General features: G+C 61.2%; 51 protein-coding genes (2 of these 51 cut by a window edge). 37 read left to right on the forward strand and 14 right to left on the reverse strand.

Annotation, left to right across the window (positions count from 1 at the left end; all coding sequences use genetic code 11):
- Positions 1-181, forward strand: the 3' portion of a protein-coding gene (locus DNK59_RS19590) for a cold-shock protein (RefSeq protein WP_011059510.1). 29 nt of this gene lie to the left of the window's left edge; the window shows 181 of its 210 coding nt (coding positions 30-210); its start codon lies off the left edge, out of view; its stop codon occupies positions 179-181.
- Between the two features lie 103 nt (positions 182-284).
- On the opposite strand, the gene DNK59_RS19595 is transcribed toward DNK59_RS19590, so the two are convergent.
- From DNK59_RS19595 to DNK59_RS19610, 4 genes are all read right to left on the reverse strand, one after another.
- Positions 285-662 carry a hypothetical protein gene (locus DNK59_RS19595; protein ID WP_092320004.1) on the reverse strand — a complete coding sequence of 126 codons (378 nt, stop codon included), beginning with the start codon at positions 660-662 and terminating at the stop codon, positions 285-287.
- An 86-nt stretch (positions 663-748) separates the two neighbouring features.
- Positions 749-1,558, reverse strand: coding sequence for a putative RNA methyltransferase (locus DNK59_RS19600; protein ID WP_110724259.1), 810 nt, complete (start codon positions 1,556-1,558; stop codon positions 749-751).
- Entirely contained in the window at positions 1,558-2,709 is a 1,152-nt protein-coding gene (dapE, locus tag DNK59_RS19605; RefSeq protein WP_092320008.1) for a succinyl-diaminopimelate desuccinylase, read from the reverse strand. Before dapE ends, DNK59_RS19600 begins: the two co-directional genes overlap by 1 nt.
- Positions 2,710-2,942: 233 nt before the next feature.
- On the reverse strand, positions 2,943-5,534 hold the full coding sequence (locus tag DNK59_RS19610; protein WP_110724260.1) for a glycosyltransferase: 2,592 nt from the start codon (positions 5,532-5,534) through the stop codon (positions 2,943-2,945).
- Positions 5,535-5,745: 211 nt separating this feature from the next.
- On the opposite strand from DNK59_RS19610, the gene tcdA reads away from it, so the two are divergent.
- Complete coding sequence (gene tcdA / locus DNK59_RS19615) at positions 5,746-6,564, forward strand: tRNA cyclic N6-threonylcarbamoyladenosine(37) synthase TcdA (RefSeq protein ID WP_110724261.1); 819 nt, start codon at positions 5,746-5,748, stop codon at positions 6,562-6,564.
- A 135-nt stretch (positions 6,565-6,699) separates the two neighbouring features.
- Here the strand turns inward: tcdA and DNK59_RS19620 are convergent, their stop codons facing one another.
- The 4 genes from DNK59_RS19620 to DNK59_RS19635 all read right to left on the reverse strand — a co-directional run bounded on the left by DNK59_RS19620 (position 6,700) and on the right by DNK59_RS19635 (position 9,813).
- Positions 6,700-7,104 (reverse strand): SufE family protein, encoded by a 405-nt coding sequence (locus DNK59_RS19620; protein WP_110724262.1) that lies wholly within the window; start codon positions 7,102-7,104, stop codon positions 6,700-6,702.
- The gene (locus tag DNK59_RS19625) at positions 7,101-8,306 is read right to left on the reverse strand and encodes an aminotransferase class V-fold PLP-dependent enzyme (RefSeq protein WP_092320017.1); all 1,206 of its coding nucleotides are present in this window, start codon (positions 8,304-8,306) and stop codon (positions 7,101-7,103) included. Before DNK59_RS19625 ends, DNK59_RS19620 begins: the two co-directional genes overlap by 4 nt.
- Positions 8,307-8,382: 76 nt before the next feature.
- Entirely contained in the window at positions 8,383-9,417 is a 1,035-nt protein-coding gene (dapD, locus tag DNK59_RS19630) for a 2,3,4,5-tetrahydropyridine-2,6-dicarboxylate N-succinyltransferase (RefSeq protein WP_092320019.1), read from the reverse strand.
- Positions 9,418-9,450: 33 nt separating this feature from the next.
- On the reverse strand, positions 9,451-9,813 hold the full coding sequence (locus tag DNK59_RS19635; RefSeq protein WP_011059519.1) for an ArsC family reductase: 363 nt from the start codon (positions 9,811-9,813) through the stop codon (positions 9,451-9,453).
- A 237-nt stretch (positions 9,814-10,050) separates the two neighbouring features.
- On the opposite strand from DNK59_RS19635, the gene DNK59_RS19640 reads away from it, so the two are divergent.
- Positions 10,051-11,697 carry a Na+/H+ antiporter gene (locus tag DNK59_RS19640; RefSeq protein ID WP_092320021.1) on the forward strand — a complete coding sequence of 549 codons (1,647 nt, stop codon included), beginning with the start codon at positions 10,051-10,053 and terminating at the stop codon, positions 11,695-11,697.
- Positions 11,698-11,769: 72 nt separating this feature from the next.
- Here the strand turns inward: DNK59_RS19640 and dapC are convergent, their stop codons facing one another.
- Genes dapC through map form a run of 3 tightly spaced genes read right to left on the reverse strand, consistent with a single transcriptional unit; the run spans position 11,770 to position 16,541 of the window.
- Positions 11,770-12,969, reverse strand: a complete 1,200-nt coding sequence (dapC, locus tag DNK59_RS19645) for a succinyldiaminopimelate transaminase (protein WP_110724263.1) — start codon at positions 12,967-12,969, stop codon at positions 11,770-11,772.
- Positions 12,970-13,007: 38 nt separating this feature from the next.
- Positions 13,008-15,710, reverse strand: coding sequence for a [protein-PII] uridylyltransferase (locus tag DNK59_RS19650; protein WP_110724264.1), 2,703 nt, complete (start codon positions 15,708-15,710; stop codon positions 13,008-13,010).
- 48 nt (positions 15,711-15,758) lie between these two features.
- Positions 15,759-16,541, reverse strand: a complete 783-nt coding sequence (gene map / locus DNK59_RS19655; RefSeq protein WP_047302039.1) for a type I methionyl aminopeptidase — start codon at positions 16,539-16,541, stop codon at positions 15,759-15,761.
- 407 nt (positions 16,542-16,948) lie between these two features.
- On the opposite strand from map, the gene rpsB reads away from it, so the two are divergent.
- The 23 genes from rpsB (at position 16,949) to ispD (ending at position 43,084) form a co-directional block, all read left to right on the forward strand.
- Positions 16,949-17,686 (forward strand): 30S ribosomal protein S2, encoded by a 738-nt coding sequence (gene rpsB, locus DNK59_RS19660; RefSeq protein ID WP_011059524.1) that lies wholly within the window; start codon positions 16,949-16,951, stop codon positions 17,684-17,686.
- 203 nt (positions 17,687-17,889) lie between these two features.
- Positions 17,890-18,756 (forward strand): translation elongation factor Ts, encoded by an 867-nt coding sequence (gene tsf, locus DNK59_RS19665; RefSeq protein WP_110724265.1) that lies wholly within the window; start codon positions 17,890-17,892, stop codon positions 18,754-18,756.
- A 208-nt stretch (positions 18,757-18,964) separates the two neighbouring features.
- Positions 18,965-19,708, forward strand: coding sequence for a UMP kinase (gene pyrH, locus DNK59_RS19670; protein WP_011059526.1), 744 nt, complete (start codon positions 18,965-18,967; stop codon positions 19,706-19,708).
- Positions 19,705-20,262 carry a ribosome recycling factor gene (frr, locus tag DNK59_RS19675; protein ID WP_011059527.1) on the forward strand — a complete coding sequence of 186 codons (558 nt, stop codon included), beginning with the start codon at positions 19,705-19,707 and terminating at the stop codon, positions 20,260-20,262. The genes pyrH and frr overlap by 4 nt, the downstream gene beginning before the upstream one ends.
- A gap of 15 nt (positions 20,263-20,277) precedes the next feature.
- On the forward strand, positions 20,278-21,033 hold the full coding sequence (gene uppS / locus DNK59_RS19680) for a polyprenyl diphosphate synthase (protein ID WP_110724266.1): 756 nt from the start codon (positions 20,278-20,280) through the stop codon (positions 21,031-21,033).
- Entirely contained in the window at positions 21,033-21,839 is an 807-nt protein-coding gene (locus DNK59_RS19685) for a phosphatidate cytidylyltransferase (protein WP_110724267.1), read from the forward strand. Before uppS ends, DNK59_RS19685 begins: the two co-directional genes overlap by 1 nt.
- Positions 21,836-23,026, forward strand: coding sequence for a 1-deoxy-D-xylulose-5-phosphate reductoisomerase (ispC, locus tag DNK59_RS19690; protein ID WP_110724268.1), 1,191 nt, complete (start codon positions 21,836-21,838; stop codon positions 23,024-23,026). Before DNK59_RS19685 ends, ispC begins: the two co-directional genes overlap by 4 nt.
- A gap of 48 nt (positions 23,027-23,074) precedes the next feature.
- Positions 23,075-24,427 carry a sigma E protease regulator RseP gene (gene rseP / locus DNK59_RS19695; protein WP_110724269.1) on the forward strand — a complete coding sequence of 451 codons (1,353 nt, stop codon included), beginning with the start codon at positions 23,075-23,077 and terminating at the stop codon, positions 24,425-24,427.
- 74 nt (positions 24,428-24,501) lie between these two features.
- Entirely contained in the window at positions 24,502-26,889 is a 2,388-nt protein-coding gene (bamA, locus tag DNK59_RS19700) for an outer membrane protein assembly factor BamA (protein WP_110724270.1), read from the forward strand.
- Positions 26,890-26,934: 45 nt separating this feature from the next.
- Entirely contained in the window at positions 26,935-27,438 is a 504-nt protein-coding gene (locus DNK59_RS19705) for an OmpH family outer membrane protein (protein ID WP_016964695.1), read from the forward strand.
- A 3-nt stretch (positions 27,439-27,441) separates the two neighbouring features.
- On the forward strand, positions 27,442-28,497 hold the full coding sequence (gene lpxD, locus DNK59_RS19710) for a UDP-3-O-(3-hydroxymyristoyl)glucosamine N-acyltransferase (protein WP_110724271.1): 1,056 nt from the start codon (positions 27,442-27,444) through the stop codon (positions 28,495-28,497).
- 109 nt (positions 28,498-28,606) lie between these two features.
- Positions 28,607-29,047: a 3-hydroxyacyl-ACP dehydratase FabZ gene (fabZ, locus tag DNK59_RS19715; RefSeq protein ID WP_007924058.1), complete on the forward strand. Its 441-nt coding sequence runs from the start codon at positions 28,607-28,609 to the stop codon at positions 29,045-29,047.
- Positions 29,044-29,820, forward strand: a complete 777-nt coding sequence (gene lpxA, locus DNK59_RS19720; protein ID WP_092320039.1) for an acyl-ACP--UDP-N-acetylglucosamine O-acyltransferase — start codon at positions 29,044-29,046, stop codon at positions 29,818-29,820. The genes fabZ and lpxA overlap by 4 nt, the downstream gene beginning before the upstream one ends.
- A gap of 2 nt (positions 29,821-29,822) precedes the next feature.
- On the forward strand, positions 29,823-30,953 hold the full coding sequence (gene lpxB, locus DNK59_RS19725; protein WP_110724272.1) for a lipid-A-disaccharide synthase: 1,131 nt from the start codon (positions 29,823-29,825) through the stop codon (positions 30,951-30,953).
- An 11-nt stretch (positions 30,954-30,964) separates the two neighbouring features.
- Positions 30,965-31,597, forward strand: a complete 633-nt coding sequence (gene rnhB, locus DNK59_RS19730) for a ribonuclease HII (protein ID WP_016964691.1) — start codon at positions 30,965-30,967, stop codon at positions 31,595-31,597.
- 69 nt (positions 31,598-31,666) lie between these two features.
- On the forward strand, positions 31,667-35,188 hold the full coding sequence (gene dnaE / locus DNK59_RS19735) for a DNA polymerase III subunit alpha (RefSeq protein ID WP_110724273.1): 3,522 nt from the start codon (positions 31,667-31,669) through the stop codon (positions 35,186-35,188).
- A gap of 139 nt (positions 35,189-35,327) precedes the next feature.
- Positions 35,328-36,275 carry an acetyl-CoA carboxylase carboxyltransferase subunit alpha gene (locus DNK59_RS19740; protein WP_016964689.1) on the forward strand — a complete coding sequence of 316 codons (948 nt, stop codon included), beginning with the start codon at positions 35,328-35,330 and terminating at the stop codon, positions 36,273-36,275.
- Positions 36,276-36,409: 134 nt separating this feature from the next.
- Positions 36,410-37,726, forward strand: coding sequence for a tRNA lysidine(34) synthetase TilS (tilS, locus tag DNK59_RS19745; protein WP_110724274.1), 1,317 nt, complete (start codon positions 36,410-36,412; stop codon positions 37,724-37,726).
- A 274-nt stretch (positions 37,727-38,000) separates the two neighbouring features.
- Entirely contained in the window at positions 38,001-39,632 is a 1,632-nt protein-coding gene (locus tag DNK59_RS19750) for a CTP synthase (RefSeq protein ID WP_092320049.1), read from the forward strand.
- 5 nt (positions 39,633-39,637) lie between these two features.
- Positions 39,638-40,483 (forward strand): 3-deoxy-8-phosphooctulonate synthase, encoded by an 846-nt coding sequence (gene kdsA, locus DNK59_RS19755; protein ID WP_092320588.1) that lies wholly within the window; start codon positions 39,638-39,640, stop codon positions 40,481-40,483.
- Between the two features lie 156 nt (positions 40,484-40,639).
- Positions 40,640-41,929 (forward strand): phosphopyruvate hydratase, encoded by a 1,290-nt coding sequence (eno, locus tag DNK59_RS19760; RefSeq protein ID WP_047302057.1) that lies wholly within the window; start codon positions 40,640-40,642, stop codon positions 41,927-41,929.
- A gap of 172 nt (positions 41,930-42,101) precedes the next feature.
- Positions 42,102-42,380: a cell division protein FtsB gene (ftsB, locus tag DNK59_RS19765; protein WP_011059544.1), complete on the forward strand. Its 279-nt coding sequence runs from the start codon at positions 42,102-42,104 to the stop codon at positions 42,378-42,380.
- Complete coding sequence (gene ispD, locus DNK59_RS19770) at positions 42,377-43,084, forward strand: 2-C-methyl-D-erythritol 4-phosphate cytidylyltransferase (protein ID WP_110724275.1); 708 nt, start codon at positions 42,377-42,379, stop codon at positions 43,082-43,084. Before ftsB ends, ispD begins: the two co-directional genes overlap by 4 nt.
- An 80-nt stretch (positions 43,085-43,164) precedes the next feature.
- On the opposite strand, the gene DNK59_RS19775 is transcribed toward ispD, so the two are convergent.
- Positions 43,165-44,064, reverse strand: a complete 900-nt coding sequence (locus DNK59_RS19775) for a LysR substrate-binding domain-containing protein (protein WP_092320053.1) — start codon at positions 44,062-44,064, stop codon at positions 43,165-43,167.
- Positions 44,065-44,168: 104 nt separating this feature from the next.
- On the opposite strand from DNK59_RS19775, the gene DNK59_RS19780 reads away from it, so the two are divergent.
- From DNK59_RS19780 to rpoS, 8 genes are all read left to right on the forward strand, one after another.
- Complete coding sequence (locus DNK59_RS19780; protein WP_060837775.1) at positions 44,169-45,281, forward strand: S-(hydroxymethyl)glutathione dehydrogenase/class III alcohol dehydrogenase; 1,113 nt, start codon at positions 44,169-44,171, stop codon at positions 45,279-45,281.
- Positions 45,282-45,369: 88 nt separating this feature from the next.
- Positions 45,370-46,215 carry an S-formylglutathione hydrolase gene (gene fghA, locus DNK59_RS19785; RefSeq protein WP_092320055.1) on the forward strand — a complete coding sequence of 282 codons (846 nt, stop codon included), beginning with the start codon at positions 45,370-45,372 and terminating at the stop codon, positions 46,213-46,215.
- A 52-nt stretch (positions 46,216-46,267) separates the two neighbouring features.
- Complete coding sequence (gene ispF / locus DNK59_RS19790) at positions 46,268-46,741, forward strand: 2-C-methyl-D-erythritol 2,4-cyclodiphosphate synthase (RefSeq protein ID WP_060837777.1); 474 nt, start codon at positions 46,268-46,270, stop codon at positions 46,739-46,741.
- Positions 46,738-47,796 carry a tRNA pseudouridine(13) synthase TruD gene (gene truD, locus DNK59_RS19795; RefSeq protein WP_110724276.1) on the forward strand — a complete coding sequence of 353 codons (1,059 nt, stop codon included), beginning with the start codon at positions 46,738-46,740 and terminating at the stop codon, positions 47,794-47,796. Before ispF ends, truD begins: the two co-directional genes overlap by 4 nt.
- The gene (gene surE / locus DNK59_RS19800) at positions 47,784-48,533 is read left to right on the forward strand and encodes a 5'/3'-nucleotidase SurE (protein WP_092320059.1); all 750 of its coding nucleotides are present in this window, start codon (positions 47,784-47,786) and stop codon (positions 48,531-48,533) included. Before truD ends, surE begins: the two co-directional genes overlap by 13 nt.
- Before the next feature lie 41 nt (positions 48,534-48,574).
- The gene (locus DNK59_RS19805) at positions 48,575-49,210 is read left to right on the forward strand and encodes a protein-L-isoaspartate(D-aspartate) O-methyltransferase (protein ID WP_173655928.1); all 636 of its coding nucleotides are present in this window, start codon (positions 48,575-48,577) and stop codon (positions 49,208-49,210) included.
- A gap of 211 nt (positions 49,211-49,421) precedes the next feature.
- Positions 49,422-50,294 (forward strand): peptidoglycan DD-metalloendopeptidase family protein, encoded by an 873-nt coding sequence (locus tag DNK59_RS19810; protein ID WP_092320061.1) that lies wholly within the window; start codon positions 49,422-49,424, stop codon positions 50,292-50,294.
- Positions 50,295-50,400: 106 nt separating this feature from the next.
- A complete protein-coding gene (rpoS, locus tag DNK59_RS19815) occupies positions 50,401-51,408 on the forward strand; it encodes an RNA polymerase sigma factor RpoS (RefSeq protein WP_016964675.1) in 1,008 nt (335 codons plus the stop codon).
- 513 nt (positions 51,409-51,921) lie between these two features.
- On the opposite strand, the gene fdxA is transcribed toward rpoS, so the two are convergent.
- Positions 51,922-52,245, reverse strand: a complete 324-nt coding sequence (fdxA, locus tag DNK59_RS19820; RefSeq protein WP_092320063.1) for a ferredoxin FdxA — start codon at positions 52,243-52,245, stop codon at positions 51,922-51,924.
- A 142-nt stretch (positions 52,246-52,387) separates the two neighbouring features.
- On the reverse strand, positions 52,388-54,967 hold the full coding sequence (gene mutS, locus DNK59_RS19825) for a DNA mismatch repair protein MutS (protein WP_110724277.1): 2,580 nt from the start codon (positions 54,965-54,967) through the stop codon (positions 52,388-52,390).
- Between the two features lie 187 nt (positions 54,968-55,154).
- Between mutS and DNK59_RS19830 the strand changes: the two genes are divergently transcribed.
- The 3 genes from DNK59_RS19830 to DNK59_RS19840 all read left to right on the forward strand — a co-directional run.
- Positions 55,155-55,901, forward strand: a complete 747-nt coding sequence (locus DNK59_RS19830; protein ID WP_092320075.1) for an XRE family transcriptional regulator — start codon at positions 55,155-55,157, stop codon at positions 55,899-55,901.
- 518 nt (positions 55,902-56,419) lie between these two features.
- Positions 56,420-56,770, forward strand: coding sequence for a phage holin family protein (locus DNK59_RS19835; RefSeq protein ID WP_092320077.1), 351 nt, complete (start codon positions 56,420-56,422; stop codon positions 56,768-56,770).
- Between the two features lie 80 nt (positions 56,771-56,850).
- Positions 56,851-57,000: the 5' portion of a hypothetical protein gene (locus DNK59_RS19840; protein WP_110724278.1), read on the forward strand. It continues 372 nt past the right edge of the window; 150 of the gene's 522 nt are visible here — the first part of the coding sequence; it begins with the start codon at positions 56,851-56,853; its stop codon lies beyond the right edge, outside the window.

Consider the following 57,000-nt stretch of genomic DNA (forward strand, 5'->3'; position numbering starts at 1 on the left):
GTGGTTCAACGACGCCAAGGGCTACGGCTTTATCCAGCGTGAAGGCGGGGCGGACGTGTTTGTCCACTATCGAGCGATCCGTGGCGAAGGCCACCGTTCCCTGACCGAAGGCCAGCAGGTGGAGTACGCCGTGGTCGAAGGCCAGAAAGGTCTGCAGGCCGAAGACGTCGTCGGCCTGTAACCCACCCGGTAGGAGCTGGCTTGCCAGCGAAGGCGCCGGTCTATCGAGCGCAAGTCTTGAAGGCCTCTTCGCCGGCAAGCCGGCTCCTACGGGTATGCGGTGGTCAGGCGGTGCGCCAGGTAATCTCTTCTTCACCGTCGGCGCTGATGCGAATCCAGCGATCGGCGGACTCTTCACCCTCTTCCTCGACCCAGCTGCCCGGTGCGCAGCGCACTTCCACGTTCAAGGCGGCAAAGGCCGCGCGGGCGCAGGCGATGTCGTCATCCCACGGGGTCTGGTCGCTTTCCAGGTACAGGCTGTTCCACTTGCCCACCGCTTTGGGCAGCCAGGTCACGGGCACGTCGCCTGCGCTGCATTTGTAGGTCTGGCCCTTCTGGACCCAGTCGCTGCAAGGGCCGAGCACGGCGCCGAGCCAGGCGGCGATGGCCTTGTAGTCGACGTCGGCGTCTTTCAGGTAAATCTCGATATCGGGCTGGCGCATGGATGTCCTCATTGCCGGTCTGAAAAATCCATTCGCGGATTTCTTCGACCCCGGGTCGATGCCCGAAGTCGTGGGTTGTAGTGGGGTTATTGCAGCACGAAGTAATCGTAGCGCATCGATACGCTGACCTCGAAAGGCTCGCTTTGCTCGATCACCGCGGCCCGGCGTTCGGCGCTGGCGCGCCAGCCGTGAGGAGTCATGGCCAGTAGGTTGGCGCGATCTTCCGGGCGTTCCAGGCACAGCTTGAACTCCAGGGTTTCGCTGTGGGCCAGGGCCATGCCTTCAGGCACCAGGGCCAGGTGCTTGTCGTCGGTGTACTCGCGCACCTCGTCGTACAGGCGCTCGCGCAGTTCCATCAGGTGGCCGCTGGTGGGGCCGACCTTCATCAGGCCGCCGCCGGGGCTCAACAGACGCTTGGCCTCCTGCCAGTCGAGGGGGCTGAAGACGCTGGCGAGAAACTGGCAACTGGCATCGGCCAGGGGGATGCGCGCCATGCTGGCGACCATCCAGGTCAGTTGCGGCGCGCGGCGGCAGGCGCGTTTCACCGCTTCCCGGGAAATATCCAGGGCGTAGCCGTCGGCGCCAGGCAGGGCCTCGGCCAGTTGCGCGGTGTAGTAACCCTCGCCACAACCGATGTCGACCCAGCGCTGGGGCGCGCGTTCCGCCGCCAGCTCGGCCAGGCGCCGGGCCACCGGGGCGTAGTGCCCGGCGTTGAGGAAGTCGCGGCGGGCCTCGACCATGGCCTGGTTGTCGCCTGGGTCACGGCTGTTCTTGTGCTGCACCGGCAGCAGGTTCAGGTAGCCCTGGCGCGCGCGGTCGAAGCGATGCCCGGCCGGGCAGACCACGCCGTTGTCCACGGCGTTCAGCGGGGCGCTGCAAAGAGGACAGGCCAGCATCAGGCAAGCAACTTGACGAGCGTCTGGTAGTAGATCTCGGTCAGCACATCCAGGTCGCTGGCCAGGATCCGCTCGTTGACCTGGTGGATGGTTGCGTTGACCGGGCCCAACTCCACTACCTGGGTGCCCAGGGTGGCGATGAACCGACCGTCGGAAGTACCACCACTGGTGGACGCCTTGGTGTCGCGGCCGGTGACCTGCTTGATGCTGGCCGAAACCGCGTCCAGCAGGGCGCCGGGTTCGGTGAGGAATGGCAGGCCGGACAGGGCCCAGTCCACGTGCCAGTCCAGGCCGTGCTTGTCGAGGATCGCCGCGACCCGCTGTTGCAGGCCTTCCACGGTGGATTCGGTGGAGAAGCGGAAGTTGAACACCGCCACCAGGTCACCGGGGATTACATTGGTAGCGCCGGTGCCTGAATTGAGGTTGGAGATCTGGAAGCTGGTGGGCGGGAAGAAGGCATTGCCGTCATCCCAGTGCTCGGCCGCCAGTTCCGCCAGGGCCGGGGCCGCCAGGTGGATCGGGTTCTTCGCCAGGTGCGGGTAGGCCACGTGGCCCTGTACCCCACGCACCGTAAGCTTGGCGCCGAGGGAGCCGCGGCGGCCGTTCTTGACCACGTCGCCCACCAGGCTGGTACTCGAAGGCTCACCCACGATGCACCAGTCCAGGCGTTCCTTGCGTGCCGCCAGGCGCTCCACCACCGCCTTGGTGCCGTGGTGCGCGGGGCCTTCTTCGTCGCTGGTGATGAGGAAGGCGACCGAGCCCTTGTGGTCCGGGTAGTCGGCGACAAAGCGCTCGGCAGCCACCACCATCGCGGCCAGGCTGCCTTTCATGTCCGCCGCGCCACGGCCGCAGAGCATGCCGTGTTCATCGATCAGGGCTTCGAACGGATCGTTCTGCCAGGCCTGGACCGGCCCGGTGGGCACCACGTCGGTGTGGCCGGCGAAGCACAGCACCGGACCTTCGTGCCGGCCATGGGTGGCCCAGAAGTTGTCCACGTCCTCGATGCGCATCGGCTCCAGCTTGAAGCCGGCATCGCCCAGGCGCTGCATCATCATTTTCTGGCAGTCGGCGTCGACCGGTGTCACCGAGGGGCGACGGATCAGGTCACAGGCAAGTTGCAGGGTCGGCGAAAGCTCGGCATGGGCCGTCATGGGGAACTCCGGTGCAAGGCAAGATCAGGCGCAGCTCTTTTCTTGTTGTAGGAGCGAGCTTGCTCGCGATGGACTCAAGAGCGGCGCAGAGCTTCAGGTGCTGGCGTCATTCTTGACATCTATCGCGAGCAAGCTCGCTCCTACAGGGAGAGCTGCGGGCTAGGCGCGCAAAATGGCGGATATCTTAAAGCAAAACGGCGGCCAGAGGCCGCCGTTTAGTGCTTTGCATCGATTTAGGCGGCTGGCGCCGGCTCGGGATGTTCCGCAGGTTTTGGCAGCGACGAAAGGAAGGCCATGACCAGTGCCGCCACATAAGGCAGCGACTGCACCAGGAGCATGGTCACCCAGAAGCGCATGTCGTTGCTCGGCAGGCCCTGCACCAGGAAGATCCCCAGCGCCGCGCCCCACAACAGCAGCATGATGAACAGCTCTTCCCGGGCTTCCGAGATCGCCACCCAGAAGCCGTGGTTGTCGGCGTTCTTCGGGGTGCGGAAGAACGGAATGCTGCTGGTGAAGAAGCCGTACAGCACCGCCTTGGCAATGGTGTGCGACAGCGCCAGGCCGGCCAGGGCCGCGCAGAACGCATCCTTGAGGTTGACCCCCACCGCCCGGCGGTAGAGGAAGATGATCTTGCCGACCTTGAACACGAACAGCGCCAGCGGCGGGATGGCGAAGATCAGCAGCGGCGGGTCGACCCGTTGCGGCACGATGATCATCGCCGCCGACCACAGCAGGGCGCCGACGGTGAAGAAGATGTTCATGCCATCCGCGACCCACGGCAGCCATCCGGCGAGGAAGTGGTAGCGCTGGCCACGGGTCAGCTCGGTGTCCTTGCCGCGCAGCAGGCTGGCGGTGTGGCGCTTGATGATCTGGATCGCGCCATAGGCCCAGCGGAAGCGCTGCTTCTTGAAGTCGATGAAGGTGTCGGGCATCAGGCCCTTGCCGTAGCTTTCGTGGTGGTACGCCGCCGACAGGCCTTTCTCGAACACCCGCAGGCCCAGCTCGGCGTCTTCGCAGATGCACCAGTCGGCCCAGCCCAATTCTTCCAGCACCGAGCGCCGAGTCATGGTCATGGTGCCGTGCTGGATGATCGCGTCGCGGTCGTTGCGGGTGACCATGCCGATATGGAAGAAGCCCTTGTATTCCGCGTAGCAGAGCTTCTTGAAGGTGCTTTCGTTCTGGTCGCGGTAGTCCTGGGGCGACTGCACGATGGCGATCTTCGGGTCGGCGAAGTGCGGCACCATGTGCTTGAGCCAGTTGCGGTCGACGCAGTAGTCGGAGTCGATCACCGCGATCACTTCGGCATCCTTGGCGGTGTGCGGCAGCAGGTAGTTCAGCGCGCCGCCCTTGAAACCGGCCAAGGGCGCGACGTGGAAGAACTTGAAGCGCGGCCCTAAGGTTTCGCAATAGGCCTGCACCGGTTCCCAGACCGCCGGGTCCTTGGTGTTGTTGTCGATGATCAGGACTTCGAAGTCCGGGTAATCGAGGTTGGCCAGGGCATTGAGGGTCTGTTTGACCATCTCCGGCGGCTCGTTGTAGCACGGCACGTGGATCGAGACTTTCGGCCGGTAGCTGGAGTCGCCCTCCACCGGCAGGAACTCGCGCCGGCGCTTGTGGATCCACACCGCCTCGGCCAGTTCATGGGCCTCGGTGAGCAGCACGATGAACACCCCCAGCGCACCGAGCGCGAGGAGGAAGCCCACGGTCAGGCTGAACCAGGTGCTGTATTGCTGGCTGTAGTCGTAGCCGATCCACACCAGCACCGAACCGCAGAGGAAGGCGATGAAGGTCAGGAAGGTGCGGCCACGCTGGCGCAGGGCCGAGCCGTCGATCATCAGCAGGGTCAGCGACAGCAGCGCCAGCACCACCGAACCGATGGCCAGTACCCGCCACTGCGGGATCGCCACCACCGGGCCTTCGAAGTTGAATTTCTGCTGGCGCGCGGCGTTGAACACGCCCCAGTAGGCGCCCACCGAGCCTTCGTCACTGGCCTTCCACGGCTGGTCGAAGGCTTCGATGACGAAGTAGTTGTAGCCCTGGCGATTGAGCTTGTTGACCAGGGTGCGCAGGTAGATTGCCTGGTCCGCCGGACTGGCGTCGGCACCACCGCGCATGCGGCCGTTGCTCGGCCAGCCCACTTCGGACAGCAGCAGCGGCTTTTTCGGGAACATCTTTTTCAGGTCCCGGGCGCGGTCGAGGACGAACTGCCCGGCCTTGTCCACCGGGATGAACTCCCAGTAGGGCAGGATGTGCGCGGCGATCAGGTCGACGTGTTTGGCCAGCTCCGGGTGTTCTTCCCAGACGTGCCACTGTTCCGAGGTGGTGACCGGGACTTTCACCGCGGCACGCACCCGATCGAGAATTACCGACAACTGGTCGGCGGTGATTTCCTTGCGGAAGATCGCTTCGTTGCCTACCACTACCCGCACCACGCTGCGCGAACTGTTGGCCAGTTCAATGGCGCGCATGATTTCCCGCTCGTTGCGCTCCAGGTCCGGGCTGATCCAGATGCCCAGGGTCACGCGCAGGCCGAACTCTTCCGCCAGCTTGGGAATATCCTGCAGGCTGCCGTCCACCGAATAGGTACGGATGTTGTCCGTCAGCTTGCTCATGATCTCCAGGTCGCGACGCATTTCATCGTCGGACGGGTACTGGTCCTTCTGCGGGAACTGGCCCTGCTGGAAAGGCGAGTAGGAAAAACCGGAGATCTGTTCCGGCCAGTCGGGGGCCGATACCGGGCGATTGATCAGCGCCCAGAAGCCGGTGAACAGCGCGGCGATGGCCAGCACTATCACCAGGTTGAGTCCAAATTTACGCGATGACATAGCTATTTCGGGTTCCAAAAAGTGTGGAACGAGGGAAGGGTTGGCAGGCGCCAAACGGCGGGCATCCTACACCGGCCCTCAACTGAGCGTACAGCGCACAGAGGAAAGCCGGACCTTAGGCACTGTAATTGGGTTTAAGTTCTTTACTTGTAGCTGGCGGCTTAAAACTTGTCGCTTCCAGGCCCTATAATGCGCGCCGGTTTTTTAGGTGATGGTCATGAGTACAGAAGATCCACGGTTCGCCGGTGTCGCCCGTTTGTATGGCATTGAAGGCCTGGAACGGCTGCGGGCAGCCCATGTGGCGATCGTCGGGGTCGGCGGCGTCGGTTCCTGGGCGGCGGAAGCCATCGCCCGTTGCGGTGTCGGCGAGATCTCGCTGTTCGACCTCGACGACGTCTGCGTCAGCAACAGCAACCGTCAGTTGCACGCCCTGGACAGCACCGTGGGCAAGCCCAAGGTCGAGGTCATGGCCGAGCGCCTGCGCGGCATCAACCCGGACTGTCGCGTGCATGCGGTGGCGGACTTCGTCACCCGCGAGACCATGGCCGAATACATCACCCCGAACATCGACTGCGTGATCGACTGCATCGACAGCGTCAACGCCAAGGCGGCGCTGATCGCCTGGTGCAAGCGGCGCAAGATCCAGATCATCACCACCGGCGGCGCCGGCGGGCAGATCGACCCGACGCTGATCCAGGTCTGCGACCTGAATCGCACCTTCAATGACCCGCTGGCCTCCAAGGTGCGTTCCACCCTGCGCCGCGACTATGGCTTCTCGCGCACCGTGACCCGCCATTACAGCGTGCCCTGCGTGTTTTCCACCGAGCAACTGCGCTACCCGAAACCGGACGGCAGCATCTGCCTGCAGAAGAGCTTTGTCGGCGACGGGGTCAAGCTCGACTGCGCTGGCGGCTTTGGCGCGGTGATGATGGTGACCGCGACCTTCGGCATGGTGGCGGCGACCAAGGCGGTGGACAAGATCGTTGCCGGCGTGCGCCGCCCGTCCGAGCGCAGCAAGCCCGCTGCATAAGGTCGGCTTGCACAGACACGAGCTGTTGTAGGAGCTGGCTTGCCAGCGAAAGGGAGCAAGGGGGCGATGCTCGGTTTGAGGCCCAGTTCGCCGGCAAGCCGGCTCCTACGGTAGGGCGCAGAGGGTGGCCGGCTCCTATAGAGCCAGTTCGCCCATGCGCTGCAGTACCGCGTTCAGGCCATTGCTGCGCGAAGGTGAAAGCTGGCGCGACAGGCCCAACTGGTTGAACCAGTCCGCCAGGTCCACCTCGCGCAATTGCTGCGCCGTCAGGCCATTGACCCGCGCCAGCAGCAAGGCCACCAGGCCGCGAATCAGCCGTGCGTCGCTGGCAGCGGCAAATTGCCAATGACCGTTTTCCAGGCTCGCCACCAGCCAGACCTGGCTTTCGCAGCCGTGCACCCGGTTGGCTTCGACCTTGTCCGCGTCATCGAGTGCCGGCAGGCGCTCGCCCCATTGCATCAGCAGGCGTGCCCGCTGCTCCCAGCCGGCAGCGCCCTGGAACACCTCCAGGGCGGTGATGGCATCCGTCGGCAGGCTCATCGCAGCAACTCCAGGGCCTGATCCAGGGCCTCGAAGAAGCGCTCCAGGTCTTCGGAGTCGTTGTACAGCGCCAACGACACCCGGATCGCTCCGGCCAACCCCAGGCTTTTCATCAGCGGCATGGCGCAGTGATGCCCGGCGCGCACGGCAATGCCCTGTTCGGTCAGCAGGTGGGCCAGGTCGGCGTTGTGCACGCCGTCGACGACGAAACTGACCAGGGCCAGTTGCGGCGTGCCCAACAGGCGGATGCCGTTGCGTGCCTGCAAGCCCTGCAACAGATAGGCATGCAGCGCGGCTTCGTGCGCAGCTACTGCCGGCTGATCCAGGCCTGAGAGGTAATCCAGGGTCGCGCCCAGGCCGATGACCCCGGCAATCGGCGGGGTGCCGGCCTCGAAGCCCAGCGGCGCCGGGCGGAAGCTGGCGTGTTGGTAGTCGGCGTTCTGGACCATCTCGCCTCCAAACTGCCAGTGGCGCAGGCCCTTGAGCGCCTCGTGGCGGCCAAAGAGCACGCCGACCCCGTCCGGGCCGTAGAGTTTGTGGCTGGAGAACACATAGAAGTCGCAGCCCAGGGCCTGTACGTCATGGCGGCCGTGAACCACGCCCTGGGCGCCGTCGATCACGGTCAGTGCGTCGTGGGCCTTGGCCATGGCCAGCAGTGGACTCAGGGGCTGCCAGGCACCGAGCACGTTGGACAGCTGGCTCAGCGCCAGCAGTCGGGTTCTCGGGCCGATCAGGTGGCTGGCCGCCTGGATATCGATCATGCCGTCGGCATCCAGCGGCAGGACGATCAGCTTGAGTTGGCGACGTTCGGCCAGTTGCTGCCAGGGCAGCAGGTTGGCGTGGTGTTCCAGGGCGCTGATGACGATTTCATCGCCCGCTGTGAATTGGTGTTCCAGGCCGTAGGCCAGGAGGTTCAACGCGGAAGTGGCGCCGTGGGTGAAGACGATCTGCCCGCTGTCACCGGTATTCAGCCATTGCCCGACCTTGCTGCGGCTGTCCTCGAAGGCCTGGGTGGCGTGGGCGCCGGGCAGGTGCTGCGCGCGATGCACATTGGCCGCGCCATTGGCGTAGTAGTGAGCCAGGGCGTCCAGCAGGGCTTGGGGTTTTTGCGTGGTGGCGGCGTTGTCCAGGTACGTCTGGTCCTGGCGTTGCAGGGCAGCGATAGCCGGGAAGTCGGCGCGCCAGGGGGAGGGTACAAGCATGGTGGCGGAACTCGTTTGAACAGGCCGGGCGCCGATGATAAGCGCCCGGCCGGTTCCAGTGAAACCGAATCGCTGCTTAGTTGTGAGCGTGCAGCGCTTCGTTCAGCTCGATGGCCGACTTGTGGGTCTTGCACTCCACGGCGCCGGTTTCCGAGTTGCGGCGGAACAGCAGGTCCGGCTGGCCGGCCAGTTCCCGGGCCTTGAGCACCTTGACCAGTTGGTTGTTCTCGTCCAGCAGCGCCACCTTGGTGCCGGCAGTCACGTACAGGCCCGACTCCACGGTGTTGCGGTCGCCCAATGGAATGCCGATACCGGCGTTGGCACCGATCAGGCAGCCTTCGCCGACCTTGATCACGATGTTGCCGCCACCCGACAGGGTGCCCATGGTGGAGCAGCCGCCGCCCAGGTCCGAACCCTTGCCGACGAATACGCCAGCCGATACACGGCCTTCGATCATCCCCGGGCCTTCGGTGCCGGCGTTGAAGTTGACGAAGCCTTCGTGCATCACGGTGGTGCCTTCGCCGATGTAGGCGCCCAGGCGGATCCGCGCGCTGTCAGCGATACGTACACCGCTCGGCACCACGTAGTCGGTCATTTTCGGGAACTTGTCCACCGAGAACACTTCCAGCAGCTCGCCGCGCAGGCGGGCTTCCAGTTGACGCTCGGCCAGCTCGCCGAGGTCGATCGCACCCTGGCTGGTCCAGGCCACGTTCGGCAGCAGCGGGAACACGCCGGCCAGGCTCAGGCCGTGTGGCTTGACCAGGCGGTGGGACAGCAGGTGCAGCTTCAGGTAGGCCTCTGGGGTGGAGGTCAGCTGGGCGTCTTCGGCCAGCAGGGTCGCCACCAGCGGCTTGTGGCTCTCGGCCAGGCGAGTCAGCAGGGCAGCCTGGGTGGCGTCGATGCTTTTCAGGGCATCGGCCATTTGTGCGGCCTGGGCGTTGGTGAAGGTGATGGCCTGGTTGCCTTCGCTGTAACCGAGGATCGGTGCTACCGCGGCAACGATTTCAGCCGCAGGATTGAGCAGTGGCGACGCGTAAAACACTTCCAGCCAAGCGCCTTGGCGGTTCTGGGTGCCGACACCGAAGGCCAGGCTGAACAGGGTGGTGGACATGCAGTTACCTCTTGCGAAATTGAGTGAGCAGGCTTACTTGAGCGCCGCTGCGTAAAGGTCTGGCTTGAAGCCAATCAGGGTCTTGTCTCCGAGATCGAGCACCGGGCGCTTGATCATCGAAGGTTGCGCGAGCATCAGTTCAACGGCTTTCGCCTGGTCGAGATCGGCTTTGCTTTCGTCATCGAGTTTGCGAAAGGTCGTGCCCGCGCGGTTCAACACCACCTGCCAACCGTGCTCGTCGCACCACTGATTCAGGTGCTCACGGTCAATGCCGGAGGTTTTGTAGTCATGGAAGTCATAGCTGACAGCGTGTTCATCGAGCCAGGTGCGCGCCTTTTTCATGGTGTCACAGGCTTTGATGCCGAAAAGGTGCAACGTTTTGCTTGAAGCGGTCAAGGAATTGCCCCCTTTGGAGATGCTGGAGATCAAAGGTCACGGATTATGCCACGACCGCACCGATTCGGCGTCGGCTGGCGCGGGGCTTTGTCGCATTGTGTTTCCGTGCCTTTGCGCCGTTGCGACTTTTGTGCAGCGGCGTGACAGCAGCTTAAGCGGCTAATATGGCACTTCTGCGGTGAATTCCTGCCGCTGTCGCGTGTCTGCTTTGAAGTTTCAGATCGGGAAACCCGCTTTATGCAATCCGCCTACACCGTCCTCATCCTGCTGATGCTGGTGAGCCTTTCGCGTCTTGTCGGGCGGGTCATTCCCCTGCCGCTGCCCCTGGTGCAGATCGCCGCCGGCGCCTTGCTGGCCTGGCCGACCCTGGGTTTGCACGTGACCCTGGACCCGGAGCTGTTCCTCTTCCTGTTTCTGCCGCCACTGCTGTTTTCCGATGGCTGGCGCATGCCCAAGCGCGAATTCTGGCGTTTGCGCGGGCCGATCCTGACCCTGGCGGTGGGGTTGGTGCTGTTCACCGTGGTCGGCGCCGGCTACTTCATTCACTGGCTGTTGCCGAGCATTCCCCTGCCGGTGGCCTTCGCCCTGGCCGCGGTGCTGTCGCCCACCGACGCCGTGGCGGTGTCGGCGATTTCCCAGAACCGCCTGCCGACCCCGCTGATGCATATGCTCCAGGGCGAGGCCCTGATGAACGACGCCTCGGGCCTGGTGACCTTCAAGTTCGCCCTGGTGGCGGCCGTGACCGGGGTGTTTTCCCTGGCCAATGCCAGCCTGACCTTTGTCCTGGTGGCGGTGGGCGGGCTGGCGGTCGGCGTAGCCCTGAGCTGGCTGGTCGGGCGCCTGCGCGCCTGGATGATCGCCCGCGGCTGGGACGACCCGGCAACCCACGTGGTGTTCATGCTGCTGTTGCCGTTCGCCGCTTATGTGCTGGCCGAGCGGTTGGGGGCTTCGGGCATCCTTTCCGCCGTGGCGGCGGGGATGATGCAGAGCTGGCTCGACCTGTTGCCACGCCAGACCAGCACCCGACTGCTCAATCGCAGCGTCTGGTCGTTGTTGGAGTTTGCCTTCAACGGCCTGATTTTCCTGCTCTTGGGACTGCAACTGCCGGACATCATCAAGGCCGTGGTCAGCCATGAGACTTCGCTCTGGCCAACCCTGTTCTATCGCTGCCTGGATGTGCTGGCGATCTTCCTGGTGCTGTTGGTATTGCGCTTTATCTGGGTGCAGAGCATCTGGCGCCTGTCCGGGCTGTTGCGGCGCTGGCGTGGCAAGGGCGAGCTGACCCTGGTGCCCACCGCGCGCTCCTGCTGGCTGCTGACAGTGGGCGGGGTGCGTGGGGCGGTGACTCTGGCCGGTGTTATGTCGGTGCCTTTGTTCCTGGGCGCGGGGGAGGCCTTCCCCGAACGTGACCTGCTGATCTTTATCGCTGCCGGGGTGATCCTTCTGTCCCTGGTGGCGGCCTGCATTGCCCTGCCGCTGCTGCTGCGCGGCATTGTGAAGAGCCCCGACGACAAGCGCCGCGGCGAAGTTCGCGATGCCTGGCGCAAGACTGCCGAGGCGGCGATACATGCCCTGGAAGCCGAGGAAGTGGCGGAAACCAATGAGTCCCCCGATGCGGCCCAGGCAGCACTGGCCACTGAACTCAAGGGACGCTTGATGGCCGAGTACCGGCATCAGTTGGAGGTCTATAACGATTCCGCCGAGGCCCAGGCCCTGGCGTTGCAGATGGACTTGCTGGAGCGCCGCCTGCGGCTCAAGGCCCTGCGTGCGCAACGGCTGGAACTGTACCGCCTGAGCCGGCATCACCAGATCGGTGATGATGTGCTGCGAGAGGTGTTGGCGGACCTGGATTTGAGCGAGGCGAATCTGGGGGTGGTGAAGTGAACGAATGAAGCTTTCGTCGGCAAGCCGACTCCTACAAGGAGGGTGTAGGAGCCGGCTTGCCGGCGAAGGGGTTTAAGCGCGGCGCAGAATGAAGTCGCGAATCCGCTCGGCGGCTTCCACGCATTCCGCCAGCGGAGCGACCAGTGCCATGCGCACTCGCCCGGCACCCGGGTTGGTGCCGTCCACGTCCCGGGACAGGTAGGAGCCCGGCACCACGGTGACGTGTTCCTGTTCGAACAGGTCGCGGCAGAAGGCGGCGTCATCCCCGGCCACGTTCGGCCACAGGTAGAAGCTGCCGTCCGGACGCTGCACGTCGAGCACCGGCGCGAGGATCGCCAGTACCGCATCGAACTTCTCGCGGTACAGGGCGCGGTTGGCGCGCACGTGCACTTCGTCGTTCCAGGCGGCGACGCTGGCCAGTTGGGTCTGCACCGGCATGGCGCAGCCGTGGTAGGTGCGGTACAGCAGGAAGCCCTTGAGAATATCGGCGTCGCCGGCCACGAAACCGGAGCGCAGGCCCGGCAGGTTGGAACGCTTGGACAGGCTGTGGAACACCACGCAGCGCTTGAAGTCCTTGCGGCCCAGTTCGACGCAGGCGCTGAGCAGCCCCGGCGGCGGGGTCTGTTCGTCGAAGTACAGCTCGCTGTAGCACTCGTCGGCGGCGATCACGAAGTCGTGTTCGTCAGCCAGGGCGATCAGTTTTTTCAGGGTATCCAGCGGGATCAGCGCGCCGGTGGGGTTGCCCGGGGAGCACAGGAAGAGGATCTGGCAGCGCTGCCAGATTTCGGCCGGCACGGCGTCGAAGTCCGGGTTGAAGCCATTTTCATCCAGGCACGGCAGGTAGTGCGGCTTGGCCCCGGCGAGGAAGGCTGCGCCTTCGTAGATCTGATAGAAGGGGTTGGGGCTGACCACCAGGGCGTCGTCACCGCGGTTGACCACGGTCTGGGTGAAGGCGAACAGGGCTTCGCGGGTGCCGTTGACCGGTAATACGTTGCGTGCCGGGTCGATCCAGCCGCTTGGCACGCCGAAGCGTCGTTCGCACCAGGCGCCAATCGCTTCGCGCAGGGCCGGGATGCCCAGGGTGGTGGGGTACACAGCCATCTGATCGAGGTTGCTGGCCAGGGCTTCGGCGACAAAGCTCGGCGAACGGTGTTTGGGCTCGCCGATGGACAGGGCGATCGGACGCTTGTCCGGGTTGGGCGTCACGGTGCCAAGCAGGGCCCGCAGCTTTTCGAACGGGTAAGGCTGCAACTGGTTCAGAGCGTTGTTCATCGGTGCGGTATCTCACTCAAGGCGGCAATTCAGTCCCGTCAGATGCTCAGGCGGGTCATTTCGATATTCGGTTCGTGGCTGACGCTCAACTGCTCGACGATCGCATCCTGCAGGCGGCTGCACAGTTGGGGGTCGGAAAGGGGCTGATTGTGCGCGTCGGTGATGAAAAACACGTCTTCCACGCGCTCCCCCAGGGTGGCGATCTTGGCGTTCTGCAGCGACAGGTCGAACTCCAGGAAGATCTTGCCGATTCGCGCCAGCAGGCCAGGGCGATCCGGGGCGCTGAGCTCCAGCACGGTCACCGGACGCTGGGCGTCGTTGTGGATGGTCACCTCGGGCTCGAAGGCAAAATGCTTGAGCTGGCGCGGCACCCGACGCTGGATGATGGTCGGGTAATCGTCGGGGTTGCGCAGGGCGTCGGTCAGGCCCTTGCGGATCTGTTCGACCCGCTGCGGGTTGTTGCCGATGGACTCGCCGTCGTTGTCCAGGACGATGTAGGTGTCGAGGGTGAACTGGCTGCTGGAGGTGATGATGCGCGCGTCATGGATGTTCAGGTTGAGCTGGTCCATGGCGGCCACGGTCACCGCAAAGAAGTCGTGCTGGTCCGGGGCGTAGATGAAGATCTGGGTGCCGCCCTCGAATTCGCGCTGGGTGATTTCCTTGATCAGTACCAGTGGCCCGCCGTCGGCCGGTTGCTGGAGGATCGCATCGCTGTGCCAGGCCACGTCGCCGGCGGTGTGGCGCAGGAAGTAGTCGTCGCCGAGTTGCGACCAGAGTTGCTCCACTTCGTCCGGGTCGGTGCCGTTGCGCACCAGGATGTCCAGGGCGGCGCTCTGGGTCTGGCGGATCTGCTCTTCGCGGTCCACCGGGTTTTCCAGGCCGCGGCGCAGGGCACGCTTGGTTTCGGTGTAGAGCTGGCGCAACAGGCTGGCGCGCCAGGAGTTCCACAGCGTCGGGTTGGTGGCGTAGATGTCGGCGACCGTGAGTACGTAGAGGTAGTCGAGGCGGGTCTGGTCGACCACGGTCTGGGCGAAGTCGTGGATCACCTGCGGGTCGGACAGGTCCTTGCGCTGGGCGGTGGTGGACATCACCAGGTGGTTCTGCACCAGCCAGACGATCAGCCGGGTGTCCCACAGAGGCAGTTGATGGCGGACGCAGAAGGCTTCGGCATCCACCGCGCCGATCTCCGAGTGGTCGCCGTGGCGGCCCTTGCCGATGTCGTGGTACAGGCCGGCCAGGTAGATCAGCTCGGGCTTGGGCAGCTTGCCCATGAGCTTGCTGGCCAGGGGGAATTTCTCGGAGATCGGCGTGTACTGCATCTTGCGCAGGTGCTTGATCAGATTCAGCGTGTGCGCGTCCACGGTATAGATGTGGAACAGGTCGTGCTGCATCTGTCCGACGATGAAGCCGAACTCCGGCAGGTAGCGCCCGAGGATGCCGTAGCGGTTCATCCGCCGCAGGTTGCGGTGGATGCCGATCTCGCACTTGAACAGCTCGATGAACAGGCTGGTGTTGCGGATGTCGTGGCGGAAGTCGTCATCGATCAGGTGCCGGTGTTCACGCAGCAGGCGGATGGTGTCGGCGCGCACGCCTTTGATCTCCGGGTGCTGGGCCATCAGCACGAAGATTTCCAGCATGGCGAACGGTGTGCGCTTGAACACGTTGTCGTTGATCGCCTCGATATAGCCGTCATGCAGCTGGAAGCGGGCGTTGATCGGCTGCGGCGGGGCTTCGTCCTCGGGGGCGAGGATCACCTCTTCGAAGTGCTGGATGATCAGGTCGCTCAACTGGGCGATGCTCATCACCACCCGGTAGTACTGCTGCATGAAGCTTTCTATCGACTGCTTGACGTCTTCACCGCTGAAACCCAGCAGCTCGGCGATGGAGCGCTGGTGATCCAGCAGCAGGCGGTCCTCGGCACGCCCGGCGAGCATGTGCAGGGCGTAGCGGACCTTCCACAGGAATTCCTGGGATGACGCCAGCAGGGCGTTCTCGCTTTCCACCAGGAAGCCTTCGCCAGCCAGGGCTCGCAGGTTGAGGGTGCCGTACTGGCGCCGGGCGACCCAGAGAATGGTCTGGATATCCCGCAGGCCGCCGGGGGAGCCTTTGACGTTGGGCTCCAGGTTGTATTCGGTGTCGTTGTACTTGTGGTGGCGGGCCTTTTGTTCGGCGCGCTTGGCCAGGAAGAAGTCCTTGCTCGGCCACATGTGCGCGGTGCTGGTGACGTCCAGCATGCGCTGGCGCAGGTGCTCGGGGCCGGCGATGGTGCGGCTTTCCATCAGGTTGGTGATCACCGTCAGGTCGGCCCGGGCTTCCTCGGCGCATTCGTCCACCGAGCGCACGCTCTGTCCGACTTCCAGGCCAATGTCCCAGAGCAGGGTGAGGAAGCGTTCGATGGAGTCGCGAAAGATCTCGTGATCGGCGCTGTCCAGAAGGATCAGCAGGTCGATGTCGGAGTAGGGGTGAAGCTCGCCGCGGCCGTAGCCGCCGACTGCCACCAGGGCGATGTCGGCGTCTTCACTCCAGCTGAACTGGTCCCAGGCCTTTTGCAGGATGTTGTCGATGAACCAGGCGCGGTCTTCGATCAGCCGGCGGATTTCCCGTCCGCTGCGAAAGCGGTTGTCCAGCACTTCCCGTGCCTGGCGGATGGCTTTCTTGAAGGCGGCGATGGGGCTGGCCTTCAGCGCCAGTTCCGCCTGGAACTGGCCGCGGTCGAAGAGTTCGGGATCCACCTGCGGCATCGATTGGCTTTCCTTTCTATCTATAAGGTCGGGACGCGGCGTTGTCGGTCAGGCAGATACCCGGGGGATGGTGTCGTCGCTGCGCAGGGTGAAGATTTCGTAGCCGGTCTCGGTGACCAGCAGGGTGTGTTCCCACTGCGCCGAGAGCTTGCGGTCCTTGGTGATGGCGGTCCAGCCATCGCCCAGCACCTTGGTGTCGGCCTTGCCCTGGTTGATCATCGGCTCGATGGTGAAGGTCATGCCGGCCTTGAGTTCCATGCCGGTGCCGGCGCGGCCGTAGTGCAGGATCTGCGGCTCTTCGTGGAACACCTTGCCGATGCCGTGGCCGCAGAATTCGCGTACGACCGAAAAGCCGTTCTTTTCCGCGTGCTTCTGGATCACTTCGCCGATGTCGCCCAGGCGGCAGCCCGGCTTCACCAGTTCGATGGCCTTGTACATGCATTCCTGGGTGATCTGCGACAGGCGCTCGGCCCAGACCGGCACGTTGCCGACGTGGAACATGCGGCTGGTGTCGCCGTGGTAGCCGTCCTTGATGACGGTCACGTCGATGTTCAGGGTGTCGCCATCCTTCAGCGGCTTCTCGTTGGGGATGCCGTGGCACACCACGTGGTTGATCGAGGTGCAGATGGACTTGGGGAAGCCCTTGTAGTTCAGCGGGGCCGGGATGGCGCCCTGCACGTTGACGATGTAGTCGTGGCAGATGCGGTCCAGTTCTTCGGTGGTGACACCGGGTTTGACATGCTCGGCAATCATCTCCAGCACTTCGGCGGCCAGTTTGCCGGCGACACGCATTTTGGCGATGTCCTCGGGGGTTTTGAGGGTGACGGTCATACAGGCTCTCTTGACGCTCAGTGGCGCGATAAACACGGAATGGCTTGAAAACCTGCCCCGGCAAGGCTGGTGCCGGGAGGGGCTAGGTGAGGTTTTCGGAAGCCGCAAAGGTGCGATTCTAACAGACGCTCAGCGCAAATCTGAGGTTCTGCTGGCGCTTGTCTGCATACAATGGCGCATTCTGGGCCGATTCCAACTACAGGGCAAAAACTTCAAGGATCGGCGGATGTGAATCCGGGTTCCGTTTTGGCCCTTGCTGTGGTATAAAATGCGCCGCTTTCCGGGGATGCCCCGAAAAGCCCAAACCCACACACGTGTCGACACGATGACCTGGGTGCCCTCAGCACATGCTGTTGGTTGGTCATTGGGATACGTGGAGGCCTAACCCGACTTATTAAGGAACTATCATGTCCCAAGTCAACATGCGCGATATGCTGAAGGCCGGTGTGCACTTCGGTCACCAAACCCGTTACTGGAATCCGAAAATGGGCAAGTACATTTTCGGCGCGCGCAACAAGATTCACATCATCAACCTTGAAAAAACCCTGCCAATGTTCAACGAAGCTCTGACTTTCGTAGAGCGTCTGGCCCAGGGCAAAAACAAGATTCTGTTCGTCGGCACCAAGCGTTCCGCTGGCAAGATCGTTGCTGAAGAAGCAGCACGTTGCGGTTCGCCGTACGTCGATCACCGCTGGTTGGGCGGCATGCTGACCAACTACAAAACCATCCGTGCTTCCATCAAGCGTCTGCGTGACCTTGAAGTGCAGGCAGAAGACGGCACTTTCGCCAAGCTGACCAAGAAAGAGGCGCTGATGCGCACTCGCGATCTGGAAAAGCTGGATCGTTCCCTGGGTGGTATCAAGGACATGGGCGGCCTGCCTGACGCACTGTTCGTGATCGACGTCGACCACGAGCGCATCGCGATCACCGAAGCCAACAAGCTGGGCATCCCGGTCATCGGCGTTGTCGATACCAACAGCAGCCCGGAAGGCGTTGACTACATCATCCCAGGCAACGATGACGCCATTCGCGCCATCCAGCTGTACATGGGTTCGATGGCTGACGCTGTGATCCGTGGTCGCAACAACGTTGCTGGCGGCACCGAAGTGTTCGAAGAAGCTGCAGCACCGGCGGCTGAAGCCTGAGTAACTGACGCTTAGCGTTTACTCAGCACGCAAAAAGGGGGCTTGGCCCCCTTTTTGCCAACTCGAAAATCATTTCGTCGTCGCGCCCCGACAGATTCTGTAATCCGGGGCTGTTATGAAATGAATTCGGGGCAGTGCCCAAGAATTGAACGCCCGTTCGATCGGGTGGAATGGTTGAAAACCTATCCAAGAGGATTTTGAAAATGGCAGAGATTACTGCAGCGTTGGTCAAAGAACTGCGCGAGCGTACCGGCGAAGGCATGATGGATTGCAAAAAGGCCTTGACCAAGGCCGGCGGCGACATCGAAAAAGCCATTGATGACATGCGTGCTTCCGGCGCCATCAAGGCTGCCAAGAAAGCAGGCAACGTGGCTGCTGAAGGCGCCATCGCCATCAAGGACGACGGCAAAGCCGCTGTCCTGCTGGAAGTGAACTCGCAGACCGACTTCCTGGCTCTGCAGGACGACTTCAAGGCATTCGTTGCTGCCAGCGTTGAAAAAGCCTTCGCTGACAAGCTGACCGACGCCGCTCCGCTGATCGAAGCTCAAGAAGCTGACCGTCTGATCCTGGTTGGCAAGACTGGCGAGAACGTCAACATCCGTCGTCTGGCCCGCGTTGAAGGTGACGTGGTCGGTACTTACCTGCACGGTAACAAGATCGGTGTTGCGGTTGTCCTGAAGGGCGGTTCCGTTGAACTGGCCAAAGACATCGCCATGCACGTAGCAGCAAGCAACCCTGAGTTCCTGCTGCCTTCGCAAGTTTCCGCCGAAGCCATCGAGCGCGAAAAGGCTGTGTTCCTGCAGTTGAACGAAGACAAGATGAAAGGCAAGCCAGCTGAAATCGTCGAGAAGATGATCGCCGGCCGTATCAGCAAGTTCCTGGCTGAAGCCAGCCTGGTTGAGCAAGCCTTCGTCAAGGATCCAGAAATCACCGTAGGTGCTCTGGCCAAGAAAGGCGGCGCTGAAATCGTTTCCTTCACTCGTTTCGCCGTAGGCGAAGGCATCGAGAAGAAAGAAGACAACTTCGCTGAAGAAGTAGCTGCACAACTGGCTGCTGCCAAGCAACAGTAAGACGGTTTTTCAACTGTCGCCCAGAAGAGGCTGCCCGCTCACGCGCGCAGCCTCTTTTCAAATGGGCAGGGCAATTTTGTTGTTTTACCTCGGAACCGGTTTACAAAGTCGTGTTCTGATGGCGCTGTGACAGCGTCAAGCTAGAGTGAACGCAGGCTGAAAACAGCCCGCAAAGAATTTTTAAAATACGCCGCAGGAGAGATTCGCAATGGCTCAGCAGGGCAGTGGTTATCAAGCTCGCTATAAACGCATTCTACTCAAGCTTAGCGGCGAGGCCCTGATGGGCTCGGAAGAGTTCGGGATCGATCCCAAGGTGCTGGATCGCATGGCGCTGGAAGTCGGCCAGTTGGTCGGCATCGGCGTCCAGGTAGGCTTGGTGATCGGTGGTGGCAACCTGTTTCGTGGCGCCGCATTGAGCGCGGCCGGGATGGATCGGGTCACGGGCGACCACATGGGCATGCTGGCCACTGTGATGAACGCCCTGGCCATGCGCGACGCGCTGGAACGTGCGAATATCTCGGCCATCGTGATGTCCGCCATTTCGATGGTGGGCGTGACCGATCACTATGACCGTCGCAAGGCCATGCGCCACCTGAACTCCAAAGAGGTGGTGATTTTCGCGGCCGGTACCGGCAACCCGTTCTTCACTACCGACTCCGCAGCCTGCCTGCGCGCCATCGAGATCGATGCCGATGTCGTGCTCAAGGCAACCAAGGTCGACGGTGTTTACACTGCAGACCCGTTCAAGGACCCGCATGCCGAGAAGTTCGATCATCTGACTTACGATGAAGTGCTGGATCGCAAGCTGGGAGTGATGGACCTGACGGCCATCTGCCTGTGCCGCGACCACAAGATGCCGCTGCGGGTATTCAACATGAACAAGCCCGGCGCCCTGCTGAATATCGTGCATGGTGGCGCTGAAGGAACCCTGATCGAGGAAGGCGAACAATGATCAACGAAATCAAGAAAGACGCCCAGGAGCGCATGAAAAAGTCCCTGGAATCGCTGGCGCACGCATTCGGCCAGATCCGTACCGGCAAGGCTCACCCCAGCATCCTGGGCAGCGTGATGGTGCCTTACTACGGTACCGACACGCCGTTGAGCGGCGTTGCCAACGTGACTGTGAAGGACTCCCAGACCCTGCAGGTGGTGCCGTTCGAGCGCAACATGCTTGGTGCCATCGACAAGGCCATTGGTAGTGCTGGTCTTAACCTCAATCCGACCAACCTGGGCGAGCTGCTGCTGATCAAGATGGCGCCGCTGACCGAGGAAACCCGCAAGGGCTTCACCAAGCAGGCGCGTGCTGCGGCCGAAGATGCGCGGGTTGCTGTGCGCAATATCCGCCGCGATGCCCTGGGCGAGTTGAAGAAGCTGACCAAGGACAAGGAAATCAGCGAAGACGAAGAGCGTCGTGGCAGCGCTGAAATCGATAAGCTGATCAAGGACTTTGAAGCTCAGATCGCCAAGGCGACTGAGGAAAAGGAAAAGGACTTGATGGCCGTTTAAGGGTCAGGCGTTTTCATGGAAAAGACCAAGCAGTCCGTGTCGTCCTCGGTGCCGCGCCATGTCGCGATCATCATGGACGGAAATAACCGCTGGGCAAAAAAGCGCTTCATGCCGGGTGTTGCCGGGCATAAGGCGGGTGTCGATGCGGTGCGCGCAGTGATCGAAGTGTGCGCTGAGGCCAAGGTCGAGGTGCTGACCCTGTTTGCCTTTTCCAGTGAAAACTGGCAGCGCCCGGCTGATGAAGTCAGCGCCTTGATGGATCTGTTCTTCAAGGCGTTGCGTCGTGAGGCCAAGCGCCTCAACGAAAACAGCATCAGCTTGCGGATCATTGGCGATCGTTCGCGCTTCCATCCCGAGTTGCAGGCGGCGATGCGCGAGGCGGAGGCCATTACCGCCGGTCCTGATCGTTTCATCCTGCAGATTGCCGCCAACTATGGCGGGCAGTGGGACATCGCCCAGGCTGCCCAGCGCCTGGCGCGAGAGGTTCAGGCCGGTCATCTGCGGCCCGAGGACATCACCCCAGGCCTGTTGCAGACCTGCCTGGCAACCGGCGACCTGCCATTGCCGGACTTGTGCATCCGTACCGGTGGCGAGCATCGCATCAGTAACTTCCTGTTGTGGCAACTGGCCTATGCCGAGTTGTATTTCTCCGACCTGTTCTGGCCGGACTTCAAACACGAAGCCATGCGCAATGCGCTGGCCGATTACGCATCTCGCCAGCGCCGCTTCGGTAAGACGAGCGAGCAGGTCGAGGCTGGAGCCCGGGTTTAATGCTTAAACAACGAATCATTACTGCACTGATCCTGCTGCCGATCGCTTTGTGCGGGTTTTTCCTGCTGGAGGGTTCGGGGTTTGCCCTGTTCATCGGCCTGGTGGTGAGCCTGGGAGCCTGGGAGTGGGCGCGCCTGGCCGGTTTCGAAGCGCAGCCGGCTCGGGTCGCCTTTGCCCTGGTGGTGGCAGCGATGTTGCTGCTCATGCACCTGGTTCCCGGCGTTGCCCCCTGGGTGCTGGGCGCGGCGGTGCTGTGGTGGGCGGTGGCGACGTTCCTGGTGCTGACTTACCCGCGCACCAGCGAGCAATGGTCGGGAGCCGCACCCAAGCTGCTGATCGGTCTGTTGATCCTGTTGCCGGCCTGGCAGGGCCTGGTGTTCATCAAGCAGCTGCCGCTGGGTAACTGGTTGATCATGTCGGTCATGGTGCTGGTATGGGGCGCGGACATTGGTGCCTATTTTTCCGGCAAGGCTTTCGGTAAGCGCAAGCTGGCGCCCCAGGTCAGTCCTGGCAAGAGCTGGGAAGGGGTGTATGGCGGCCTGGCCTTGAGCCTGGTGATCACTGCCGTGGTTGGGCTGGTGCGTGGCTGGAGTGTCGGGCAGATCCTGCTGGGGCTGCTGGGAGCGGCCATCGTGGTGTTCATTTCCGTGGTCGGGGATCTGACCGAGAGCATGTTCAAGCGTCAGTCGGGCATCAAGGACAGCAGTAACCTGTTGCCGGGTCATGGTGGCGTGCTCGATCGTATCGATAGCCTGACAGCGGCTATCCCGGTGTTTGCGGTGCTGCTGTGGATGGCCGGACTGTGAGTGCTGTCCAGCAGGTAACGGTTCTGGGGGCAACGGGCTCCATTGGGCTGAGTACCTTGGATGTCATTGCCCGTCATCCGGATCGCTACCAGGTGTTTGCCCTTACCGGGTTCAGTCGTCTGGCCGAGTTGCTGGCCTTGTGCATTCGTCACGTGCCGCGCTTTGCGGTGGTGCCGGAGGTGGCTGCCGCCAGTCGTTTGCAGGAAGAGCTGCGGGCTGCCGGTTTGTCGACTCGGGTTCTGGTGGGTGAACAAGGTTTGTGTGATGTCGCGTCGGCGCCCGAGGTCGATGCGGTGATGGCGGCGATCGTCGGGGCGGCCGGTTTGCGCCCGACCCTGGCGGCCGTCGAGGCCGGCAAGAAAATTCTGCTGGCCAACAAGGAAGCCTTGGTGATGTCCGGCGCACTGTTCATGCAGGCGGTGGGCAAGAGTGGTTCGGTGCTGCTGCCCATCGACAGCGAGCACAATGCGATCTTCCAGTGCATGCCAGCCGACTTCTCTCGGGGGTTGGGGGCAATCGGAGTGCGTCGGATTCTGCTGACTGCCTCGGGCGGTCCGTTCCGTCAGACGCCGCTGGCCGAGCTTGAGCGTGTCTCGCCCGAGCAGGCTTGTGCCCATCCGAACTGGTCCATGGGGCGCAAGATCTCCGTGGATTCGGCGAGCATGATGAACAAGGGCTTGGAGCTGATCGAGGCCTGCTGGTTGTTCGATGCCAGGCCTTCGCAGGTTGAAGTGGTAGTGCATCCTCAGAGCGTGATCCACTCCCTGGTGGATTATGTCGACGGTTCGGTGCTGGCGCAGTTGGGTAATCCTGATATGCGCACGCCCATCGCCAATGCTCTGGCCTGGCCGGAACGTATCGACTCCGGTGTTGCGCCGCTGGATCTGTTTGCGATTGCCCGCCTGGACTTCGAAGCGCCCGACGAGCAGCGGTTTCCTTGTCTGCGATTGGCGCGTCAGGCTGCCGAGGCGGGTGGCAGTGCGCCGGCGATGCTCAATGCGGCCAACGAAGTGGCGGTTTCGGCGTTTCTCGAACGGCGCATCCGTTACCCGGAAATCGCGAGTATCATCGACGAAGTTTTAGTCCGTGAACCTGTAGTCGCAGTCAATGAGCTCGATGCGGTGTTTGCGGCGGACGCCAAGGCCCGGAGCCTGGCGGAACAATGGTTGCAGCGTAACGGGCGATAGGATGCGCGACCGCGCGAGTGGCGGCGAACAGGATTGCGGAGAAAGTAGATGAGCGCGCTCTATATGATTGTCGGCACCCTGGTAGCCTTGGGCGTGCTGGTCACCTTCCACGAATTCGGTCACTTTTGGGTCGCGCGCCGCTGTGGCGTCAAGGTGCTGCGCTTTTCCGTGGGCTTTGGCATGCCACTGCTGCGCTGGCACGATCGTCGTGGCACCGAGTTCGTGATCGCCGCCATTCCGCTGGGCGGCTACGTGAAAATGCTCGATGAGCGTGAAGGCGAAGTGGCCGTCGAGGAGCTGGATCAATCCTTCAATCGCAAATCGGTTCGCCAGCGCATCGCTATTGTTGCCGCGGGGCCGATTGCCAACTTCCTCCTGGCACTGGTGTTCTTCTGGGGCCTGGCGATGCTGGGTAGCCAGCAAGTGCGTCCGGTTATCGGTGATGTCGAGGCGGGCAGTATCGCGGCGCAGGCAAGCCTTGCCGCCGGTCAGGAAATCATCGCCATCGATGGCGAACCGACCACAGGCTGGGCAGCGGTCAACCTGCAACTGGTGCGTCGTTTGGGTGAAAGTGGCGCCTTGCAGGTGTTGGTGCGCGAGCAGGGCGCGACTGCGGAGTCGCCTCGTCAGCTGGTACTGGATAAGTGGCTCAAAGGGGCCGATGAGCCGGACCCTATCCGCTCCCTGGGGATTCGCCCATGGCGGCCGGCTTTGCCGCCGGTGCTGGCTGAGCTGGACCCGAAAGGCCCGGCCCAGGCGGCTGGCCTGAAAAGCGGTGATCGTCTGTTGGCCCTCGATGGGCAGCCGCTCAATGACTGGCAGCAGGTGGTCGATTGGGTGCGGATGCATCCTGGCAGCAAGATTGTGCTGCAGGTGGAGCGCGATGGTGCTCAGGTCGAGATCCCGGTCACGTTGGCCAGTCGTGGTGAAAGCAAGGCCCCCAGCGGTTATCTTGGCGCCGGGGTGAAGGCGGTAGACTGGCCGCCGGAGATGCTTCGCGAGGTCAGTTATGGCCCGCTGGAGGCCATCGGAGAAGGGGCCCGGCGGACCTGGACCATGAGCGTCCTGACCCTGGAATCACTGAAGAAAATGTTGTTCGGCGAGCTCTCGGTAAAAAACTTGAGTGGACCGATAACCATTGCTAAAGTGGCGGGCGCTTCTGCCCAGTCGGGCATTGCTGATTTCTTGAATTTCCTTGCTTATCTGAGTATTAGCCTGGGTGTTCTGAATTTGTTGCCCATCCCGGTACTGGATGGGGGGCATTTGTTGTTCTATCTGATCGAGTGGGCGCGTGGTCGTCCCTTGTCGGATCGGGTGCAAGGTTGGGGGATACAGATCGGTATCAGCTTGGTGGTCGGAGTCATGCTGCTTGCTCTGGTCAACGATCTGGGTCGTCTGTAACGCTTCGCTGAATTGCGAATCTGCCGCATTTTGCGGCAGTTTGTTTATTGCCAGTTGGAATAAGAAAGGACTTCATGAAACGTCTGCTGCTAACTGCGGTTCTCACCGTATTGATGATCGCCGAAGTTCACGCCGAGTCCTTCACTATCTCCGATATCCGCGTCAACGGCCTTCAGCGCGTATCCGCGGGTAGCGTCTTTGGTGCCTTGCCGTTGAACGTCGGCGAGCAGGCGGACGACCGTCGCCTGGTGGAATCCACTCGTGCGCTGTTCAAAACCGGTTTCTTTCAAGACATCCAGCTGGGCCGCGATGGCAACGTCCTGGTCATTACGGTAGTCGAGCGGCCGTCGGTTGCCAGTATCGAGATCGAAGGCAACAAGGCGATCTCTACCGAAGACCTGATGAAGGGCCTGAAGCAATCTGGCCTGGCCGAAGGCGAGATCTTCCAGCGCGCGACCCTTGAAGGCGTGCGTAACGAACTGCAGCGTCAATATGTTGCCCAGGGTCGTTACTCGGCTTCCGTTGAAACCGAAGTGGTGCCGCAACCACGCAACCGCGTTGGCCTGAAGGTCAAGATCAACGAAGGCACGGTCGCCGCCATCCAGCACATCAACGTGGTGGGCAATACGGTTTTCCCTGATGAAGACCTGATCGGCCTGTTCGAACTCAAGACCACCAACTGGCTGTCGTTCTTCAAGAACGACGACAAGTACGCCCGTGAAAAACTCTCCGGTGACCTGGAGCGTCTGCGCTCCTACTACCTCGATCGTGGCTATATCAACATGGATATCGCTTCGACCCAGGTGTCCATCACCCCGGACAAGAAGCACGTCTATATCACTGTCAACGTCAACGAAGGCGAGAAGTACAGCGTTCGTGACGTGAAGCTCAGCGGCGACCTGAAAGTCCCTGAGGACCAGGTCAAGGCGCTGTTGCTGGTGGAGAAGGGGCAAGTCTTCTCGCGCAAGCTGATGACCACCACTTCCGAACTGATCACTCGTCGTCTCGGTAACGAGGGTTACACCTTCGCCAACGTCAACGGCGTGCCTCAGCCCCATGATGAAGATCACACCGTGGACATCACCTTCGTGGTGGACCCGGGCAAGCGTGCCTACGTCAATCGCATCAACTTCCGTGGCAACACCAAGTCCGAGGACGAAGTGCTGCGTCGCGAAATGCGTCAGATGGAAGGTGGCTGGGCTTCGACCTACCTGATCGACCAGTCCAAGACTCGCCTGGAGCGCCTGGGCTTCTTCAAGGAGGTCAACGTCGAGACTCCGGCTGTTCCGGGTGTCGATGACCAGGTTGACGTGAACTACGCAGTTGAAGAGCAAGCCTCCGGTTCGATCACCGCCAGCGTCGGTTTCGCCCAGAGTGCCGGTCTGATCCTCGGTGGTTCGATCACCCAGAACAACTTCCTGGGTACTGGTAACAAGGTCAGCATTGGTCTGACCCGCAGCGAATACCAGAGCCGCTACAACTTCGGCTACGTCGACCCCTACTGGACCGCCGACGGCGTGAGCCTGGGCTACAACGCTTTCTATCGCACCACTGACTACAAAGACCTCGACGTCAACGTCGCCAGCTATGCGGTGGACAGCCTGGGTGCCGGTGTCAGCGTGGGCTACCCGATCAGCGAGACTTCGCGCCTGACCTTCGGCCTGACAGCGCAGCAGGACAAGATCAAGACTGGCTTGTACACCGTCGATGAGATTTTCGACTTCGTGAATCAGCAGGGCAGCAACTACCTGAACTTCAAGGCATCCGCCGGCTGGTCCGAGTCGACCTTGAACAAAGGTGTGCTGGCCACCCGAGGCCACTCTCAGAGTCTGGTTCTGGAAACCACCACCCCGGGTAGCGATCTTTCGTTCTTCAAGCTTGATTACCGTGGCCAGATGTTCCAGCCGCTGACTGAAAACTACACCATGCGCTTCCATACCGAGCTCGGCTACGGTGATGGCTACGGTTCAACCGATGGCTTGCCGTTCTACGAGAACTACTACGCTGGTGGTTTCAACTCGGTGCGTGGCTTCAAGGACAGCACGTTGGGTCCACGCAGTACCCCAAGTCGCGGTGTTGGTGTAACGGGCAACGTAGGCACTGCAGCCGACCCTGACCAGGATCCGCTGCCGTTCGGTGGTAACGTCTTGATCCAGGGTGGTGCCGAGCTGTTGTTCCCACTGCCATTCGTCAAGGATCAGCGTTCCCTGCGGACGTCGGTGTTCTGGGATGTGGGTAACGTGTTCGATTCCAAGTGCTCGAACGTGAAAAATACCAACGGCGTTTCCTCCAACACGCAGTGCAATGACATCAGCCTCAGCAACCTGGCCAGCTCCGTGGGCGTCGGTGTGACTTGGGTTACGGCCCTGGGTCCATTGAGCTTCGCCCTGGCGATGCCAGTGAAGAAACCGAATAACGCTGAGACCCAGGTGTTCCAATTCTCCCTCGGTCAGACTTTCTAATAGCCTGACCCAAGATAACGACAATGGATTTTGTAGGAGTGCATCGTGCGTAAGTTGACTCAATTGGTTCTCCTGGCCTCCGTTCTGGTCGCGAGCCCGGCGTTTGCCGAAATGAAAATCGCCGTTCTGAACTATCAGATGGCACTGCTGGAGTCCGATGCGGCGAAGAAGTACGCAGTGGACGCCGAAAAAAAGTTCGGTCCGCAACTGACCAAGCTGAAAACCCTGGAAAGCAGCGCCAAGGGTATCCAGGATCGCCTGGTGGCCGGTGGCGACAAGATGCAGCAGGGCGAGCGTGAACGTCTGGAGCTCGAGTTCAAGCAAAAGGCCCGTGACTTCCAGTTCCAGTCCAAGGAACTGAACGAAGCCAAGGCTGTTGCTGACCGCGAGATGCTCAAGCAACTGAAGCCAAAGCTGGACAGCGCAGTTGAAGAAGTCATCAAGAAAGGCGGTTTCGACCTGGTCTTCGAGCGTGGCGCAGTGATCGATGTCAAACCTCAGTACGACATCACTCGCCAAGTTATCGAGCGCATGAATCAGCTGAAGTAAGCCATGACCGCGATTATAAAACTCGGCCAGTTGGCCGAGTTCCTCGGCGCCACCTTGCGTGGCGACGCGGAGAAGGAAATCACTGGGCTAGCCACCTTGCAGGAGGCTGGCCCAGCTCAGTTGAGCTTTTTGGCAAACCCGCAATATCGTAAGTACCTGGTGGACTGCCTGGCCGGTGCGGTGTTGCTGAAAGCCTCTGATGCCGAGGCCTATGCCGGCGACGCATTGGTGGTGGCCGATCCTTACCTGTCCTACGCCCGAATTTCCCATCTGTTCGATCCCAAGCCCAAGGCACCGGCCGGCATTCACCCGTCCGCGGTCATTGCTGCTGATGCTCAGGTGGATCCAGCGGCCAGCATCGGCCCGTTCGCGGTGATCGAGAGTGGTGCTCGCATCGGTGCCGGTGTGACCATCGGCGCTCATTGCTTTATCGGTGCCCGCTGCGAGATCGGCGAGGGCGGCTGGCTGGCTCCCAGGGTCACCCTGTACCACGACGTACGCATCGGTAAACGAGTGGTCATCCAGTCGGGCGCGGTGCTGGGGGGCGAAGGCTTCGGCTTCGCCAACGAAAAAGGCATCTGGCAGAAGATTGCGCAGATTGGCGGCGTGACCATCGGTGACGATGTCGAGATCGGCGTCAACACCGCGATCGATCGCGGCGCCCTGGCCGACACCGTGATTGGTAATGGGGTGAAACTCGATAACCAGATTCAGATCGCCCACAACGTTCAGGTCGGTGATCACACCGCCATGGCCGCTTGTGTGGGGATTTCCGGCAGCACCAAGATCGGCAAGCACTGTATGCTCGCCGGCGGTGTGGGGCTGGTCGGGCATATCGATATTTGTGACAACGTATTCCTCACTGGAATGACCATGGTGACTCACTCGATTACCGAGCCGGGTGCCTACTCTTCCGGTACGGCCATGCAACCTGCTGCCGAGTGGCGCAAGAGCGCGGCACGCATCCGTCAGCTTGATGATCTTGCGCGACGCCTGCGTCAGTTGGAAAAGCGCGTTGGGGGCGTGACCCCTGATGGCAATGCTTCATCAGATGGCTGATACCATTTCCATATCAAGTGTGCACAGCCGCTAGACGGCCTCCTTGATTTGCTAGAGGGGCGTGCGTTAGTCGCGCGCTCCCACTCTTTACTACAGGCTTCCCCCCGAAATGATGGACATCAACGAGATTCGCGAATACCTGCCTCACCGTTACCCTTTCCTGTTGGTGGATCGGGTAGTGGACCTGGATGTTGAGGGCAAGTGCATTCGTGCCTACAAGAATGTCAGCATCAACGAACCGTTCTTCAATGGTCATTTTCCTGCGCATCCGATCATGCCGGGCGTGTTGATCATCGAAGCCATGGCTCAGGCTGCGGGCATTCTCGGTTTCAAGATGCTCGACGTGAAGCCAGCCGATGGCACCCTGTATTACTTCGTCGGCTCCGACAAGCTGCGCTTCCGCCAGCCAGTGCTGCCGGGCGACCAGCTGATTCTTGAAGCCAAGTTCATCAGTTGCAAGCGCCAGATCTGGAAGTTCGAGTGCCAGGCTTCGGTCGACGGCAAGCCGGTGTGCTCTGCCGAAATCATCTGTGCGGAACGCAAACTATGAGTTTGATTGACCCTCGCGCAATCATCGATCCGACGGCCATCCTGGCCGACGACGTTGAGGTTGGCCCGTGGTCGATCATCGGCGCTGGTGTGGAAATCGGCGAGGGTACAGTGATCGGGCCCCATGTCATTCTCAAGGGCCCCACCCGGATCGGTAAGCACAACCGCATCTACCAGTTTTCTTCGGTAGGTGAGGACACCCCTGATCTGAAATACAAAGGCGAGGAAACCCGCCTGGTCATCGGTGACCACAATGTGATCCGCGAAGGCGTGACCATTCACCGTGGCACCATCCAGGACCGTTCCGAAACCACCCTGGGCGATCACAACCTGATCATGGCCTACGCCCACATCGGTCACGACAGCGTCATTGGCAACCACTGCATCCTGGTCAACAACACAGCGCTGGCCGGCCATGTGCATGTCGACGACTGGGCGATTCTTTCCGGTTTCACCCTGGTGCATCAGTACTGCCATATCGGCGCCCACAGCTTCTCCGGCATGGGCACCGCCATTGGCAAGGATGTACCGGCGTTCGTCACGGTGTTCGGCAACCCAGCCGAAGCCCGCAGCATGAACTTCGAAGGCATGCGCCGTCGCGGTTTCAGCGAGGACGCGATCCACGCACTGCGGCGCGCCTACAAGGTGGTTTACCGCCAGGGTCTGACCGTGGATCAAGCCTTGGCCGAACTGGCCGAAGCGGCGGTGGAGTTCCCGGAAGTCGCGGTTTTTCGTGACTCGATCCAGTCTTCGACTCGCGGCATCACCCGTTAATCATGAGCACTCTGCGTATTGCGCTGGTGGCTGGCGAAGCCTCCGGCGACATTCTCGGCGCCGGTCTGATGCGAGCCCTCAAGGCTCAGCACCCGGCTGTGGAATTCATCGGTGTCGGCGGTCCGCTGATGCAGGCCGAAGGTCTGACCTCGTACTTCCCCATGGAACGCCTGGCGGTCATGGGCTTGGTCGAGGTGCTCGGGCGCCTGCGTGAGCTGCTGGCTCGGCGCAAGAAGCTGATCCAGACCCTGATTGCCGAGAAACCGGATGTATTCATCGGCATCGATGCTCCGGATTTCACCCTGAATATTGAACTCAAGCTGCGTCAGGCTGGAATCAAGACCGTGCACTACGTCAGCCCCTCGGTCTGGGCCTGGCGGCAGAAGCGCGTGTTGAAGATCCGCGAAGGCTGCGACCTGATGCTCACGCTGTTTCCCTTCGAGGCCCGCTTTTACGAAGAAAAAGGCGTACCGGTGAAGTTCGTCGGCCACTCCCTGGCCGATGCCATTCCGCTGCAGGCGGACCGGGCTGCGGCGCGTGCCGAATTGGGTCTGCCGGACGGGCCTTTGGTGGCCCTGATGCCCGGCAGTCGCGGCGGTGAAGTGGGGCGCCTGGGGGCGTTGTTCCTGGATGCCGCGCAGCGCTTGCGTGTCCTGCGTCCAGGTGTGCGCTTCATCATGCCGTGCGCCAGCCCGGAGCGTCGGGTCCAGCTCGAAGAGCTGCTGGCCAGCCGTGACCTGCCACTGACCTTGCTCGATGGCCAGTCCCACAAGGCCCTGGCCGCCTGCGACGCGGTGCTGATCGCCTCCGGCACCGCGACCCTTGAAGCCTTGCTCTACAAGCGTCCGATGGTGGTGGCCTACCGCCTGGCGCCGCTGACCTTTTGGATTCTCAAGCGCATGGTCAAGAGTCCGTACATTTCCTTGCCCAATCTGCTGGCCCAGCGCTTGCTGGTGCCCGAGCTGCTGCAGGATGACGCCACCGCCGAAGCCCTGGCGCAAACCTTGTCGCCGCTGATCGAAGGTGGCGAAGAGCAGACCCGCGGTTTTGACGAGATCCACCGAACCTTGCGCCGTGATGCATCCAACCAGGCCGCGCAAGCGGTACTTGAGCTGATCGGCAAAACACAATGAGTAACGCGAAGATGCAGATGGGCCTGGACTTCACCCTGGTGGCGGATGCCGAGGATCTGGTAGCCGGTGTCGATGAAGTCGGCCGTGGTCCCTTGTGTGGAGCCGTTGTCACGGCGGCGGTGATTCTTGATCCGAAACGGCCGATTCTTGGCCTCAATGATTCGAAGAAGCTCACCGAGGCCCGTCGCGAGAAGCTGTTCGACGAAATCTGCGAAAAAGCCTTGAGCTGGTGCATCGCCCGGGCTGAAGTCGAGGAAATCGACGAGCTGAATATCCTCCACGCCACCATGCTGGCCATGCAGCGGGCGGTGGAGGGGCTGAGCGTGACCCCGAAGCTGGCGATGATCGATGGCAACCGCTGCCCCAAGCTGGCGATGCCGGCTGAAGCGGTGGTCAAGGGCGATAGCAAGGTTCCGGCGATTGCCGCGGCATCGATCCTGGCCAAGGTCAGCCGCGACCGCGAAATGGCGGCCTTCGAGCTGATTTACCCGGGTTATGGCATCGGCGGTCACAAGGGCTACCCGACGCCGGTGCACCTGGAAGCCCTGGCCCGCCTGGGGCCAACGCCGATTCACCGGCGCTCCTTCGCCCCGGTGCGACAAGCCTATGAGGCCCTTGAGGCACGGAGCGAGATGCCGTCCTGAGGCTGATGTTTTAGTCGAGGCCCGGTACAATCCGGGCCTCGTTGTTTTCGCGCTTATTACAGGATCACTATGCCGGCTTCATTCGTTCACCTGCGCCTGCACACTGAGTACTCCCTGGTCGACGGCCTGGTGCGGATCAAACCGCTGGTCAAAGCCCTGACCGGCATGGGCATGCCTGCGGTAGCGGTTACCGACCAGAACAACATGTGTTCCCTGGTCAAGTTCTACAAGGCCAGCATGGGTGCCGGGATCAAGCCGATCTGTGGCGCCGACCTGTGGCTGTCGAACAAGGACCCGGACAACGCCCTGAGCCGCATCAGTCTGCTGGTGATGAACGCCGTGGGCTATCGCAACCTGACCGAGCTGATTTCCCGGGGCTTTATCGATGGCCAGCGCAACGGCCAGATCATCATCGAGCGCGAATGGGTCGCGGAGGCCGCAGAAGGCCTGATCATGCTCTCGGCGGCCAAGGAGGGAGAGATCGGCATGGCGCTGATCGCCGGTGACCTGGAAGTCGCCGAGACCCTGGCCCGGGAATGGATGGCGGTGTTCCCGGACCGTTTCTACCTGGAGGTGCAGCGCACCAACCGGCCCAATGATGAAGAGCAACTGCACGGCGCCGTGGCCCTGGCCGACAAGCTCGGCGCACCGCTGGTGGCCACCAACGATGTGCGCTTCATCAAGCAGGAAGACTTCGAGGCCCACGAAACCCGGGTTTGCATCGGCGAAGGCCGGGCCCTGGACGACCCGCGCCGCTCAAAGAACTACAGCGACCAGCAGTACCTGAAAAGCGCCGAGGAAATGGCCGAGCTGTTCAGCGACCTGCCCGAGGCCCTGGAAAACACCGTCGAGATTGCCAAGCGCTGCAATATCGAGGTCAAGCTGGGCAAGCACTTCCTGCCCGACTACCCGATTCCCGATGGCATGACCATCGATGAGTATTTCCGCAAGGTTTCCTTCGACGGTTTGGAAGAGCGCCTCAGCGTGCTGCTGCCCAAGGACACCACCGAGGACTATGAGGCCAAGCGCCAGGTCTATGTCGACCGCCTGAATTTCGAGCTGGATATCATCATCCAGATGGGCTTCCCCGGTTACTTCCTGATCGTTATGGACTTTATCCAGTGGGCCAAGAGTAACGGCGTGCCGGTAGGTCCCGGCCGGGGGTCGGGTGCCGGTTCCCTGGTGGCCTACGTGCAGAAGATCACCGACCTCGACCCGCTGGAATACGACCTGCTGTTCGAACGTTTCCTTAACCCGGAACGGGTATCCATGCCCGACTTCGACGTCGACTTCTGCATGGACGGCCGTGATCGGGTGATCGACTACGTGGCCGAGAAATACGGCCGCAACGCGGTGAGTCAGATCATCACCTTCGGTTCCATGGCGGCCAAGGCGGTAGTGCGCGACGTGGCACGGGTCCAGGGCAAGTCCTATGGTCTGGCCGACCGTCTGTCGAAGATGATCCCTTTCGAAGTCGGCATGACCCTGGAAAAAGCTTACGAGCAGGAGGAGATCCTGCGGGACTTCATCAAGGTCGATGAAGAGGCGGCGGAAATCTGGGAGATGGCGCGCAAGCTCGAAGGCGTGGTGCGTAACGTCGGCAAGCACGCCGGTGGCGTGGTGATCGCGCCGACCAAACTCACTGACTTCTCGCCTATTTATTGCGATGAAGAGGGTGGCGGCCTGGTCACCCAGTTCGACAAGGATGATGTCGAGGCGGCCGGTCTGGTGAAGTTCGACTTCCTCGGCCTGCGGACCCTGACCATCATCGATTGGGCGCTGAAAACCATCAACCGCGACCGCGCCAAGGTGGGCGAGGAACCGCTGGATATCGCCTTTATCCCGTTGGATGACAAACCGACCTACAGCCTGTTGCAGAAAGCTGAAACCACCGCGGTGTTCCAGCTGGAATCCCGGGGCATGAAAGAGCTGATCAAGAAGCTCAAGCCCGACTGCCTGGAAGACCTGATCGCACTGGTGGCCCTGTTCCGTCCGGGGCCGCTGCAATCGGGCATGGTGGATGACTTCATCAACCGTAAGCACGGGCGCGCCGAACTGGCCTACCCGCACCCCGACTATCAGTACGATGGCCTGCGCCCGGTGCTGGCACCGACCTACGGCATCATCCTGTATCAGGAACAGGTGATGCAGATTGCCCAGGTCATGGCCGGTTACACCCTCGGTGGTGCGGACATGCTGCGTCGGGCCATGGGTAAGAAAAAGCCCGAGGAAATGGCCAAGCAGCGTGGCGGTTTCATTGAGGGTTGCGCCAGCAACAACATCGACGCGGATCTCGCAGGCAACATCTTCGACCTGGTGGAAAAGTTCGCCGGTTACGGTTTCAACAAATCCCACTCCGCCGCCTACGGCCTGGTGTCCTACCAGACTGCCTGGCTCAAGGCGCATTACCCGGCGCCCTTCATGGCGGCGGTACTGTCCGCGGATATGCACAACACCGACAAGGTCGTGACCTTGATCGAGGAAGTGCGGACCATGAAGCTGCGCCTGGATGCGCCGGATGTGAATACCTCCGAGTTCAAGTTCACGGTGAATGACGAAGGCCGCATCGTCTATGGCCTTGGCGCGATCAAAGGGGTGGGCGAGGGGCCGGTGGAGGCTATCACCGAAGCCCGGGTCGAGGGGCCGTTCAAGGACCTGTTCGACTTCTGTGCCCGGGTCGATCTCAAGCGCATCAACAAGCGGACCCTGGATGGTCTGATTCGCAGTGGCGCACTGGACCGCCTTGGCCCGCACTTCTTCGATGAGCCCAAGGCTTATCAGGCCAACATCGATCAGAACCGTGCCGTGCTGCTGGCGGCCATGGAAGAGGCGATCAAGGCGGCAGAACAGACCGCCCGGACCCACGACAGTGGCCACGCCGACCTGTTCGGCGGGGTGTTTGTCGAGGAAGACGCGGACGTCTATGCCAACCACCGCAAGGCCAAGGAGCTGACCCTCAAGGAGCGCCTGAAGGGCGAGAAAGATACCCTTGGGCTGTACCTGACCGGGCACCCGATCGATGAGTATGAAGGCGAGATTCGTCGTTTCGCCCGTCAGCGCATCATCGATCTGAAGCCGGCCCGGGATACCCAGACGGTGGCGGGCATGATCATTGCCCTGCGGGTGATGAAGAACAAGAAGGGCGACAAGATGGGCTTCATCACCCTCGACGACCGCTCAGGAAGGATTGAGGCTTCGTTGTTTGCCGACGCTTTCCATTCGGCGCAGTCGCTGTTGCAGACCGATGCCATGGTAGTGGTGGAAGGCGAGGTGAGTAACGACGACTTCTCCGGCGGCCTGCGCTTGCGGGTCAAGCGGGTGATGAGCATGGAAGACGCGCGCACCAACCTGGCGGAAAGCCTGCGCCTGAAAGTCCATACCGATGCCCTCAAGGGCGATCAGCTACGCTGGCTGGGCGAATTGTTCAAGCGCCACCGCGGCGCGTGCCCGATCACCATGGAGTACAGCCGTAATGACGCCAAGGCCTTGCTGCAGTTTGGCGAGAACTGGCGGATCGACCCGGCGGACAGCTTGATTCAAGCCCTGCGTGACCAGTTCGGGCGAGACAACGTCTTCCTCCAATACCGTTGACGGTAAGGTGCCATCATTGCGCCTTGTCGCCACTTGAATTTTTAATCTCGACCTCAACGCGCCCGTCCCTTAAGGTAGGGCGCGAATAGACAACCGGCCGGCCCAAGCCCCCTTGGACGTCGAGCCCAGACGGACGCCTATGAACCCGAATTTTCTTGATTTCGAACAGCCGATCGCCGACCTGCAAGCCAAGATCGAAGAGTTGCGCTTGGTCGGTAATGACAATTCGCTGAATATCGGCGATGAGATCTCCCGCCTGCAGGACAAGAGCAACACCCTGACCGAGGACATCTTCGGCAAGCTCACCAGTTGGCAGATCGCACGTCTGGCACGGCACCCGCGTCGTCCATACACCCTGGACTACATCCAGCACATCTTCACCGAGTTCGACGAACTGCATGGTGATCGTCATTTCTCCGACGACGCGGCGATTGTCGGCGGGGTTGCCCGCCTGGACGAGCAGCCGGTGATGATCATCGGTCATCAGAAAGGCCGCGAAGTACGCGAGAAAGTGCGTCGCAACTTCGGCATGCCGCGTCCGGAAGGCTACCGCAAGGCCTGCCGCCTGATGGAAATGGCCGAACGCTTCAAGATGCCGATCCTGACCTTCATCGACACCCCGGGCGCCTATCCGGGCATCGACGCTGAAGAGCGCAACCAGAGCGAGGCCATTGCCTGGAACCTGCGGGTCATGGCGCGCCTGAAGACCCCGATTATCGCTACCGTGATCGGTGAAGGTGGTTCCGGCGGCGCATTGGCCATTGGTGTCTGCGACCAGTTGAACATGCTGCAATATTCCACTTATGCGGTGATCTCGCCGGAAGGCTGCGCCTCGATCCTGTGGAAAACCTCGGAAAAGGCTGCCGATGCTGCCGAAGCCATGGGCATCACCGCCGAGCGCCTGAAAGGCCTGGGCATTGTCGACAAGGTCATCAGCGAGCCGCTGGGCGGCGCCCATCGTGATCCGGCAGCGGCTGCCGCTTCGATCCGCGCCGAGCTCAGCTCGCAACTGGCAATGCTCAAGGAAATGGATAACGACACCTTGCTGGCTCGTCGTTATGACCGCCTGATGAGCTACGGCCTCTGATCGAGCGCTGCCTCCCCGAGCAGGGGAATGCTGGTTCGTGACCCAGGCGCCGCCATCGATTCGATGGCGGCGTTGTTGCTTGTTGCGGGCAAGCTCTTCTGCACCTGGCCGCTCCTACAGGTCTTGAACGCGTCATGAACTCTCTCTCCGCGAAGCTGCTGCACAGCCTGGCACCCTGGCGCGATTCCAGGACTTGGCGAGTGGCGTTCTCCGGTGGCCTTGACTCCACCGTCCTGCTGCATCTCCTTGTCGATCTGGCGCAACAGCATCGCCTTCCGCCCATTGCGGCCGTGCATGTTCATCACGGCATACAGGCGGTGGCCGAGGCCTGGCCAAAGCACTGCCAGGCGGTCTGTGATGCACTGGGCCTGCCGCTGCAGGTGATTGATGTGCAGGTGCCCGGCGGTGCCAGCCTTGAGCAGGCCGCTCGCGAGGCGCGCTATGGTGCTTTCGCGCGGCTGACGGCGAGCAATGAGCTGCTGCTGACGGCGCAGCATCGTGATGACCAGGCGGAAACCCTGCTGTTCCGGCTGTTGCGTGGTGCCGGGGTCAGGGGGTTGTCGGCGATGCCGTCAGTCCGACCGCTGGGTGGAGGGCAACTGCTGCGGCCGCTGCTTGATGTGCCGCGTGCCGAGCTGGAGCGCTACGCCACGGAGCATCGGCTGAGCTGGGTCGAGGACCCTTCCAATGCCGACCATCAATACTCGCGCAACTACCTGCGCCATCAGGTCATGCCTGCGTTGACTGCACGCTGGCCCCAGGCAGCGCTGAGCATGAGCCGCAGCGCTGCGCACTTGAGCGAAGCCCAGGGCCTGCTCGATGAACTGGCGATCATGGATCTGGAGGCGGCGCGGACCTTGAGCGACTTTCCCTGGCTGGGCCTGCCTTCACTGGCAATTGAGCCTTTGCAGGGATTGTCTGCGGCGCGCCAGCGCAACGCCTTGAGTCATTGGTTGAGCCGCTTCGGCCGCTTGCCGGATGCCGACCATTGGCGCGGCTGGGACAACTTGCGAGATGCCGCGGTCGCAGGTCGGCCGATATGGCGACTGGCCGATGGCGAGTTGCATCGTGCAGCGGGGCGCATCTGGTGGCTGTCCGGCGCCTGGCTGCAAGCGGTCGACGGACGGTTGCCGTGGTCCTGCCCGCAAAGCCCCTTGCAACTGCCAGGTAATGGCCAGGTGGCTCTCCTCGGGACGCCACCGACGGGATCGCTGCATGTCCGCTATCGCCAGGGCGGCGAAGTCGTGCAAATGGCCGGGCGCGGTCATCGAGACTTGAAGCGCCTGCTCAATGAAAGCGGGTTGCCGGGCTTCGTCCGTGGCAGATTGCCGCTGCTGTATCAGGATGAGCGGTTGCTGGCAGTGGCAAACCTGCCAGCGCTCGCGGCAAATCCCCGGGCCGGCTGGCAATTGCAGTGGCAGCCACCGAACAGCGATCAAGGTTTGAGCTGAAAGGGGCTTTCCGGTAGACTACGCTCCCTTCTTGATACAACTTCTGTGGATTCGCCTGAATTGCAGGAGTTGCCGATTACCAAGCAGTCTTTGCTGGGCGATTCCAAAAAATGTGTAGCGAGCAACCTACCGGTGTTTTTGCATCCGGTTTGTCACCACGCGGCGGTTTTTTTGAAAGGTGCACTGTGATTAATGCAGGTGATCGGGGGCTTCGGCCTTCCTTCGCTTTCCCCGGCGGCACTGACCGCTTTAACGCAGACTTCTAGGGTTTTTCATGACGCGCTACATATTCGTCACGGGCGGTGTTGTTTCTTCATTGGGGAAAGGCATTGCCTCGGCTTCATTGGCGGCCATCCTGGAGGCGCGGGGGCTTAAGGTCACCATGCTCAAGCTGGACCCGTACATCAACGTCGACCCGGGCACCATGAGCCCGTTCCAGCACGGTGAAGTGTTCGTCACCCACGACGGCGCCGAGACTGACCTGGACCTGGGCCACTACGAGCGGTTCATCCGCACGACCATGACCCAGAACAACAACTTCACCACTGGCCGTGTCTACGAGCACGTACTGCGCAAGGAGCGCCGTGGTGATTACCTGGGCGCCACCATCCAGGTGATTCCGCACATCACCGACGAGATCAAGCGTCGCATCATCAAGGGTGCCGGCGATGCCGACGTGGCCCTGGTGGAAATCGGCGGTACCGTGGGCGACATCGAGTCGCAACCGTTCCTCGAAGCCATCCGCCAGCTGCGGGTCGAAGTCGGCTCCAAGCGCGCGATGCTGATGCACCTGACCCTGGTTCCGTACATCGCCACTGCCGGCGAAACCAAGACCAAGCCGACCCAGCACTCGGTAAAGGAGCTGCGCTCCATCGGCCTGCAGCCTGACGTGCTGATCTGCCGCTCCGACCATCCGGTGGATGTGTCCTCGCGCCGCAAGATCGCCCTGTTCACCAACGTTGAAGAACGTGCGGTGATCTCCCTGGAAGACGTAGACACCATCTACAAGATCCCGGCCGTGCTGCACGCCCAGGGCCTGGATGACTTCGTCGTCGAGCGTTTTGGCCTGCAATGCAACGGCGCCGACCTGTCCGAGTGGGAAAAGGTGGTGGACGCCAAGCTCAACCCTGAGCATGAAGTCACCATTGCCATGGTCGGCAAGTACATGGAGCTGCTGGACGCCTACAAGTCGCTGATCGAAGCGATGAGTCACGCCGGCATCACCAACCGCACCAAGGTCAACCTGCGCTACATCGATTCCGAAGACATCGAGAACCAGGGTACCGCGCTGCTGGAAGGCGTCGACGCGATCCTGGTTCCAGGTGGTTTCGGCCTGCGTGGTGTGGAAGGCAAGATCACCGCGGTGCAATACGCTCGCGAGAACAAGGTGCCATACCTGGGTATCTGCCTGGGCATGCAAGTGGCGGTCATCGAGTTCGCCCGTAATGTCATGGGCTGGAAAGATGCCAACTCCACTGAGTTCGATCGCAGCAGTGGTCATCCGGTCGTCGGTCTGATCACCGAGTGGGAAGACGCCACCGGCGCCGTCGAAGTGCGTAACGAAGCGTCCGACCTGGGCGGCACCATGCGCCTGGGCGCTCAGGAATGCCTGCTGGAATCGGGCTCCAAGGTGCACGACTGCTATGCCAAGGACGTGATCATCGAGCGTCACCGTCATCGCTATGAAGTGAACAACAAGCTGCTGCCACAGCTGATCGAGGCCGGCCTGAAGATCTCCGGTCGCTCGGGCGACGGCGCGCTGGTCGAAGTGGTCGAGGCTGCGGATCATCCATGGTTCGTCGCTTGCCAGTTCCACCCCGAGTTCACCTCGACGCCACGTGACGGTCACCCACTGTTCAGCGGTTTCGTCAAAGCTGCATTGGCTCAACACCAGAAGAAGGCTTGAACCTGATGGCGCAGAAGATCATCCGCGTAGGCAACATCGAGATCGCCAACGACAAGCCGATGGTGCTGTTCGGCGGCATGAACGTGCTGGAAAGCCGCGACATGGCGATGCAGGTCTGTGAAGAGTACGTGCGGGTGACCGAGAAGCTCGGGATCCCCTACGTGTTCAAGGCCAGCTTCGACAAGGCCAACCGTTCGTCGGTAACCTCCTACCGTGGCCCAGGCCTGGAAGAGGGCATGCGGATTTTCCAAGACGTGAAGCAGGCCTTTGGCGTGCCGATCATCACCGACGTCCACGAGCCGGCCCAGGCCGCCGTGGTCGCCGAAGTCTGCGACATCATCCAGTTGCCGGCGTTTCTCTCGCGGCAGACCGACCTGGTGGTGGCCATGGCCAAGACCGGCGCGGTGATCAACATCAAGAAGGCCCAGTTCCTCGCGCCCCAGGAAATGAAACACATCCTGAGCAAGTGTGAAGAGGCGGGCAACGATCAGTTGATCCTCTGCGAGCGCGGTTCGAGCTTCGGTTACAACAACCTGGTGGTGGACATGCTCGGCTTCGGCATCATGAAGCAGTTCGAATACCCGGTGTTTTTCGACGTGACCCACGCCCTGCAGATGCCGGGTGGTCGCGCCGATTCCGCTGGCGGTCGTCGGGCCCAGGTCACCGACCTGGCCAAGGCCGGCATGAGCCAGTCCCTGGCCGGCCTGTTCCTTGAGGCTCACCCGGATCCGGACAACGCCAAGTGCGACGGTCCTTGCGCCCTTCGTCTGGACAAGCTTGAGCCGTTCCTGGCTCAGCTCAAGGCCCTGGACGAACTGGTCAAGAGTTTCCCCACGGTAGAAACCGCGTAAAAACGGCGACTTCCTCAGTAGGAGCCGGCTGACTGGCACCGCGTTTTCGCGGGCCTGTTCGCCGGCAAGCCGGCTCCTACGAACCAGCAATTTGACCCACAAGTTATAAATCGAGCGGTACTCAGCGTTTTCGTCAACTTTGGAGTGTTCACAACAATGGCAAAAATCGTCGACATCAAAGGTCGTGAAGTTCTCGACTCCCGTGGCAACCCCACTGTCGAAGCGGACGTGCTTCTCGACAACGGCATCATCGGCAGTGCTTGCGCGCCGTCCGGTGCCTCCACCGGCTCGCGCGAAGCGCTGGAGCTGCGTGATGGCGACAAGAGCCGTTACCTGGGCAAGGGCGTGCTCAAGGCGGTAGCCAACATCAACGGTCCGATCCGCGATCTGTTGCTGGGTAAAGACCCGATCGACCAGAAAGCGCTGGATCAGGCGATGATTGCCCTGGACGGCACCGAGAACAAAGCTTCCCTGGGCGCCAACGCCATCCTCGCCGTGTCCCTGGCTGCGGCCAAGGCTGCTGCTCAGGACCAGGACCTGCCGCTGTACGCTCACATCGCCAACCTCAACGGCACTCCTGGCGTCTACTCGATGCCAGTACCGATGATGAACATCATCAACGGTGGCGAGCATGCCGATAACAACGTCGACATCCAGGAATTCATGGTGCAGCCAGTCGGCGCCAAGTCTTTCTCGGAAGGTCTGCGCATGGGCACCGAGATTTTCCATCACCTCAAAGCCGTGCTGAAGGCCCGTGGCCTGAACACTGCGGTGGGTGACGAAGGTGGTTTCGCGCCGAACCTGGCTTCAAACGAAGACGCGCTGAAAGTCATCTCCGAAGCCGTGGCCAACGCCGGTTACACCCTGGGCACCGACGTGACCCTGGCTCTGGACTGCGCCGCCAGCGAATTCTATGAAGACGGCAAGTACAACCTGTCTGGCGAAGGCCAGGTGTTCACCGCCGAAGGTTTCGCCGAGTACCTGAAAGGTCTGACTCAGCGCTACCCGATCATCTCCATCGAAGACGGCCTGGACGAGTCCGACTGGGCGGGCTGGAAGATCCTCACTGACAAGATCGGCGACAAGGTGCAACTGGTCGGCGACGACCTGTTCGTGACCAACACCAAGATCCTGAAGGAAGGCATCGACAAGAAGATCGCCAACTCGATCCTGATCAAGTTCAACCAGATCGGCACCCTGACCGAAACCCTGGAAGCCATCCAAATGGCCAAGGCTGCCGGTTACACCGCGGTGATCTCGCACCGTTCCGGCGAAACCGAAGATTCGACCATCGCCGACCTGGCCGTGGGCACTTCGGCTGGCCAGATCAAGACCGGCTCCCTGTGCCGTTCCGACCGTGTATCCAAGTACAACCAATTGCTGCGTATCGAAGAGCAATTGAACGGCAAGGCCAAGTACAACGGTCGCGGCGAGTTTCGCGGCTAAGCAGTAGATGGTAAAAAGACACCGGATTGTGTCGGGAAAATCGCGACAGCGAGTTTTTTGCCACTAATCTGATGCCTTAAGAGCACAAGCCTGGTTCTTCCAGGCTTCGTGCTATCAGTAGGTCCGAAGTTGTTGGCATGGCTGTCTTTTTTCACTGGATACCCGATATTCGATGCGCAGTCCCAATTGGTTGTTCCTGGTCTTGCTCTTGCTGCTGGCCGGCTTGCAGTACCGCCTGTGGGTGGGGAACGGCAGCTTGGCCCAGGTAGCTGACCTGACTCAGCAGATTGCCGACCAGCACGCTGAAAACGAGCGTTTGCTGGAGCGAAATCGCGTACTCGATGCGGAAGTCATGGAGTTGAAGAAGGGCATGGAGACCGTTGAAGAGCGGGCTCGCCATGAGTTGGGCATGGTCAAGGAGGGTGAAACCCTCTACCAGTTGGCCCAATGAGCGATAGATTGCCGGCCTTCTGGGCCGTGATTCCTGCCGCGGGCGTCGGTGCCCGGATGGCCGCGGACCGTCCCAAGCAGTACCTGCAACTGGGCGGACGCACAATTCTCGAACACAGCCTCGGCTGTTTTCTCGACCATCCCGGCCTCAAGGGGCTGGTGGTCAGTCTGGCGCTGGACGATCCTTACTGGCCGACCCTGGCCTGCGCCCACGATTTGCGGATTCAGCGGGTCGAAGGTGGCGCCGAGCGCTCCGGTTCGGTGCTCAATGCCTTGCTTCATCTGCATGCCCAAGGTGCGGCCGATGAAGACTGGGTGCTGGTTCACGATGCCGCGCGGCCCAATCTTTCCCGAGATGACCTGGACAAACTGCTGGGCGAGTTGGCGCACGACCCGGTGGGCGGCCTGCTGGCGGTGCCGGCCCGGGACACCCTGAAGCGGATCGACAAGCATGGAAGGGTCCTGGAAACCGTGGATCGCAGCCTGATCTGGCAAGCCTACACACCGCAGATGTTCCGGCTTGGCGCGCTGCATCGCGCCCTGGCCGACAGCCTGGTGGCCGATGTGGCGATCACCGATGAGGCTTCGGCAATGGAATGGGCGGGGCAGGCGCCACGCCTGATCGAAGGCCGCTCCGACAACCTCAAGGTCACTCGCCCGGAGGATCTTGAGTGGCTGCGCCAGCGCTGGTCCAATCGGCGCTGAACCTTCTAGCAGCCGCTGGTTGCGAACGATGGCTGAACCCCTGAAGGTCTTGCGGGTCTTGTCACAGCCTGCGCCAGTGGCTACAGGTCGCGGTACTCCGGGCGTTCGGCCAACCCCTGCTTGAGATAATCCACCAGCTTGCGCACTTTCGGCGACAGGTGTCGTTGCTGCGGATACAGCGCCCAGACTGCGGTGTTGGGCGGCTGGTGAGCGTCCAGCAGGGAAACCAGCGTACCGTCCTGCAGGTGCTCCAGAACGTAGTAGTCCGGTAGTTGGCAGAGTCCGACGCCTTGCAACGCCGCATCCAGCACCGCCTGACCGCTGTTGCAGCGCCAGTTTCCCTGTACCCGCTGCGAGAATTCGCGGCCATCGAGCTCCAACTGCCAGATATCCGAGCTGCCAATCAGGCAATTATGGCGGCTCAGTTCCGACAGGCTGTGGGGGCGGCCGTAGCGTTCCAGGTAGGAAGGGGAGGCACACAGGTACATGCGGCGTGGCGCCAGGCGAGTGGCGACCAGGCGCGAGTCCTGCAGGCGTCCCAGGCGAATGGCCAGGTCGAGCCCCTCGTGCACCAGGTCCAGCGGTCGGTTGCTCAATTCGATGTCCACCCGCAACTGCGGATAAAGGCTCATGAAGCGTGTGACCAGAGGCACGATAAAGCGCTCGCCATAGGCCACCGCACAAGTCATGCGCAGCATGCCCTTGGGTTCGCTGGTCAGGTCCCCCACGGCCCGCAATGCCTCCTCGCGTCCATCCTGCAAACGCTGGCAGTGCTGGAGAAAGGTCTGCCCGGCCTCGGTCAGGGTGACGCGGCGGGTACTGCGATACAGCAGGCGGGTCTGCAAGCGTTCTTCGAGCCGCACCACCTGGCGGCTGATGTGAGATGAGGACACTCCCAGGCGCTCGGCAGCGGCAGTGAACTGGCTGCATTCGGCGACTGCGACGAATTCGTCGATGCCCTCCCAACGGTTTTCGCTCATTGATTATCCCTATATGGCAATAATGTTTTGCTTTTGCCTGGATTATTCATCGCATTGCGCTGTTTTACACTCACTGCCTCGTTTTTATTCGCTGGAGAGTCAGGATGATCAAGTCACGTGCTGCCGTAGCCTTCGAGGCCAAGAAGCCCCTGGAAATCGTCGAAGTGGATGTCGCCATGCCCAAGGCGGGTGAAGTGCTGCTACGCGTCGTCGCTTCCGGTGTCTGCCACACCGACGCCTACACCCTGTCCGGCGCCGACCCGGAAGGCATCTTTCCGGCGATCCTCGGCCACGAAGGTGGTGCAGTCGTAGAAGCAGTGGGCGAGGGCGTGACCTCTGTAGCGGTGGGTGATCATGTGATCCCGCTGTACACCCCGGAATGCGGCCAGTGCAAATTCTGCCTGTCGGGCAAGACCAACCTCTGTCAGGCCATTCGTGCAACCCAGGGCAAAGGCTTGATGCCGGATGGCACCACGCGCTTTTCCTACAAGGGTCAGCCCATTTTCCATTACATGGGCACCTCGACATTCTCCGAGTACACCGTGCTGCCGGAAATCTCCGTGGCCAAGATCCCCAAGGAAGCGCCATTGGAAAAGGTCTGCCTGCTGGGTTGCGGCGTGACCACAGGCATTGGCGCGGTGATCAACACCGCCAAGGTCAAGGCCGGTGATACCGTGGCCATCTTCGGCCTGGGCGGCATCGGCCTGTCGGCGGTGATCGGTGCGGTCAAGGCCAAGGCCGGGCGTATCATCGCCATTGATATCAACCCGGCCAAGTTCGAGATCGCCAAGCAACTGGGCGCCACCGACTGCGTCAATCCCAAGGACTTCGATCGTCCGATCCAGGAGGTCATTGTCGACATGACCGACGGCGGCGTGGATTTCTCCTTCGAATGCATCGGCAACGTCCAGCTGATGCGCGCCGCGCTGGAATGCTGCCACAAGGGCTGGGGCGAGTCGGTGATCATTGGGGTGGCCGGTGCCGGCCAGGAAATTTCGACCCGTCCTTTCCAGTTGGTGACCGGTCGCGTATGGCGGGGTTCGGCTTTCGGTGGCGTGCGCGGTCGCAGCGAACTGCCAAGCTACGTGGAAATGTCCCAGACCGGCGAAATCCCGCTGGATACCTTCATTACCCACACCATGGGCCTGGAAGACATCAACAAGGCATTCGACCTGATGCACGAAGGCAAGAGCATTCGTTCGGTCATTCACTTCTAAGAGCAGCGGCAAGCGGTGAGCTTCAAGCGGCAAGCGCGAAATAGCGGCTTGCCGAGTGAAGCTTGCGGCCTGTGGCTGGAGGTCTGCCATGAGTCTGGAAAACCTTTCCTGCCAGAAAAGCTTCGGCGGCTGGCACAAACGCTACAAGCATCACTCCCAGGTGTTGGGCTGCGACATGGTATTCGCGGTGTATTTGCCGCCCCAGGCGGAGCAGGGCGGCAAGTTGCCGGTGCTTTACTGGTTGTCCGGCCTGACCTGTACCGACGAGAACTTCATGCAGAAGGCCGGCGCCCAGCGCATGGCAGCGGAGCTGGGCTTGATCATCGTGGCTCCGGATACCAGTCCTCGCGGTGCCGGGGTGCCCGGTGATCCGGAGGGCGCCTGGGACTTTGGCCTGGGCGCGGGATTCTATCTGAATGCGACTCAGGAGCCCTGGGCCCAGCATTATCGGATGCATGACTATGTGGTGAACGAACTGCCGGAGTTGGTGGAGGCGCATTTTCCCGCGTCGCAGAAACGTGGGATCAGCGGGCACTCCATGGGCGGTCATGGGGCATTGGTCTGTGCTTTGCGTAATCCCGGTCGCTATCAGTCGGTTTCGGCGTTCGCTCCTATCAGTAATCCCATGGACTGTCCTTGGGGGCAGAAGGCGTTTTCCCGCTACCTGGGCGAGGAACGTTCACGCTGGCGTGAATGGGATGCCAGCGTGCTGCTAGCCGAATCCAGGGAAAAGCTGACGTTGCTGGTGGATCAAGGGGATCGAGATGACTTTCTCGCCACCCAGCTCAAGCCAGAAGTGCTGCAGCAGGCGGCCAGGAGCGCCGGTCATCAGCTGACGCTGCGGATGCAGCCGGGCTACGACCACAGCTACTTCTTCATCGCCAGTTTTATCGACGATCACTTGCAGCACCATGCACGTGCTCTTAACGCCTAATGCCGGCCAAAGCAGGTAGAATCACGCCCTGACTTTTTCGGGGCGTTTTTTTATGCGTATTGGCCACGGCTACGATGTGCACCGTTTCGCTGAGGGCGACTTCATTACTTTGGGCGGTGTGCGCATCGCCCATCATTGCGGCTTGCTCGCCCACTCCGATGGTGACGTGTTGTTGCACGCGCTCAGTGATGCCCTGCTGGGTGCTGCGGCGCTGGGGGACATCGGCAAGCATTTTCCGGACACCGATCCGCAGTTCAAAGGTGCCGACAGCCGCGTCCTGCTGCGTCATGTTGTCGCGCTGATCCACGCCAAAGGCTGGAAGGTCGGCAACGTCGACAACACCATCGTCGCCCAGGCTCCGAAAATGGCGCCTCATATTGAAACCATGCGGGCCTTGATTGCCGAGGACCTGCAAGTCGAACTGGACCAAGTGAACGTGAAGGCCACCACCACTGAAAAACTCGGCTTCGTCGGCCGCGAGGAAGGTATCGCGGTGCATTCCGTGGCCTTGTTGCTGCGCCCATGAATGAATCGCAACTGTTGGGCCCGCGGGCCTATGGTGACGCCCTGGGCCGCGCGGTGCTCAAGGCCACAGCCGAAGATTTCCAAGTCGATGAAGTGCTCGATATCCCGCTGAGCGGTGACGGCGAGCACCTGTGGCTGTGGGTGGAAAAGCGCGGCCTGAATACCGAAGAGGCCGCGCGGCGGATTGCCAAGGCCGCCGGAGTATCGTTGCGCACCGTGAGCTACGCCGGGCTCAAGGATCGCCAGGCGCTGACTCGCCAATGGTTCAGCGTACAACTGCCGGGCAAGGCGGACCCTGATCTTGGCGCGGCGGAAAACCACACCCTGAAAATCCTCAAGGCCACCCGCCACAAACGCAAGCTGCAGCGCGGAGCCCATGCGGCCAACGGTTTTACCCTGCGCCTGACAGAGCTTACGGCGGATCATGCGGCCATCGATGAGCGTTTGCGGCAGATTGCCCAGCACGGGATTCCCAACTATTTCGGCGCCCAGCGGTTTGGCCACGACGGCGGCAACCTGGTGGATGCCCGTGACTGGGCCGCGCGCCAGGCTCTGCCGGAGCAGCGCAATGTGCGTTCGCGCCTGCTTTCCACGGCTCGCAGCTATCTGTTCAATCAGGTGCTGGCGGCGCGGGTGGCGAACGGCAGCTGGCAGCAGGCGCAAGTCGGTGACCTGCTGGCGTTTACCGACAGTCGCAGCTTTTTCATGGCTGGGCCTGACGAGTGCTCGGACCCGCGCCTGGCGATTCTCGACCTGCACCCCACCGGTCCGTTGTGGGGCGAGGGCGCCTCTCCGGCGAGCGGTGTGTCCCATGAGCTTGAGCAACAGATTGCCGGTCGTGAGGCGGCACTGTGTGATTGGCTGATCAAAGCCGGCATGAGCCACGAACGACGCATCCTGCGGCTGCCCATTGGCGGTTTGACGTGGCATTATCCCGAGCCTGACATTCTGCAACTGGAATTCGTCCTGCCGGCCGGGTGTTTCGCCACCGCATTGGTGCGTGAACTCGTCGATCTGGTGCCGGTGGGGCAGACGGACAGCTCATGCGTATTCTGATTTCTAACGATGATGGGGTAACCGCACCCGGTATCGCCGCGCTGCATGCTGCGCTGGCGGATTACGCCGAATGTGTGGTGATCGCACCGGACCAGGACAAAAGCGGCGCCAGCAGCTCGCTGACGCTTGACCGTCCGTTGCATCCGCATACCCTCGGCAATGGTTTCATCAGCATCAACGGCACGCCAACCGACTGCGTTCACCTGGGGCTCAACGGCCTGCTGGAGCATGAGCCGGACATGGTGGTGTCGGGGATCAACCTGGGGGCCAACCTCGGGGATGACGTGCTGTACTCCGGAACGGTCGCCGCGGCCCTGGAAGGGCGTTTCCTGCAGCGTCCGGCGATTGCCTTTTCGCTGGTGTCGCGGCAAGTGGAAAACCTTGCCACGGCGGCCCATTTCGCGCGCAAGCTGGTGCAAGCCCAGGGCTTGCTGGATTTGCCACCACGGACGGTGTTGAACGTGAATATTCCCAACCTGCCACTGGATCATATTCGTGGCATACAGCTGACCCGCCTGGGCCATCGCGCGCGCGCGGCGGCACCGATGAAGGTCGTCGATCCCCGTGGCAAGTCGGGTTACTGGATTGCCGCCGCCGGGGATGCCGAGGATGGCGGTCCGGGTACCGATTTTCATGCGGTGATGCAAGGTTATGTCTCCATCACCCCGTTGCAGCTGGATCGCACCTTCAATGACGCGTTCCGAAGCCTGGACGGTTGGTTGGAGGGGCTGCGCTGATGGCTCGTGAGCAAGACGATTTGCTGCGACGGGGAATCGGCATGACTTCCCAGCGGACCCGCGAACGCCTGATTCAACGGCTCTACGATGAAGGGCTGTCCAATCCCCAGGTATTGGAAGTCATTCGTCGTACGCCGCGGCATCTGTTCGTCGATGAAGCCCTGGCCCATCGGGCCTATGAAGACACAGCCTTGCCGATCGGCCACAACCAGACCATTTCCCAGCCTTATATGGTGGCGCGCATGAGCGAGCTGCTGCTGGAGGCCGGCCCTCTGGACAAGGTCTTGGAGATCGGTACCGGGTCCGGCTACCAGACGGCAGTGCTGTCGCAGTTGGTGGAGCGGGTGTTTTCGGTGGAGCGGATCAAGGTCCTGCAGGACCGCGCCAAGGAACGGCTGCAGGAGTTGAACCTGCGCAATGTGGTGTTTCGCTGGGGGGACGGTTGGGAGGGCTGGCCGGCCTTGGCGCCTTACAACGGCATCATCGTGACCGCTGTAGCCACTGATGTTCCCCAGGCGCTGCTCGACCAACTGGCCCCGGGCGGACGCCTGGTGATTCCGGTGGGGGCAGGAGAAGTGCAGCAGTTGATGCTGATCATTCGAGAAGAACATGGCTTTGCCCGGCATGTCCTCGGGGCGGTGCGTTTTGTGCCTTTGCTCAATGGGCCGCTGGCTTGAGTATTTGTCGGGGCTGGGTGAATTCTGTTTGATGCGCTGTGTCTTAGTGCCGTATTGATCGTCAATGAGTCTAGTGACCATCAATGGTCATTTCTTGCCACTGTGTGTTGCGCTTTGCCTGCGGTGAAGCGCGGTCGTGCAGTTATACTTGCGTCATTTCACGCCTGAGCAAGGCAATCTATATCGTCAACCACCATAAAGGGAGCGGCGGGTGAGTCTCACAGTCATTGCGCAGCGAATAGGTATATCAAGCTTTCAGCGACTGATGATTGGCCTTGTCTTGAGTTCCTTGTTGGTCGGTTGTTCCAGTACCAAGTCCAGCAGCGTGGGTGTGGTTGAGCGCAGTAATACCGCCGCGCCTCAACGTCCGACGGTCACTACTGGGCAATATGTAGTGCGTCGTGGCGATACCTTGTTCTCCATTGCCTTCCGCTATGGCTGGGACTACAAGGCATTGGCCGCTCGTAACAATATTGCCGAGCCCTATACCATCCATCCCGGGCAAACCATTCGCTTTGATGGCCGCACTGACGCTGCGCCGGCAACGGTGGTTACCAGCACCCAGTCTGGCGCCTCGTCGTCGAGCAAGACCACAGTTATTCGTCGTCCTGTTGGTGCTGCTACGGCCCCCACAACGGCTCCTGCATCAAGCACCGCAGCCCCGGCTGCCAGCAAGCCAGCGCCCGCCCCGGCTACCCCCGCGGGCCCCGCACCGACAGGTTGGGGCTGGCCTTCAAACGGCGTTCTGATTGGAAAATTTTCTTCAAACGGTAGTTTGAATAAAGGCATTGATATCGCCGGGGATTTGGGACAGCCTGTTTTAGCTGCGTCTGATGGGACGGTGGTTTACGCCGGGAGTGGCTTAAGGGGCTACGGCGAATTAGTCATCATCAAACACAACGAAACCTACGTCAGTGCTTACGGCCACAACCGCAAGCTATTGGTTCGGGAGGGACAGCAGGTCAAAGTCGGACAGACAATTGCCGAGATGGGATCAACTGGTACAGACCGGGTGAAACTGCACTTTGAGATTCGCCGACAAGGTAAACCTGTAGATCCGCTGCAATTCCTGCCACGACGTTGATCCGTTACCAGCCTGTTCCACTCACGTAGAGGGAACAGGCTCCAGCGTTGCCAAGGATTAAGGCGCCGCTTGAGCCTGAGGTCGAACTCACCAAAGGACTATAACAATGGCTCTCAGTAAAGAAGTGCCGGAGTTTGACATCGACGATGAAGTTCTCCTTATGGAGAGCAGTATCGATATGGATTCGATGTCGAATAATGAGGGGGCAACTCCACCTTCCGTTCGCGCCAAATCCAAAAGCTCCGCATCACTTAAGCAACATAAGTACATTGATTACACGCGCGCCCTTGATGCGACGCAGTTGTATCTCAATGAAATCGGTTTTTCTCCATTGCTCTCTCCCGAAGAGGAAGTGCACTTTGCGCGTTTGTCGCAGAGTGGCGACCCGGCCGGGCGCAAGCGCATGATTGAAAGTAACTTGCGACTGGTGGTGAAAATCGCCCGGCGTTATGTCAATCGCGGCTTGTCGCTGCTGGACCTGATCGAGGAGGGCAACCTCGGCCTGATCCGTGCAGTGGAGAAGTTCGACCCGGAACGCGGTTTCCGCTTTTCGACCTACGCCACCTGGTGGATTCGTCAGACCATCGAACGGGCGATCATGAATCAGACACGCACCATTCGGCTGCCGATTCATGTGGTCAAAGAGCTCAACGTCTACCTGCGCGCCGCCCGTGAGTTGACGCAAAAACTCGATCATGAACCCTCTCCCGAAGAAATCGCCAACCTGCTTGAGAAGCCGGTGGCCGAAGTCAAACGCATGCTCGGTTTGAATGAGCGGGTTTCTTCGGTTGATGTCTCGCTGGGACCGGATTCGGATAAAACCTTGCTGGACACCCTGACGGATGACCGTCCGACGGATCCTTGCGAGCTTTTGCAGGACGACGATCTGTCACAAAGCATCGATCAATGGCTTTCCGAACTGACTGAAAAGCAGCGTGAAGTTGTGGTTCGCCGCTTTGGTCTGCGAGGTCATGAGAGCAGCACGCTCGAAGACGTCGGCCTGGAAATCGGCCTGACCCGTGAGCGGGTTCGGCAGATTCAGGTTGAAGGGCTCAAGCGCCTGCGGGAGATCCTTGAGAAGAATGGCCTGTCCAGTGAGTCGCTGTTCCAGTAGCTTCTGGAGTTGATCCGCAAGAGCCCCGATTCGTTCGGGGCTTTTTGTTGGCTGAGTGTTTTGGCCCCGAGTGCTCGGATTCTGATCAAGGATGGGATTACTCTTAACTTGCGTGTAAGCAATAGATTACTTTTTCGTAGGCGTTCGGTTCTCTAGTGCTTCAAGCTTGCCTAAAACACTTTAGGTCATTTTTTATATTGTTGATTTATAAGGATATTTTTATTTTTTCCGTTGGCGTTTGACAGTTTTTCCCGCGATAGGTGCGATTGCTCTTATCTGGGAACTCTCTAATATCAGCCCTGTGTCGACGGATAGACACAGCCATCAAGGACGATGGTCAGGACATCGCAGGAAGCGATTCATCAGGACGATGAAAAGGAATACAGGGACTAGGGAAAAAGTGGGCGGGTCATACCGCCCCTTTTTTTGCCTGGCGAAAAGTTCCAACTGCAAGAACCCGTTCCCAGAAACGCAAAAAGGCCCGCAAGGGGCCTTTTCAGGAACGCGGGGCAACTAGCGTTCGAGGTCTTTGATCTTGCCTTTAACGCCATCCCACTCTTCGGCATCCGGCATCGGTTCTTTCTTTTCAGTGATGTTCGGCCAGATCTCTGCCAGCTCGACGTTCAACTGAATGAATTCCTGCATTTCTTCCGGGACTTCATCCTCGGAGAAAATAGCTACAGCGGGGCACTCAGGCTCGCACAGCGCGCAGTCAATGCACTCATCCGGGTGAATCACCAGGAAGTTCGGGCCTTCGTAAAAGCAGTCCACCGGACAGACTTCTACGCAGTCGGTGTACTTGCACTTGATGCAGTTGTCGGTGACGACGAAGGTCATTTCTAATTCTCTCCTCAGGCGGCGGCAGCGGAGCCCCAACATGACGGGGTCGCCAGGTTTGGGAGCGATAGTCTGCGAACCAGGCTAATAGTCCGCAGCATCCCAAACCGCGCGAGATTCTAACAGCTTGAAGGCGTTCGCGTTAGATGCGCGTCTTCAATGTATAGAGCATTTCCAGGGCCCGGCGTGGCGTCAGATCATCCAGATCCAGTTTGGCCAGTTCGTCCAGCACCGGATGGGGCAGGCTGGCGAACATGTCGCTTTGTTGGGGAACCGAGGTTTTACCCGGTGCTGGAGGCGCCACTTCATGGGGCAAACTGGTGGTTTCCAGACGGCTCAAGTGTTCTCTGGCGCGGCTGATGACTGCGCTGGGAACCCCGGCCAGCTGGGCTACCGCCAGACCATAGCTCTGGCTGGCAGGTCCAGGCAGTACGTGGTGCAGGAACACGATGCGTTCATTGTGCTCGGTGGCGTTGAGGTGCACGTTGGCCACCAGCGGCTCGCTTTCCGGGAGTACGGTCAACTCGAAGTAGTGGGTGGCGAACAGAGTGTAGGCCCGTAGCTGGGCGAGACGTTCTGCCGCAGCCCAGGCCAGAGACAGTCCGTCGAAAGTACTGGTTCCGCGACCCACTTCGTCCATCAGCACCAGGCTGCGCTCCGTGGCGTTGTGCAGGATGTTCGCGGTTTCGCTCATTTCCACCATGAAGGTCGAACGGCCTCCGGCCAGGTCGTCGCTTGAGCCGATCCGGGTGAAGATCCGGTCCACCAGGGACAGCTCGCAGCTGGCCGCCGGGACGAAGCTGCCAATATGGGCCAGTAGCACGATCAGCGCGGTCTGGCGCATGTAGGTGGATTTACCGCCCATGTTCGGGCCGGTGATCACCAGCATCCGGGTGTTGTCGTCCAGATTCAGGTCGTTGGCCACAAAAGGCGTGGTCAAGACTTGTTCCACCACCGGGTGACGACCCTGGGTGATGCGCATGCATGGCTCGCTGACAAAACGCGGGCAGTTGAGGTCCAGGTTCAAGGCGCGCTCGGCCAGGTTGCTCAGCACATCCAGTTCCGCCAGAGCTCCGGCGGTATCCTGCAACGGTGGCAGATGGCTGATCAGGGTTTCCAGCAGCGCATCGTAGAGCATCTTTTCCCGGGCCAGGGCACGGCTCTTGGCCGACAGCGCCTTGTCTTCGAACTCCTTGAGTTCCGGTGTGATGAAGCGCTCGGCGCCTTTGAGCGTCTGCCGGCGAATGTAGTCCGCGGGCGCCTGCTCGGCCTGCTTGCTGGGCAGCTCGATGAAATAGCCGTGAATGCGGTTGTAGCCGACCTTGAGGTTGGCCAGGCCGGTTCGGGCTTTCTCGCGGGTTTCGAGGTCGATCAGGAACTGCCCGGCGTTCTCGCTCAAGGATTGCAGATCGTCCAGCTCAGCGTCGTAGCCGGTCTTGAGCACGCCGCCGTCGCGGATTACCGCTGGCGGGTTGTCGATGATGGCCTTGGCCAGCAGCGCCGCCAGCTCCGGGTAGGTGCTGGTGGTGAGCGCCAACTGCTTGAGGTGATCCGCCTCCAGTTCAGTCATCGCCTCTTGCAGTTCCGGCAGCGCGGCCAGGGCGTCGCGCAGGCGGGCCAGGTCCCGCGGACGGGCATTGCGCAAGCCGATTCGCGCGAGAATCCGCTCGATATCGCCGATTTCCTTCAACTGCGGTTGCAGTCGTTCGAAGCGGTAACCGTCCAGCAAACAGGTAATGGACGACTGACGCGCCTGCAAGACCTTGAGATCCCGCAGCGGGCGGTTCAGCCAGCGAGTCAGCAGGCGGCTGCCCATGGCGGTCTGGCAGCGATCGACCACCGATTGCAGGGTGTTGTCGCGTCCACCAGCCAGATTGGTGTCCAGCTCCAGGTTGCGACGGCTGGCGCCGTCCAGCACCACGGTATCGTCCAGGCGTTCATGACGCAGGCTGCGCAGGTGGGGCAGGGCGGTACGCTGGGTTTCCTTGGCGTAGCTGAGCAGGCAACCGGCGGCGCCGATGGCCAGGGTCAGGGTTTCGCAGCCAAAACCCTTGAGGTCCTGAGTGGAGAACTGCTGGCAAAGGCTCTTGTGAGCCGAATCACGCTCGAAATCCCAGGGCGCACGGCGCCTTGCACCGCGGCGTTTTTCCGCTGGCAGGCCCTGTGGCCAGTCATCGGGGATCAGCAGTTCGACCGGGTTGATCCGCTCCAGCTCGGCCAGCAGGTTTTCCCAGCCCTTGATTTCCAGGACGCTGAAGTTGCCGCTGGTGATGTCCAGCACCGCCAGGCCAAACAGACGCTCATCACCCAGCACAGCGGCAATAAGGTTGTCGCGGCGCTCGTCCAGCAGCGCCTCGTCACTCACCGTGCCCGGGGTGATGATGCGCACCACCTGGCGCTCCACCGGGCCTTTGCTGGTCGCCGGGTCGCCCACTTGTTCGCAGATCACCACCGACTCGCCGAGCTTCACTAGCTTGGCCAGGTAACCTTCAGCGGCGTGATAGGGAATACCGCACATGGGAATCGCCTGGCCCGCCGACTGTCCGCGCGCCGTCAGGGTGATGTCCAGCAGCTTGGCGGCCTTCTTCGCGTCTTCATAGAAGATCTCGTAGAAGTCGCCCATGCGGTAGAACATCAACTGATCAGGGTGCTGGTTCTTGAGGCGCCAGTACTGCTGCATCATCGGCGTGTGGGAGGACAGATCGGAGGTATTTTTACTCATTGGGTATTTAGGCGGATTCGTTGAATGGGTGAAGCAAAGGAGCGCTGGGCTCGGCTTTTTGCAGATGGCGGCAAGGTTACCATGGGCGCCCCGGGCTCGCAGACTCCAAGGCGCTACCGCGTTTGTCCGGTAAATGCATTACGTTTATGCAAAACAGCATTTGTCATTGAGAAAAAGATCAAGCAATATGCGTTCTATGCAAATACGCAATGTTTCTACCGTCTTAAGAGAGCTGCTGGAGCGTGACGGAATCTCCCCCACGGAGCTTCACCGCCGCACCGGTGTGCCTCAATCCACCCTCTCGCGGATTCTCAGCGGGAAGATCGTCGATCCCTCGGATAAGCACATCTCGCGGATCGCCGAATACTTCCAGGTGAGCACCGATCAACTGCGCGGGCGCGTGGACATCGCGCCTGCCCGCGCGGCGGCCCCCCGTGACGAGATTCATTCGGAACTCAAGGACATAAGCCTGTGGGACGACGATACCCCTGTCGATGACGACGAGGTGTCGGTTCCCTTTCTGCGTGAGGTTGAATTGGCTGCTGGATCAGGAAGATTCGTCATCGAGGAAAGCGAGCGCGCCAGCCTGCGCTTCGGCAAGCGCAGCCTGCGGCACAACGGCGTGCAGTTCGATCAGGCCAAGTGCGTCACGGTGCGCGGCAACAGCATGTTGCCGGTACTGCGCGATGGGGCCACGGTCGGGGTCAATGCTGGCAAATGTGCGATTGGCGACATCATCGATGGCGACCTCTACGCGATCAACCACAATGGCCAGTTGCGGGTGAAGCAGCTGTATCGCCTGCCCACCGGGATCCGCTTGCGCAGTTTCAACCGCGACGAGCACCCGGACGAGGACTACAGCTTCCAGGAAATCCAGGAGGAGCAGATCAGCATCCTCGGTCACGTCTTCTGGTGGGGCATGTACGCCCGCTAAGCCATCACCGTCAGACAAAGCCCGCCACTGAGCGGGCTTTTTTTCGCCCTCGAAAAATCCTCCCACCCTGCATTTATGCGGGGTCCATGCACTCGTGCAATTCCGCTGCATAAATAAATGCATTTACGCATTGACTGCATATGCATGAATGCATATTATCCATCTCAAGCCGTTCAACAACGGCTGCAACGACGCTCTTTAGTGGCAAAGCAAAGGCAGCGATGAACCGGCCTCGACGGTTCAGAGGGTTGGCAACTGACCCGGGTGTGCAGCGTAAAGCACCAGAAGCAGTTATCCGGCGGACAGGGTCGCGGTCGGAGGAACAATTTGAATGGGTCCGTACCGCACCAGTAGTGCCGAAAGACCAAGGTTTGCATTACTGAAAGGCCCGGGCGACCGGGCTTTTTGGAATGCCTGCCTAACGTGGGCCGCCAACAGACAGGGACCCCTTGAATCACCCTTTTCAGCTTTCTATCAACTGGCCATCTCGCTGGCCTCAATCCGCACGGGAGACGTGAATGACAAACGAGCAGCAAGCGTTGCTGGACATGCCGATCTGGCTGGTCATCGTCCTGGCGCTGGTCGGTGGCGTTTCCGGCGAAATGTGGCGCGCCGACAAAGAGGGCGCCCGTGGCTGGTCGCTGTTGCGGCGCCTGGCGCTGCGCTCTGGAGCCTGCGTGGTCTGCGGGGTCTCGGCAATCATGCTGCTGTATGCCGCCGGCGTCTCGATCTGGACCGCCTGCGCCTTCGGTTGCCTGACCGCCATGGCCGGCGCCGACGTCGCCATCGGCCTCTACGAGCGCTGGGCGGCCAAGCGCATCGGGGTTTGCGAACCGCCCCCGCGGGATTCGAACCCGGATCAGCGTTGACCCCGCGTCACCTCCGGCCTTCAACACGCACCATCGGCCCCAGCGGCTGGGGCGCCTCGACCTGATTCAGGAACTACACAATGAATGAACTGACCCGGCTAAAAGACGCCATCACGTCCACGATCAAGCTGGCGATGCCGCAACTGCAGACGGTTGAGGCATTCCCCAAGATGCTCGAAGGCATCACTGAACCGGCGCTCCACTACGCGATTACCGGCCTGGATCAGGCC

The organism is Pseudomonas sp. TKO26 (assembly GCF_003225665.1).
Classification (GTDB): Bacteria; Pseudomonadota; Gammaproteobacteria; order Pseudomonadales; family Pseudomonadaceae; genus Aquipseudomonas; species Aquipseudomonas saponiphila.

Excerpts from the sequence above, each read along its gene's own strand:
- DNK59_RS19805 (WP_173655928.1), top strand. The coding sequence starts at position 48,575 with ATGACTTCCCAGCGGACCCGCGAACGCCTGATTCAACGGCTCTACGAT.
- lpxB (WP_110724272.1), top strand. The coding sequence starts at position 29,823 with ATGAGCACTCTGCGTATTGCGCTGGTGGCTGGCGAAGCCTCCGGCGAC.
- ispF (WP_060837777.1), top strand. The coding sequence starts at position 46,268 with ATGCGTATTGGCCACGGCTACGATGTGCACCGTTTCGCTGAGGGCGAC.
- lpxA (WP_092320039.1), top strand. The coding sequence starts at position 29,044 with ATGAGTTTGATTGACCCTCGCGCAATCATCGATCCGACGGCCATCCTG.
- mutS (WP_110724277.1), bottom strand. The coding sequence starts at position 54,967 with ATGAGTAAAAATACCTCCGATCTGTCCTCCCACACGCCGATGATGCAG.
- fghA (WP_092320055.1), top strand. The coding sequence starts at position 45,370 with ATGAGTCTGGAAAACCTTTCCTGCCAGAAAAGCTTCGGCGGCTGGCAC.
- DNK59_RS19620 (WP_110724262.1), bottom strand. The coding sequence starts at position 7,104 with ATGAGCCTGCCGACGGATGCCATCACCGCCCTGGAGGTGTTCCAGGGC.
- DNK59_RS19740 (WP_016964689.1), top strand. The coding sequence starts at position 35,328 with ATGAACCCGAATTTTCTTGATTTCGAACAGCCGATCGCCGACCTGCAA.
- DNK59_RS19625 (WP_092320017.1), bottom strand. The coding sequence starts at position 8,306 with ATGCTTGTACCCTCCCCCTGGCGCGCCGACTTCCCGGCTATCGCTGCC.
- rseP (WP_110724269.1), top strand. The coding sequence starts at position 23,075 with ATGAGCGCGCTCTATATGATTGTCGGCACCCTGGTAGCCTTGGGCGTG.
- DNK59_RS19610 (WP_110724260.1), bottom strand. The coding sequence starts at position 5,534 with ATGTCATCGCGTAAATTTGGACTCAACCTGGTGATAGTGCTGGCCATC.
- uppS (WP_110724266.1), top strand. The coding sequence starts at position 20,278 with ATGGAAAAGACCAAGCAGTCCGTGTCGTCCTCGGTGCCGCGCCATGTC.
- truD (WP_110724276.1), top strand. The coding sequence starts at position 46,738 with ATGAATGAATCGCAACTGTTGGGCCCGCGGGCCTATGGTGACGCCCTG.
- fabZ (WP_007924058.1), top strand. The coding sequence starts at position 28,607 with ATGATGGACATCAACGAGATTCGCGAATACCTGCCTCACCGTTACCCT.
- DNK59_RS19835 (WP_092320077.1), top strand. The coding sequence starts at position 56,420 with ATGACAAACGAGCAGCAAGCGTTGCTGGACATGCCGATCTGGCTGGTC.
- DNK59_RS19775 (WP_092320053.1), bottom strand. The coding sequence starts at position 44,064 with ATGAGCGAAAACCGTTGGGAGGGCATCGACGAATTCGTCGCAGTCGCC.
- dnaE (WP_110724273.1), top strand. The coding sequence starts at position 31,667 with ATGCCGGCTTCATTCGTTCACCTGCGCCTGCACACTGAGTACTCCCTG.
- dapE (WP_092320008.1), bottom strand. The coding sequence starts at position 2,709 with ATGACGGCCCATGCCGAGCTTTCGCCGACCCTGCAACTTGCCTGTGAC.
- bamA (WP_110724270.1), top strand. The coding sequence starts at position 24,502 with ATGAAACGTCTGCTGCTAACTGCGGTTCTCACCGTATTGATGATCGCC.
- DNK59_RS19600 (WP_110724259.1), bottom strand. The coding sequence starts at position 1,558 with ATGCTGGCCTGTCCTCTTTGCAGCGCCCCGCTGAACGCCGTGGACAAC.
- pyrH (WP_011059526.1), top strand. The coding sequence starts at position 18,965 with ATGGCTCAGCAGGGCAGTGGTTATCAAGCTCGCTATAAACGCATTCTA.
- DNK59_RS19640 (WP_092320021.1), top strand. The coding sequence starts at position 10,051 with ATGCAATCCGCCTACACCGTCCTCATCCTGCTGATGCTGGTGAGCCTT.
- dapD (WP_092320019.1), bottom strand. The coding sequence starts at position 9,417 with ATGTCCACCACCCTGTTCAGCCTGGCCTTCGGTGTCGGCACCCAGAAC.
- tsf (WP_110724265.1), top strand. The coding sequence starts at position 17,890 with ATGGCAGAGATTACTGCAGCGTTGGTCAAAGAACTGCGCGAGCGTACC.
- rnhB (WP_016964691.1), top strand. The coding sequence starts at position 30,965 with ATGCAGATGGGCCTGGACTTCACCCTGGTGGCGGATGCCGAGGATCTG.
- surE (WP_092320059.1), top strand. The coding sequence starts at position 47,784 with ATGCGTATTCTGATTTCTAACGATGATGGGGTAACCGCACCCGGTATC.
- rpsB (WP_011059524.1), top strand. The coding sequence starts at position 16,949 with ATGTCCCAAGTCAACATGCGCGATATGCTGAAGGCCGGTGTGCACTTC.
- tcdA (WP_110724261.1), top strand. The coding sequence starts at position 5,746 with ATGGTCATGAGTACAGAAGATCCACGGTTCGCCGGTGTCGCCCGTTTG.
- DNK59_RS19780 (WP_060837775.1), top strand. The coding sequence starts at position 44,169 with ATGATCAAGTCACGTGCTGCCGTAGCCTTCGAGGCCAAGAAGCCCCTG.
- lpxD (WP_110724271.1), top strand. The coding sequence starts at position 27,442 with ATGACCGCGATTATAAAACTCGGCCAGTTGGCCGAGTTCCTCGGCGCC.
- fdxA (WP_092320063.1), bottom strand. The coding sequence starts at position 52,245 with ATGACCTTCGTCGTCACCGACAACTGCATCAAGTGCAAGTACACCGAC.
- dapC (WP_110724263.1), bottom strand. The coding sequence starts at position 12,969 with ATGAACAACGCTCTGAACCAGTTGCAGCCTTACCCGTTCGAAAAGCTG.
- map (WP_047302039.1), bottom strand. The coding sequence starts at position 16,541 with ATGACCGTCACCCTCAAAACCCCCGAGGACATCGCCAAAATGCGTGTC.
- frr (WP_011059527.1), top strand. The coding sequence starts at position 19,705 with ATGATCAACGAAATCAAGAAAGACGCCCAGGAGCGCATGAAAAAGTCC.
- DNK59_RS19595 (WP_092320004.1), bottom strand. The coding sequence starts at position 662 with ATGCGCCAGCCCGATATCGAGATTTACCTGAAAGACGCCGACGTCGAC.
- DNK59_RS19650 (WP_110724264.1), bottom strand. The coding sequence starts at position 15,710 with ATGCCGCAGGTGGATCCCGAACTCTTCGACCGCGGCCAGTTCCAGGCG.
- tilS (WP_110724274.1), top strand. The coding sequence starts at position 36,410 with ATGAACTCTCTCTCCGCGAAGCTGCTGCACAGCCTGGCACCCTGGCGC.
- eno (WP_047302057.1), top strand. The coding sequence starts at position 40,640 with ATGGCAAAAATCGTCGACATCAAAGGTCGTGAAGTTCTCGACTCCCGT.
- ispD (WP_110724275.1), top strand. The coding sequence starts at position 42,377 with ATGAGCGATAGATTGCCGGCCTTCTGGGCCGTGATTCCTGCCGCGGGC.
- DNK59_RS19750 (WP_092320049.1), top strand. The coding sequence starts at position 38,001 with ATGACGCGCTACATATTCGTCACGGGCGGTGTTGTTTCTTCATTGGGG.
- kdsA (WP_092320588.1), top strand. The coding sequence starts at position 39,638 with ATGGCGCAGAAGATCATCCGCGTAGGCAACATCGAGATCGCCAACGAC.
- DNK59_RS19830 (WP_092320075.1), top strand. The coding sequence starts at position 55,155 with ATGCGTTCTATGCAAATACGCAATGTTTCTACCGTCTTAAGAGAGCTG.
- DNK59_RS19685 (WP_110724267.1), top strand. The coding sequence starts at position 21,033 with ATGCTTAAACAACGAATCATTACTGCACTGATCCTGCTGCCGATCGCT.
- rpoS (WP_016964675.1), top strand. The coding sequence starts at position 50,401 with ATGGCTCTCAGTAAAGAAGTGCCGGAGTTTGACATCGACGATGAAGTT.
- ftsB (WP_011059544.1), top strand. The coding sequence starts at position 42,102 with ATGCGCAGTCCCAATTGGTTGTTCCTGGTCTTGCTCTTGCTGCTGGCC.